The following is a 57383-nucleotide window of genomic DNA, read 5'->3' on the forward strand; positions in this document are numbered from 1 at the left end:
GGAATTGGAGCTGCCGGTGCTTTCCCGGTTGTCATCCCTACCGTCGGTGATCTCTATGAAGATGATGATCAAATCACCATAGGATTGGGCATAATCGAGACATCTAATACTTTCGGCAAAGTTCTAAGTCCGATACTTGGTGCATTATTTGCCGCATGGATTTGGTTTATTCCCTTCTTTTCCATTCCGGTATTTTCCCTTTTATCCATTCTATTGATCGTCGTTTTTGTAAAAGTCCCGGCTAAAAAAGGAGAAGTAGCGAAACAAAGTATTAAGGAATTTGTTCATGAGGTGGGAATCGTCCTTAGGAAGGAAAAGAAATGGATTTTCGGAATCTTTATTATCGGAATTATTTCCATGTTTACTTTATTTGGATTTTTATATTATTTATCAACCCGCTTAGAGCAGTCTTACGGAATTAACGGAGTAATGAAGGGACTATATTTAGCAGTCCCACTCCTTTTTTTATGCCTAACCTCCTATATAACCGGAAAAGTGATCGGAAAGAGCAAAGACAAGATGAAGTGGGTCATCGTTTTTGGATCCCTAATGAGTTCGGTGGCTTTCATTCCAATAATCTTTACTGAAGGAAAATGGATCATCTTGAGCATTTTTTCCATTGCTGGTATCGGAATGGGTGCAGCCCTTCCCTGTTTGGATGCATTGATAACAGAAGGAATTGAGAAAGAACACCGTGGAACCATTACCTCCATTTACAGTTCAATGAGGTTTACAGGTGTCGCTTTAGGTCCTCCTATAGTAGCGTTGATTGAACCTTTGAGTACCTTTATTATTTTCATAGTTCTAAGCCTATTTGCCAGCCTGGTCGGAATGCTTTTCATTAAGGTTCCGGAAACTCCCCCGCAAGCTGTCTCAACTAAAAAGGCGTAAGGATTCATTCCATGATGAAAAAACGGAGCTGAATGCAGGCTCCGTTTTTTCAATTGCATCTCTACATCTGCTGAATAAAGAAATCTTGTTCTTTACGATCCCAATGTTTATTTCGATTCATAATGTGGTAGATATATCCATAAACATGATAGGGATCGTAAGGGAGGAATATATATGAGTTGGATCATCGTGATTGTTTCTTTTTTTGTACTTCTCATTCTGGCTGAAGAAGTCATTAACTATTTTCTACGTACAAAAGTAATTGATCATCACCCCAAGGCGAAAAGAAGCGAAGGAAAGATGAAATCATTGTTTCAAAAAGTAAAGCTGAAACTGACTCATTCACAGTAAGTAGTACTTCATAGTCAAAAGGTGGAGAAGTTGATCTCTGCCTTCCACTTAAATCACTTTTTTGACACAATATGCATTGTTTCAATTGGTTGATGAGATAACATACCTTTAACCTCTTCTTCCCCTTCATTTTAACCATAATCTAAAAATACACAAAAAGAAGAAGACAAAAGCTTCAGCAAAACTTTTGTCTCCAAAGGAAAGAAATTAGAATGGGTCTTACATAATAAAGATTTAAACAAAAAGAAAGCTACCCCACTTTCTTTTTGTTTAGGGAGTGATAAATCCTTATTCATAAGCAAGATTCATTGTACCGGGTGAAAAAGTGAACTCTATTAGAACAAGATTAAAATTTGATGAGAAAATCATTTTCTCCCTTAATTCTCCACTACTCTATCAGAAAAGCATCCAGTTTAAATATATGATATGATAAATAAGAATTCAGAATGTTACAATTCATTCTAGTGGATGAAAGGATGGAAAAATGAAAATCGATTTAAACTGTGATTTAGGAGAAAGTTTTGGTACATATACAATTGGACAAGATGAAGAAATGATGAAATTCGTTTCCTCCGTCAATGTCGCTTGCGGATTCCATGCAGGAGATCCTCTCGTAATGAAACAAACAGTCACAAATGCATTAAGTCATAACCTAAAAATAGGTGCTCATCCCGGGTTGCCTGATCTTCAAGGCTTCGGAAGAAGAATGATACAAGTAACCCCTGAAGAAGCGTATGCCCTTGTACAATATCAAATTGGCGCACTACTCGCCTTCATTAAGGCACAAGGAGGTAAGTTGTCACATGTTAAACCTCATGGTGCCCTCTATAATATGGCTGCGAAGGATTCCAATTTGGCTGCATCGATTGCTAAAGCGGTATACGACGTTGACCCTGGATTAACATTGTTCGGCCTTTCTCAAAGTGAGCTGACAAAAGCAGGAGAGGAAATCGGATTACATGTTGCTCATGAAGTATTTGCCGATCGAACTTATCAATCTGATGGTTCACTAACTCCCCGTTCCCTTCCCAATGCCGTACTTCATGATGAAAACGAAGTCGAAAAGCAAGTCTTACGAATGGTTGAGAAACAAGAAGTAGTTTCAACAGATGGTGAGGTATTATCAATTAAAGCGGATACCATTTGTCTTCATGGAGATAACACGGCTGCTTTAAACCTTGCTAAAAGATTATATGAAAAGTTAAGCTAATTATATAAGGGCTATACGTAGCCCTTATTCCATGGAGAATGTAAAGGATTTGTCTATTGTATAGAAGATAGGAGCAGTCTCTAATGAATAAGACTTTACTACTCGAAGGGTTCCGTTGGATGTTCATCTTACTTGTTGCTTGCGTTATTATTCTATATGGCTATCAGCGGTTCCTTTTGCACTCTAGCATTGAAACATCTCTACAAACCGTATCTCCCGACTCAACCATCATTGGAATCATTCAAACTCATACGACTGATAATAAAGAAAAAGTGTATGAAGCTCTATACAAGACAACAGACGGTAAGTGTTACCGAGCTTCATTCGAGCGTAAGGGGCGCACATTCATAGGAAATCAGGAGGCATCCTGTGAATAGGAGGAGTAGACCGATGAAACAAGCCATTCATATCTTTCCTCAATTTGAATCAGCAGAAAAAAATAATAATATCAGAAAAATTCATGATCCATTATAGGATAAAATCCCTCCCCATATAACACTCGTTTTCCCGTTTAATGCAAATATACCTTAGATAAAAAGTATGGCTGGTTTCAAGGAAGCCATATAGTGGAATGTAGAGGAATATGACATACATAGAAAGGGTCATTGCTATGATAAAAACTCTTACAATCGATACTAATAAACGTGATGAGATGATTGATATCACCACTTATGTCCAAGACATCATCATCAATGCAAAAATGAAGGAAGGTGTTGTTGTGGTCCAATCCTTACACACAACAGCCGGAATCACGGTGAATGAAAATGCGGATCCCGATGTAAAAACAGATTTTCTACGTCGATTAGACGAGGTATATCCTTGGGAACATACTCTCGACCTTCATGGAGAAGGAAACACAGCTGCTCATTTAAAGACAAGTACGGTTGGACACTCTCAAACAATCATTGTCACTAATGGAGAGCTTCTATTGGGAACTTGGCAAGGCATCTACCTCTGTGAGTTTGATGGTCCACGTTCTAGAAGAAAGGTTTCGGTTAAAACAATTGACGCTGAATAAGGAATGAAAAGACTCGAAGGCATTTTCTCGAGTCTTTCTATTCTATAAAACGTTCTCTTATGTTTTCCGAAGGCAGCATACAAGACTTTTGTTTTCCAAACCATTTATATCTATTCTTCGCAATCCATCTGTATACCCTATCTCTTAGGGGCTTAGGGATGATTATGCATGTAGTGATAAGCTTCCATGGCCATGTCAAATGAGAGCACACCTTTAAAGCAGCGGTTGATTCCACATGCGCTTTATTTTCTTCAATTAAAACAAAGCTATCTGTAGTATGAGGAATGTTGTGCTTCTTCAATAATTGTTGACCAATATCGCTTTGTAAGGAAGCAAACTGGTAGATTCCTTCAGGATCACGTTCGATAATAAATCGCACACTACTATTGCAAAAATTACATAGGCCATCAAACAATATTATTGCCAATGATATCACACCGTTTCATTTAAATTCCATATTAACTTCTAACTATAATAGAATTCACAACTTCTTTCCAGGAAGTTACTTGCTCTCAACTTTTTGAATGCTCCGATAGGTGACCTACTTCATTATAGGAATGAACTGCCCATCGTTCACTTTTAAAATGGAGATTGGTCAGGCAGCCGTTAAATAGCTTCACATGCTCCAGAACTGCCTTTTCTTGATGAAACTCCCTCAATACTGCATTGATGACAGCACCGTGAGCAACCAACAGTACCTTCCGGTCGGGAAACTGAGTATGAATCTCTTCCAGCCCCACCTGCACTCTGTCGACCAACTCTTCGTATGATTCCATATTCGGAAAGATAAAATCAGGATACCGCTTTTCCCTTTCTTCACGGGACAATCCCTCTCCCTCACCAAAATGGCGTTCCTTGAAATGATCCATTTCAACGATTGGCAGTTCAAGTGACTCATTGATAATATCCGCTGTTCTTCTCGCTCTCATTAAAGAAGTGGTTATGAGAACATCCCATTCTGATTTTTTCAAAAATTCTCTGCATTCTTCTGCTTGACGTTTTCCAGTTTCATTTAATGGTATATCTGTTTGACCTTGTAATTTACCCAAAAGATTCCATTCTGTTTGACCATGTCTTACTAAGCATATTTGAGTCATTTCGTTTACTCCTTTTGCTGAAATTGCTGTTTCTATTGTCCGTACAATATCCATGCCTTAGGAAAGGTATAATTCTACTAGATTTTATGATATACTATATTACCATTAAAAGAGATTATTTCGAAAGTTTTAAATAAATGAGCAGTATAGGAGTTGGCTGAAACAATGAGAGATGAATTATTATATCTGGGTCAAGAAATCGTTTCACATAAATCTGAAATTGCTAAAGGTGTAATTGACTATCAGGAACAACGATACTCTGAACAACTTAAGTTTTCAGGTGTGAGAATGGAGAAGATCACAGAGTGGAGAATTGAATTAATACAAATACTAGGGGAATCTTTATTTGAAAATCAAAAGGATTCTCTCGTTAAAATAAATGAGTGGACTCAGAAAGTTGGGAATATTTCCATTGAAAAAGGTATCTCCCTAAACGAATCTTTAAAAACTCTATCCACATTTCGTACGGCCATTTGGGATTTTTTCGATGAACAAATCGACAAACAAATTTCAGCCTCCATTATGCTGCAATCAAACAAAAAGATAAATCCCTTGCTCGATGAAATTGCTTATCTTTTCAATGAGTTATTTATTAAGCAACAGAAAGATCAGTTGGCCCTAGTTCATACTGCTATGGATGAACTCTCTGCACCGATTGTGCCGATAGCTGACCAAATTGCGATTCTTCCTCTTATCGGGGAAATTGATACTCATAGAGCCAGCTCTGTTATGGAAACGGCACTAAAGAAAAGCTCTGAATTGCAATTAGACTATTTATTTATTGATATATCCGGTGTAGCAATAATGGATACGATGATTTCTCATAATATCTATCAAATTGTAAATGCTTTAAAAATGATGGGTGTCCAATCGGTATTAACTGGTATCCGCCCTGAAGTTGCCCATACTTTAGGGAGTCTGGGTATAACCTTCGACGATTTAAAAACAAGCTCAAGCTTAAAACAGGCTCTCGAAGACATCGGATTCAATCAATATGAGGTGGTCCTTCCCCTATAATGTATAACCAGAAGCCATTTGCAGCATGACTTCTGGTTTTTTTGATTATTTCCAAACACTAGTCACTCCTATTTATTTTATGATGAAATAATAGTTGAATGCTTTGAACTGCCATATATATGGGAATCGACCAATACATTTCATACCCTTTATCGAAATGGAATATACCAATTCTGACCGTGAACCATTCCATCAAGAGAGAAAAAGCTGTCCAAATCAATAAATAAGCAAGGTTCATAATCCCTCTTATCTTTAGCTTTTTATATATGTATACGAAGAAATAACTATAAGGGCCATACATGATGTAACTAATAAAGTCAATTGTCTGGTAAGCGGAACTGTCATTGACATCATAAAAATCCCATGGAGGAATACTAATCGTATGATCATAAAACATTCCTATTGATATGCCATAAATATAATAACTTAACCCTTCGAGGAATGAAAATATTTTTGGAGTGATCCAGATTAATAAAAGGAGAGAGATGAGACTAATGATGATAAACCACTCGTTTAAGTCAAATGACCTCTCATAGATTCTGTCCACGATCTCTCTCCTCCTTTTTCTGCAAATAGTAAAGCCCTAGTCCTATCCATATACAAATCAATAAATATGTTCCATTAATGATGATTGTATTTAACAGGCTCCATTGAGGATACTCAAGCGTTTTAAAGTGTATGTGAAGAATATCCAATACACTGATAAAGAATAACAAGCTTACAAATAATAAGAATCGATGAGTTCTGTTTCCGTAATTCAAGTAACCATTCACCATGACAATCCCGACTAAAGGCAAAATACATTCCCGGTTTATCAGTAAGCTGACAAATTGAGTGACGTCCTCTGACGCCTTCACCCACTCCAGATTATTGGTCAAAATCGTAATGTAATTCGTTGAAATGATCGACAACACCATGAACTGTATCGAGTTTGATGTGAATGAAAGTTTTTTTTGCATAAAAATGACGATATAAATCAGTATGATCAATATGGAAACGAAGAAAGGAAGAGACATTGATTTCTCCTTAACTTTTTCTTACTATCCTTGCCTTTTTCGACTCATTACATAACCACAATTATGACTAGAGAGTTCGGATGTTTGTATTAATTTTGTAAAGGGAAAAGAGAAATGGAGAATGAAGGAGGTAATTTTATGAAACATGAATCTATCCCACAATATGCAAGAGATGAAATAAAAGAAGTCTTTGTCGATGGTTTGCAGCGGGACTTATCACCTAAAGAAGAAGGACTTATCACAGGATGGACTCAAACCTTTAACAAAAGCGAACGCGCCACCATCATTAATATGCTAAAAGAACTACTAAACAAGCATAAAAAACATGACTAACCCGAAAGCGGAGGCGGCTTGGTCAGAGGCGACAAGCATAAGACGGGACTACCGGAAAGGCGCTCTTTGCCTTTTTGGTAGTCCTGGCTTATGACCTCGAGCCTCTAGCCGCCGGAGCTGGATGAACCGAAAGCGGAGGCGGCTTGGTCAGAGGCGACAACCATAAGCAATCTGTTATGAATGCGAGCATAAAGAAAAGGCAAGCCTGGATTAAGGCTTGCCTTTTCTCATTTATAGTAATGTTTCTTATATATCACTTGTCAAATCTAGAAGTTTATCAATATCAATGCGATAGATTGGGCGATTTATATCCTCTTGTCCAAGTTCTACGGTATCTTCTAGTACATCATCAATGTTCATACTTTAAATACCTCCCAAGTTGTGTGTGTACTCTGCATGGCTACAAACCATCTGCATCTTACTAAAGAATACGAAAGTAGGTTTCCATTCATGGGGGTACTTTTAAAAATATTTTTCAAAGAAGAATTGTAGGTAATAGTCTGAAATTTGAATCAAATGGTTCACTATGTTAAAGTTTTAAACAACTATTAATTCTACTTAAATAATAATAAATGGGTAGAATAGCTTTCTCCTTAAAGGAGGCCTTTCTATGAAACGATTTTCAATGCTTCACGTTCCTCAGGATTATAGGTATAGAGGACGTCCAGCTGTTACCGTTCACGTTCTACCTGTTCATAAAGAATATTTCGCGATAGGTAAATCATTAAAAGGGAACGGTCGCGCTGCAAACAACAACGAAAAACTAGCCGCATATTATGCGTATCTAGATACTTTAAAATAACGATTCTCTCTATAGAATAAATCACTATAAAAGCTGATCAGAACCTTGTCTGATCAGCTTTTTTGTAATCAATCTCAACTTCATAGTGTACAAACAGGGGCTGAGTTACCTGTTAAATTTCACGAGGGAGACATATCCTTTTATACCGTCCCCCCTCTCGTGTGCTATATTTTTCTTTTCAGAAGTTTATAATCATTCAACATACACTGGTGGCTTCCCACAATAGTATCAGGTAATTCTTCTAGATTACAAAACTTTAATTGAATGGATTCAGAGTTTTCTGCTTTCATTTCTCCATTGTAATCATTTGTAAAGTAGGCTGTGGTGACTACATAAAACTCATCTCCATTTTCAGCTTTAATGTATTGATCCGCACCAGAATATACGTTTAACAAATTCAACTTACCTAATGTCAGATTCGTCTCTTCCTTCACTTCTCTTCTCGCCGTATCTTCCGTTGATTCTGCCAATTCCATTAATCCCCCAGGCAGTCCCCATGAGCCATTCGGAAATCTCCTTTGCTGCAGAAGCACTTCCTTTCTCTCATTCAAAATAATGACGACCGATCCGACTAAAATAAGAGGACGAGTTCCAACAATTTCTCTTAATTCTTCTATGTAACCCATTGATCAATCTCCTCACTGAATCTGCTAACGTAATGAAACACAGACCGAATTAGTCCGTTATATACTGACAAGCCTCAAAACCATTTCCATCTATATCCCAGAACTCAAAAAATGTAACCTCTCCATCCTCTTTTATCTCTCCAACCTTTACTTCCTTCTCCACTAGCTTTAACCTGGTCTCTTCTAGCGCATCAGAAAAGAGAATCGGCTTGACGGATGAGGGACGGACCTTTCCCTCTTGAATCGTTAGAGTAGAGTCTCCTTGACCTATTTGAAACACAACATACTTTCCCGAATCAAAAACTTGCTCAAACTCCATCACCTCTACATACCATTGAGTAGACTTTTTTAAATTTTTTACACACATATGGACTGTATCCACTTTAGAAAACAATGAAATACCTCCTCGTTCATCTCTAGTTTTTTAATAGTGTTAAGTGCCCAACAATCTCTTTTGCTACAAATTTTTCCATTGGCGGAAGTGCCACTACTGTTAATGATCCCTCTTTAATTTCAGTTAACCCGCTATCATGAATACTGAAATATCCATCACCCTCTAATTTCTCCAGCTCACGGGGTTTTCCCTTTAGAACAATTTTTTTCATTCCTGTTTGCACCCATTTTACAAAGTCTGCTTGTCGATTTTGAAAAGGTGAATCAGATGACATCATCGTCAGCGTGCTAAGAGTAGCAGCATGTGCCACTTGCGCTGCCGTTTTCCCCTTTGACATATTCAGTTCCTTATTAACAATAAAATATTGAACGAGATCACGCTTATTCATTCGTCTAATCAGCCCTTTTTATCATTTAATACCTGTTATTTTACCATGCGCAGGGAAAGTATCTCAGTTTTATTTACTTCCTTCTTAGTTTCACATAATTATTTTCAACTGAAACTATTTTGACCTGCTCTCCTATTTTAAAATCTAAATATTGATCACAATCCAACTTATAGGTGTGGCCGTTATCAAATTTCATGAAGCATGGCGGATCGCTGCTGTTTTCATCTATAACCTCACCTGATTTAATTCCTTCCGCACCTTTTTTATCATTCGCCGGAAAATACTTTTCCTCAATCATTACCCAATCTTCATGACTGATAACCACCAGCTTCAGAATAAAGAGCCCCATAAGAAGAACAAGTAACATACAAAGTATCACAAATTTAGCCCGTAAGCCCATCATGTGTATCCCTTTCCTTCCATATAAAATCAACAAATGATTATATGTATGAAATCCGAAATACATTCGTTTATTTTGAATAGTGGATTATTCTTCCCCTCTTGCAAAAAACCTAAAATGGATTTACAATAAAACTAACGACCGTTAGTTAGTTAATTAATTAAGAAGGTGAATAATCATGAAAAATGACAACAAACAACTCATAAAAGAGGTCGCATTGGATTTATTCGGCCAAAAAGGGTACGAGGATACCTCTTTAACGGAAATTGCAAACACGGTGGGTATTAAAAAACCATCCATTTACAACCATTTCCGAAGTAAAGAGGATATATTTATAGAAGTAATTGAGGATTTAAGTGTGTCTGAAGTGACAGCCTATAAGAATGCAGAGGAAAAGATGAATCTTGATGAACCACTAAGGAATATACGAATGCTCTTTGACTTATTTTGTCACCGATTAATGACAACAAAAGAATCTCTGCTATGGAAGAGAGTTACATTCTTTCCTCCAGAAGCTTTTAAAGAGCTTATTCAAAAACAATTCATTCAGTTTGAAATGGTTACAACAGCGATTTTAGTATCAATTTACCAAGAAGGCCTTAAACACAATCTGTTTAGTGAAATCGAGGAGGATGAATTTATTGCCTCCTTTTTATGTTTAGTTGATGGTGTCTTTTTAGAACATCACTATTACACAGAAGAAATTTTCAGACAACGAATTGAATCGGCTTGGAAGGTTTATGAATTAGGTATATCAAGTCGTAAAGGAGAGTAGCATCATGGGTTGGATATACGTTATTATTGGTGGAATTTTGGAGATTGGCTGGGCAACTGGGTTATCCCTCTCAGAGGGGTTTACAAAACCTGTCCCAAGTATTGTCACTGTTGTTCTCATCTTAATCAGTTTTTATTTTTTTTCTAATTCCATGAAATTATTGCCAATCGGAACTGCATATGCCGTCTTCACCGGTATTGGAGCAGCCGGCACTGCTGTTGTGGGAATGGTATTTCTAAATGAGGGAATTAGCGTGTTGAAAGTTACTTTTATCTCTCTGCTCATTTTCGGGGTAATCGGCCTCAAAATGAGTGATAAAGAAAAGCAAGAAACTGGGAGGTCATACTAATGGCTTGGATATTTCTCATTTTTGCCGGGTTCTCTGAAGTTGTGATGGTAACGTTTATGAAGCTTTCTGAAGGATACAAGAAGCTGGCCCCTTCAATCGTGAGCTTCGCGGCAGGAGGTATAAGCTTTTATTTATTATCCCTTTCCCTGCTTGATATCCCAGTAAGTACAGGATATGGAATATGGACCGGGATAGGATCTGCAGGAGCTGTAATCATCGGAATGATCTTTTTCAGGGAAACGAAGGATTTAAAGAGATTATTTTTTATTAGTTGTATTATAGGGAGTATCATTGGTTTAAAGATCGTTTCATAACTGTAATTTTTTAGATATTTTTTATCCCAATAGCTCCCCCACCATTACCATTGGTTTCTCAAAGGGGGTGCTATTATGCATGTCCAAGGATTCTGCTAATGATTCGTTCTGACTAAATGTACATCCCATACATCTTCTAAAATGTTCAAGAAAGTTTCGTTTATTCCTCCCCATTGAACAGAGTCGTTGCTAAGTGGATCCTCCAGATTCCTATCAATTTTGAGTAAATCTTTTCTTATGTACTTTTCCATATACATTAAATAGGGGAAAGGAATTTCCTTCCGATTAACTCTGGATAGGAGCATAGAGGAGATGGTATCCTTCAATTCTTCATTCATATTAATATGGTCAACCATTTCGTTCATCCCATTTGGAGGAAACGTTTGATACTCGTTAATCCACTTATAAGAAAGCCACGGTCTGATAATCGTCATCATTTTCTTCAAATCTTTGATATCCTCATTCAAATACATTTCCATATTGCGTTTAGCCATGTGATAATAATGAAACAAACAGCGGGTCGGAGAAAAAGTCTGGTCTCTCAGCTTTCTGACTTTCTCTATGTCCGGGTGCTCAAAATACACATTTTCATTTGTTAACCATTCCATTAGAGAGGGGTTTGATTTACGAAGAAGTTTAAGTGCTTTACTAAGGTCCCATCCGCTGATTTCAATGGAATCGTGTGTAGACATTACAATAACGTCCTTTGTCTCTTGAAGATTTAAATATGCAGTAACCTCCCGAATATATATAAACCGGACATCATAATCGCTCTCATCTGTTTGATACCCCCATGCCCGACTTCCGGCTTCGACGGCATACAGGATCCTTATTCTCTCTTCTCTTTCGATATTTTTCAACTCATCCAGAATGATTTTTCTCACAAAATAATTCTCCTTATCTTATATTTATTAGTAGGGTTTTCCTTTCAGTATTTGATATACTTAATCACACAAACAAGTCGATAGATAGAGGTGAATAGCTTGACCAAGAAAAAGATGTACTCATGGAGCCTGCAGGTTCTCATTATTCTTACCATTATTTATGTTTCAACAAAGATTTCATTTTTATTTGAACCGATTGTCGTATTCGCTTCAACATTATTTTTCCCGATCATCATTTCAGGATTTCTGTATTTTTTATTAAATCCATTAGTTAATCTCCTGGAAAAAGCAAGATTGCCGAGAACCATTGCCATCATCGTGCTTTATGCTGCTATTATTGGTGTGATGGTGTTAATTATAGGAAATATCGCGCCTATTCTCTCGAAGCAGATAACAGGTTTGTTCAATGAACTTCCGGAGTATGCAAGACAAACGAGGAATTTTATCGAATACTTATCTGAGACTCAACAATTCAAATGGATGATGAGTCAAGATTATGTGTCACTTAAAGATGTAGAAAAGCAGTTAATGGACTTTGCCAATACTTTACCAGATAATATAACAACTGCTCTTAAAGGATTATTAAGTGTTCTGACCAGTATTACGATACTGATTGTCACAGTCCCGTTTCTATTATTCTTTATGTTTAAAGACGGCCATAAATTTCCTAAGGCCATTTCAAAATTCCTTCCTCCTGCCTACCGTGAAGAAGGGATCAACACTCTAAAGGATACGAGTGATACACTTGCCGCGTACATACAGGGACAATTGACGGTAGCTTCCTTTGTAGGGACCCTGACTTTTATCGGGTATTTGATCATTGGACTTCCCTACGCATTGGTGATGGCGCTAATAGGGGCGGTGACGAATATCATTCCATTTATCGGTCCTTTTATCGGTGCTGCACCTGCCATCATCGTGGCCCTGTTTGATTCACCGACTAAAGCCATTCTCGTCATCGTGGTTGTCACGATTGCACAGCAAATAGAAGGGAATCTCCTTTCACCCCTAATTCTAGGAAAGCGTCTGGATACTCATCCAGCGACGATTATCATTTTATTACTGGTGGCAGGGAACCTGGCAGGTATCCTGGGAATGATCCTTGCCGTTCCTTTTTACGCGGTAACAAAAACCATTGTGTTGAATTTAGTGAAGTTTATAAAGCTGAGAAGATCTGCTATTCAAGAATGATAATGGAGAGACAACCGGGCTTGCCCGGTTGTTTATTTTTTGACGTAACAAAAACGTGGAAGTTGAATCGGAAGAAGGTTAAAGAGCAGATATGTGTCATTATTCAGATTGCCTCCATTCCGACAATCATATCTGTTTATACATAATCACATGTGGCCCGATTGGTTCTATTTCAAATACGTCCCCCAACTGAGTTAAACCCAATTTCTCATAATATGGCCCAGCTGAAATTCTGGCATTGCACCACCACAATTCACACCCTTTTTCTTTCAGGACTTTTTCACTGTGTTCGATGAGCTGCTTTCCAATGCCTTTCCCCCTGTAATCCGTAAGGGTAGCCATTCCCCTTAACCGGTAAGGCAGATATCCATTCAAACCCGGTTGTGCTTCCTGATAAAAGGAACCAATACTGATCAGCACCTCTCCTTCAAAAACGCCTATGTGAAAGGAACTGTCGTCTGAATCTCCTACATAATGACACTCCTCTATCGATTGCGTCGGCCTAAGAATTTGTTGTCTAATGGCATATGTATCAGTAGCTGAAATAAAACGAATGTGAGTCATTTTAATCCTCCCTTATGAAACCGGACTTTTCATCCCTATTTTATCATAGCATATTCATAAATTTTGAGGTGAATATCAAAAGAAGCAATCCCTTCATAGGGAATTGCTCCTCTGGTTTACTTCATTTCTTTTTAAATAACTTATTTGATGCACCCTTTACTGCCTTGCTTGCCGTGTCTACTGTTTTACCGACCATTTTGTTTCCGGTATTGCTTACATTTTTCACAAAATCTGCTGATGTATCTGACACTTTCCCTACAAGTCCGCCTTTACCGCTAACACTTTTGATTATTTCATTAGCTGTGTCTGCCGTTTTATTCACTAGTCCGCTGGCTTGCTTCGACGTGTTCTTTACTAAGTCACTTGGATTATTTCGCTTGTCTTCAGCCATGATGTTCTCCTCCCTAGAAAAAGACTCATCACTATCCCTATGTCATCGAATGTGAAAGTATGCTGAATCAGGGACTAACTTTTTACCTTCTTTAAATATTCTGTCGATAAAACCGATTCGAGCATATCGCCATCTCTCTTCTCGACCCAATAGGCCGAAGCATGGACTCTTGAGCTCAGTACTTTATAAAGACTTTCATCAATGAAATGTAAAGCAGCACCATCATCCACACCATAGCCTGCTTGAAGTTTCCCTTTACGGATAAATGAATGAAAAAGGGGACGACGATTTTCTTCGCCGTCATAATGAGGAGAGTGGCTTCCCTTCAAGAATCCCAAACCTTTAATCGTTTCTAATTCTTCACCATATGAATCAGTAATTCCTTCTTCAAACCAACAGATCGAGCCTGCGCTCAAACCTGCAAGAATCGTCCCTGATTCCCAAGCTTTCTTGAGGATAGAATCTACCTTCCACTCTTTCCATAGGGCAAGCATACTCTTGGTATTGCCCCCACCCACATAGATAATATCCTTTTCAAGAAGGAACCCCTCTAAATCTTTGGTTGGTAATTCGAATAGAGACAAATGTGAGGGCTCACACGAAAGCGAGTGAAAAGCATTGTAAAATCGCTCTATATACCCTTCTGCATCTCCACTGGCGGTAGGTAAAAAACAAATCTTTGGTTTTGACTCTCCAGCCTGATTTATAATATATTGATCTAAAAGCAGGTTATCAGGCTCCATGGAAAATCCTCCACCACCCATTGCGATAATCTGTTTCATTGAATCTACACTCTCCTTCTATTCAAAAATCTTTCAATAAGTATCTTAATCCTAACAAAACCATTGACGTTGGCGAACATTTTTTCATTCAAAAAAATCTAATAGAAAAGAGGCTGGGACAAAACTAAAAAACCACCACATAAAGACGAACATTTCAGTGTAGGCACTTAATACCGCTAATGATTTCCGTGCAAGACTTCGCTTTCCGCGGGTAGCCCGTGAGCCTCCTCGGCAAGCCTGCGGGTTGGAAAGCGGAAGGGCTTCGCTCAGAGGCGGTTGGCATAAGGCGGAGCGGGCTTGAAGGCGTTCTTTGCCTTCATGGACGATCTGCCTTATGACATTTGCCTCTAAGCCCTATAGCTGGACAAGTCTCACATAAGCTACTCTTCCCGCAGGAGTCTTCGTCTTGCACTCCAATNTGCAAGACTTCGCTTTCCGCGGGTAGCCCGTGAGCCTCCTCGGCAAGCCTGCGGGTTGGAAAGCGGAAGGGCTTCGCTCAGAGGCGGTTGGCATAAGGCGGAGCGGGCTTGAAGGCGTTCTTTGCCTTCATGGACGATCTGCCTTATGACATTTGCCTCTAAGCCCTATAGCTGGACAAGTCTCACATAAGCTACTCTTCCCGCAGGAGTCTTCGTCTTGCACTCCAATCAACCGCTAGAAAGAGCTACATCTAAATGTCCATTTGAACAAATTAAAAATCCGAACTAATTTGCCACATAGAATGCAAATTAGTTCGGGTTTCAGTTAGGCTAAAACACTTTTGTCCCAGCCTCCTCACTTATTTTATTTCATCTCCTGAAAAGTAAATCACTTAACAGCACCAGAAGTTCTATTCTTTTTCATTTTCATTTCTTTTTGGAATGAAAGAATTAATCCATATGTCATGACAAATAAGATAATACCTAATGGTAAGGCTGTGATGATGGTAGCTGCTTGCAATCCGCTGATGCCGCCAGTCCCCATCAAGATCGCTGCAATGGCAGCTAATACAATCCCCCAGCTGAACTTCACGAAGAATGGAGGATTCAAACTTCCATTAGACGTTTGCATCCCCAGTACAAATGTTGCCGAGTCGGCCGACGTCACAAAGAAAGTGATAATCAGGATTAGGGAAATAATCGAGAGGAACCCGCTTAGAGGCATTTGATCAAATACATAAAATAGTGCTGTCTCCAAACCTTGACCCGCTACATCTACACCTTGAACAAAATCGTAATACAACCCTGTTCCTCCGAATACTCCAAACCATAGAGCGCATACGATTGTTGGCACAATGATGACGGCGATGATAAACTCACGAACAGTCCTTCCTTTTGAAACCCTTGCAATAAAAGTTCCCACAAACGGTGTCCATGAGATCCACCATGCCCAATAAAAAATCGTCCAATCCTTCACCCACTGATTATTCTCCACATTAAATGGTGAAAAACGTAACCCCATACTAGGAAGATTTTGAACATAGTTTCCAAAGGTGGTCAAAAACAATTCCAGGACAAATTGCGTAGGACCTACGATGAGAAAGACAATGAATAACAAGACAGCCAATACCATATTGGCATTGCTCAAATATTTAATTCCTTTTGATAAACCAGTAGCAGCAGAAGTAATAAATAGAACCGTTGCAACCCCCATGATAATAAGCTGAACTTTAAAGTCAATCGGGGTTCCCATCAGGTAATTAAGTCCACTGTTAATTTGTTGAGCACCAATTCCAAGTGAAATCGCCACACCGAAAATCGTGGCAAACACAGCGACAATATCAACAATATACCCCATGGGACCTTTCACTCTATCTCCAATTACAGGATATAACGTGGCACTCATAAGTCCTGGCATGTCCTTCCTGAATTTATAATAGGCAAGGGCCAATGCTACGACCGCATAAATGGACCAGGCATGAAATCCCCAATGGAGATATGTATAGCGTAATCCGATTTTAGCAGATTCAATGGTCCCGCCTTCCCCATATGGAGGCGTGGCATAATGAGAAACAGGTTCCGATACCCCATAGAATAGGAGCCCTATTCCCATTCCTGCACTGAAGAGCATGGCAAACCATGTCAATGTGGAATATTCAGGTCTATCAGCGTCCTTCCCTAATCGAATCTTCCCATATTTACTAAATGCGAAGAAGATGGCAATGATGAAAAAGAATGAAGCTGAAAATTGATAAAACCAGCCAAATTTGTCTAGAAGAACTCCTTGAGTACTGGACATAATATCGATTAATGTTTGAGGAAAAATCCCCCCCCAAGCTACAAAAATGATGCCGATTGTAATAGCAATCCAAAACATTGGTGTGAAATCTTTCAAATGACTTCCCCCTTAATTCTTTGATGTAGATATAGGTATGTAAAGAAAATAAATGCACGAACTTATTTGTTCCCCCCTTTTCCAAGAGCTAAACTAGTAAGTAATTGGAAAGTGAGGGACGGACCTTTAAAGGTCCGTCCCTTACTCTAAGTTGGCATATATTAACATCCCACTTTTAAATTGATTTTTCATGTATCTTTTTTTCATTTCGGGGCAAATTATAGTAGACGGAGGTGATAAACATGACTAACAACAACAACAAACCACAACAACAAAAAAATGAAGCTGAATTTGCTCAAGAGCAAAACGCTGCTGAAAGAGCTGGAAAAGCTGCTAAACAGCAAAATCAACAAAACCAACAAAATAAATAAAAACATAGTGAGAAAATTGAATACTTAACAAGAGACTAGTCAACTGGCTAGTCTCTTTCTATGAAGCCCGTTTCCCCAATGTAAATGAACCTTCACAATAACTCTTATGGGTTGGATAGATCCTTATAATAATGAACATTTTCCTCATACATCTTTAACATAGAAAAACCTCCCAGGACTTTTCCGGAGAGGTTAGTGTGATTAGCTTATTCTTTATGGTCTGAAGTGTGCACTTATCCAGAAATAAGATAAAATCATTATAGGAAGGGGTGAAGGAACTCACAAAGATTTCCCCCTGCCAGGTTAAGACTGAGCTTTCTTTTTTAACGGTTTGTACGCAACAAAAACCGCAAGAACTGCGGCTACTACATTGATTAAGGTCCCAATAACGGGAGACCCTTTATATCCATAACTATGATACAAATTTGTTAAAATCAGACCAGCAATGAAACTTAGTATGATGTTACTTCCAATGAAAACTCCAATAAAAATAAAAAATTTCTTAGCATTTTTCCACAAAATTCAGCACTCCAGTAAATAAAATATCGTTAACAGTACAGTAACAGAATTTTTTAGGAAAAACCAGCATAGAAGCGTACTGAATAGAGTCGGGTATCCTCTGGACGTGGAAAAACACGAAAAAACAGAGTACGTCATCCGACGTACTCTGTTTGGAGTTTTACAATTGAATTACTTTTGAACGTTAGCTGCTTGTGGTCCACGAGCACCTTCAACAATTTCAAATGTAACGTCTTGACCTTCTTCTAATGATTTGTATCCTTCACCTTGGATAGCAGAGAAGTGAACAAAAACATCGTCTTGACCTTCAACTTCGATGAAACCGAAACCTTTTTCAGCGTTAAACCATTTAACTTTACCTTGTAACATAAAACAAGTACCTCCTAGTGCAGTTGCACATAAAAATATTTATATTCCTGCTCTGATTAAGATTCAAGACGAATGTTCTTCAATCATGCATATTAACCGAACAAAAATAACTATCTTTACTATAACAGAATCTCATGCAAAACTCAAGAATATGAATGGGTCTTTCTGTAAAATGCGAACGAGAATTTAGTCCACGATTGAAATATTGTGTTCTTTTGCATAGAGTTTTTTGATCATACGTATTTGTCCCCTATGGTTGATTTCATCTTCAAATACATGAAACCATTTAAAGAAGTTATTTCCTTTTTCACCATACCACCAGTTCGTTTCTTCATATAGCCAATCCTCATCCAGTTGTTTGAACTGCTCCACCGTTTTGTTCCTGGTTCTCTGCAGATTTTCAAGGTAAAATTCGACTCTATTTCCATTAATCAACTCGGCTGCTTTACTGCCTAAGCTTAAGGAAGGTTCCAAGGTCATTGCGAATTCCTCGATTTCATCATCACTTAAATTTTCGAAGGTCAGGACCTGATAAATTTTTTCAACTGCATCAAAATGGGCAAGAAGCATCCCGATTGAATTTGCTTCATCGTGACATCGATAGTCAAGCATTTCCAACGGTATGTTCTCAACTTCACTGATAGAAGTGAACCGTGCATAATCCATCATTGAAAGGAGTAAAGAAAAGTCTTTCTTCATTCCATTTTTTTCTTTAATTAAATATATTGAGTTGCTCTCCATTGTTTCTCCCCCTCCTGTGCTTCTCTTACTTTATATTGGATAAATAAAGGGAAACTCCTTGTTTATTTTGTCGATTATTCAATTATTTAGGACTGTGCTGTGGATCTTTTAATAAATCACGTATCTCTTTAAGCAGTTCTTCCTTCTGATCGACCGTCACTTCCGCTTTGATCTCTTCTTTGCGTTCCATTTTCTTATATAGCCGTATTATAAAGAATATTACGAGGGCTATTAGGAAGAAATCCACTACGTTTTGCAGGAACACTCCATATGTAATGACAGCGTCTCCTACCGTAACTTTTAAGTTTGTAAAGCTGATGCCACCAAGCAATATACCTAGAAGGGGCATAATGATATCGTCGACCAGGGATTTGACGATTTTACCAAAAGCAGCACCTATAATCACCGCCACTGCAAGATCTATGACATTACCCTTCACGGCAAACTTTTTAAACTCCTGCCACATTTGCATTCTCCTTTTGTTTATATATGACATACAGGAACTTTGCCTGTCAGGATTTAGTTTACCACAATTATACAAATTTATATGAGGGATTAGATTTCTTTCTGCTAAACTAGTCTTTCACTATTGGACCTCCTTCCATGTAATGGAAGACTTCCCATGACGTCACGCGTAAAAGCTGGCTGGGATTCATACCTGTAATCGGTCCGTTATGTTACGATTGAAGAAAGTCGATGGGAGGAATATATCATGTTTACGAAGTTACCAAAAGAACAGAAAGACACAATGATTGAACGAATTCAGACATTTTATTATGAGCAGACCGGTGACGAAATTGGAGATTTAGGTGCTGAAAATTGGTTTGATTTTTTCATGAAAGAAATTGGTCCATATCTCTATAATCAGGGAGTGATGGATTCTAAAGATGTATTAATGGATAAGATGCTTCTTCTCGAAGATGAATTGTATGCCTTAAAAAGGCCGATCAATACTAGATAATCAGGACAGACAAAGGAGCAGGACATTGCAGTCCTACTCCTTTGTTACGTTATGAAGAACTTGATCATCAATTCGACCGTTATCATTAACAAGTTCAATTGTGACGGCTTCTTTATCTTTGTTCTTTATTTCACTTATCAACTTGTCAATCTCTTCCGGTTTTTTAATGTCTACTGTTTTCTTAACCTCAAACTCTTGTGATGATTCTCCCTGCTTACGGCTCTTTAATTCCTCATCTGTATAAATCAGATCCGTTCCCAGGGCGTTTTTAATCGTGGTTCCCTGCAGGAAGAAACGGGTTTGAAACGGAGTATTCGGTTCAAGTGCTTTATCTGTGACCACTCCTCTGAAAGTAATCGTATTGGCCTTTTCATTTATTGTCACTCCACCACTCACGACCATTTCAGCAGCATTCCGGTTACAGGCACTTAATAGAATGGCCATAAGGATTCCCGCTATGAGTACTACTTTTGATCCTTTCACTAAGGTTTCCTCCTTATATGTATGTGCATTATTATTCTACCAAATGTTGAATGATAAGTTCCAGAAACAATTGTTCCCTGCACTTTTCGTCCTTAGTTTTTCATGCAAGATAAGTGGGAATTAATGATAGGGGGATTTATGGGAGATTTTGGTCAGGGAACTTAATGAGGTGAAGTGTGGATCCGGTGGTGAATGTACTTTGTCATCCAATTTTATCGTATAATACCCCTAGGAAAAATTACTTGGTGGCCTGATCAAGTCGCCATGTTCACTTTTGGTTGTAGTGCACTAAGTGCGTACTGATTTCCGATATAGCTTATAGCTTTTTTGATTCTTCATTATTTTAGTTTGATCTTACCACCAATCGATGACATCCAGTAAATCAGCAGGACGATTGTTAATATATCACCAGCTAAATCATTACTAATAGAGAAGCGAAGGAACCTTAGATGAACGGGATAGAAATTTCCGTATTATCTATTGGCTTGATGACTTCAATAACATAAGGGAATTTGAAGTTTTCTAGAGAACTTTAAAAAATTCACTTATTACTTTTTCAGATGCTTATTACATACGGCTTTAAGGATAAACAATTTTTCCTGTACACTTAACATTCTCCAGCATTTAGCACGAATAATCATAGTTATTCCCCTCTCCTTATTTTCATCATCTTTTACTTACTTCTCTTTACCTCCATCTCAACCATTACAAACACTTCAATATGCTACATATTCACAAACAAAAATACTTTCTCCGACATGTTGCCCTATCGAAAAAAGTATTAATTGAAAACGAATATCAATACGAATAGATATTTGTAGAATTTCTTTTTTATAAAGATTTCGTTTACATTTAAAATCATGTTTAATAATAATTGTCTCATGGAAGTGATTGCAATTAAAACAGCAAACTTTTAGAAAGCATCTTATTGAAAAGACCATTTACGAAAGGAGTTTCACAAAATGATGAAGAACTCTGGCTGTTAGCCCCCATATGACTTTGTCTTCATAGTAATAAAAATGTTCTTTTATATTTCTTGCTTGCCAATTGTAATTTTCTCCACCCGGGATTTGTTTGAACGGAAAACTCTCTTCTGGCTCCATCTTGAATTTGATAGTATACAAGTCTGGTTCCCTTTCCTGAAGATAGGTTAAAGGTGTTGTAAAGATTTCCTCGACCTCTGCTTGATTCGGTTTTAACTCTTTTAAGGATGCATTTATTTTGCCAACGTATGGATAAATAATTGTCCCAAAAGGAGACACGATATAATCGAGTGGATACACATCTGTAATCGTGTCCGTATGAATTCCCAGCTCTTCTGATGTCTCACGAATAGCTGCTGATTTCTCATCCGAATCACTTCGATCGATCCGCCCCCCGGGAAAACAAATTTCCCCTGGTTGTCTTCTCATATTTAAGGAACGAACTTCAAATAAAACTTGCGTTTGGCCGTTAACCTCAATCAAAGGAAGTAGAATAGCATATTCAGAAAATGTTTCACTTCCAAGTACTTTCGGTGTTCTTTCTTTGAATAGCTGCAGTATCTCATTCACATCCATTCTATCCCCCCTTTTCACATAATCTATTCTATGATTTTCTTTATTATAGTATGAACAAGTAGCAAGACCAAACTATACGTTTCCCCACCTTCCCATTCTATCCTATCTATAATTCTATCGCGTACTGTAGTAATCATAGAAGACCATTTTTTCCAATGGGGGCTGTTCTGTCTGGTCCGACATTCCTATATTGCTTTTAATCCTAAACGAAAAAACATCCTGCTGAAACTTTCGGCAGGATGCTTTGTTTCTTATTGTGGTTTTGGTTTACTTCCTTTCCATTCCTGAATTCCATCATCCTCGATAATACCCAACGTTACGTCCGCAATATCCGGGTCACTCATTAATTTATCCTGTATAGCGAATTTAATATCATCCGCTTCAGAAAGTGGTAATCCTCTTTTCAGTTCAAGATACGATTCAACATGATAGTATCGTCCTTCCTGAGTGATTCTTAATTTGAAGATATCGATTACTGCTTCGTGCTCAAAGATCGCACTTGCGATACGGTCCTCGACTTCTTTCGGGGCAGCAACTCCTATCAGACCGACCATGTTGTCATACCCGACCCTGAAGGCCACTCCTACCATCAGGAATCCAATAACAATGGTGACGATTCCATCCAAAAGCTGATAGTCAGAGAAGTAGGACACCAATACAGCAATCAGGGCTAAGATTGCCCCTGAAACAGCGACTAGATCCTCATAAAATACGAGCCTTGTCGGTGGTGACGCACGCTTTACGTTTTTAAACGCTCCTGACAAAATTCCTAAACCTGTGCTTTCATCTCTTGCTTCTTGTCCGATTTCTTTCATTACTTTATAGAGAATGGCCCCATCGATAAGGATATTCAGTAGTAATACAAATACATTCAGCCAAATGCCCTTCACCAGAGCGGGATGTTTTAGTAAATGAATCCCTTCCCGTATGGTTTCATAGGCCATAATGGAAACAACGATAACCGCAACCATACAAAAAAGATTGATGACTCTTCCGAATCCTGTCGGAAACTTCTCTGTTGGTTGCTTCTCAGAAAGAACACTTCCAATAAATACAAAACCTTGATTCACTGCATCAGCTAATGAATGCATAGCTGATGCAAACATTGCTCCACTTCCACTAATGAAATAGGCTATCCCTTTTGCAATCGCCAGAATCCCGTTCCCCACCATGGCAAAAAACGATGACTTGTTTCCTTTCTTCAACATTGAAAAAAAAGATTGATTCCCCACATTCCACACCACCCATACAGATTCTTAACAAGTAGTATCTCACCAGAATGAACTTTCATAAGTCAATTGACGAACCTTTTCAGCTTTTCTATACTGTAACAATGAATGTATAGATGATTACATGTAAAACGAATCTATTTAGGTCAGGAGAACAAAACATGGATTTTACTATTCAGAACCTTTCCTTTTACTTAATACAGGTAGAGGGTAAAGGGGAAGAAGCCGATAAAAGGCATAAGCATTTTCAGACTTTAACTGGAACCGAGTATGAAGAAAGCCCATTAAAAAGCTTTTTAGATGGCGAACTAACCAAAATTGTGAAGCGGAAAGTAGACCGACATTCAAAGTCAGAGTCTGCTCCCACAAAAATTGGACGATTTGTAGTGGAACCGGGTCATGAACTGACTTCCAATCCAAATTATAATTTATTTCACCGCACACGTTATGCCGAAAACAAAGAGGACTTTCGCGAAGCCTGTGATCAAATTGTTCAAATGTACATAGAAGCGAGTGCTATCCGCGGTGGTGCATTCCTCGTTGCGACTGCAAAGCTGACGAAATTTTTTGATGATCCGTTTGTGTTCATTATGAAATGTGATTTCGAACCTAAGGTTGCCACTATAACCGATGAAGCGACTCTGATTCACAATGTCGAAATGGCGATTACGACGAAAAACATGAAATCCATCCAATACCCCTATATGCCTGAGGAAGGCATGATGGACTCTGCCGAAATCAAGATCCATCAAGCATCACATGCCAGATACTTTGAAGATTTCTTGAAATGGGTCGAATATGAAAAGTCTATGCCCGAAATCGTGAAATCCCAAGTTTACGGCATGGTGAAGGAACATATCTCTGAAACCTATGCTGAAGAGAGCGATGAACGTGTTGAATTTGAAGAAGCGGTGGAAGAATGGGCAATCAGTCCAAAGCGTGAGCTTCAGGAAAGGTTCACAACTGAACAAGTGGTAGAAGCCACCTCCCAAATCGTCGAGCAGTCACCAGAAGTCGAACTGAAGGTGAAACTTGATCATGTCTCCGTTAAAGCTCTCCTTTCCGACTTTGGTGACAGCATCCATCTGGCGAAAGTGAACGGTCGATATGTCCTGATGATTGAAAGCGAGTCCGTCATGTTTGAAAAAGGATTCTCCCCTCTTGAATTTTTAAAGCCTGATGAGCTGCATGAAGTGATCCAGCGAATACAAGAAAAGGAATAAGCTGAAGCCATGTTTTAAGTACATGGCTCTTTTTTTCAAAAACCTCTTGTCTAAATGAAGGAATTTTCATAAAATTTAGTAAGTATTTTCTTTACATTTTGAATAATGGAGATGAAATATGCTTACTTCAAAACAGCTTCAAGACATTAAAAACCTGCAGATTGTCTGCGAAAAACACGAAGATATAAATTTAAAACTGAACTGGGATATGCTTAAAAACCGCACAAACATCCTGGATGATTTTCTTCTTTACAAAGAGGATCAACTGATTGGATTTTTAGGTTTGTACGGCTTTGGTGAAACATATGAATTATGTGGGATGATTCACCCGGATTACCGTAAACAACAACTATTTCAAGAACTATTCCAGAAAGCCACCCAGTCACTAAGGTCACGATCTGTTCAAAAGCTCTTACTTAATTCTCCCGGCTCTTCAGCTTCCGGAAAGGAGTTTATTGAGAAAATAAAAGCCTCTTATGATTTTACAGAATATGAAATGAAGTGGAATAAAAAAAGGTTGTCCTTAATCGACTCTGATCTTAAATTACGGAATGCATCTGAAAAGGATATAGAAACGATCATTGACCTTGATGTAAAATGCTTTCATGTTGTAAGGTCTGATGCTGAATCCTATACCAAGAGATTGCTTGAATCAGGGGAAGGAAACTTAATGATTGTATATAAAGGAGTTACCGTAGGGAAGATTAGAATTCAAAGAGTGGACAATCGAAGCTTTATTTACGGCTTCGCTATCCATCCCTCCAATCAGGGAAAAGGCATCGGCAGAAATGCCTTGTCTCAAGTCGTGATGAAGGAATCCGAGTGGACCAGCGATATTTACCTGGATGTAGCTGCTACGAACAGGAATGCACTTAAGCTTTATGAATCAAGTGGATTTCAGATCTTCTATAGTCAGGATTACTACCAGTTTTCTTTATAAGATTTAAGCCATATTAAGGAGTAAAGCACAGAGGTTTAGACCCCTGTGCTTTTTTAACGGTAAAATTTATGTTCTATTTTCCACGTGTCTTCAATGGTCAAAACACCATGCGAGAAGTAAGGAAGTTTACGTTTATCAGTGGGAGATCCGGGATTAAACAACAGTCTCCCTTTCATATAGCGGGAATATGGGATATGCGAGTGACCAAAGACGATCAAGTCTACCTCATCAGATTCGAACGCTTCCAGAACTCTTTTTTCCGTTGTTTTTGCCTTCCCGTCTCCGTGCACCACACCGATTTTCAGTCCTTTTTTCTTGATGATTCTTTTTTTTGGAAGAAACGCCTGAAGATCTGAATTATCCACATTTCCGACAACGGCAATCAATTCTCCGTACTCCATAAACTCTCGATAAACATCAAGGGTTTGAAAGTCCCCGGCGTGAATGATTAAATCACTTTTCCTGAGATCATCCTTCAGAAATTCCGGAAGGCCTCTCCTTGTTTTAGGCATGTGGGTATCGGACACTACTATAATCTTCATCTCATGCTCCTTTAGGTTTCACTGGGCTTTCTCTTTCAATTGTTTCCGTTCTAACTCAATTTGATCAAGGTCTATTCGGTTAAACAATGGTGCTGTCACTTCAATGCTGACCTCCACCGGCAAAGATATCGGCACCCACCCTGATTGCCCGACCATCCCCAGCTGATCAGCCAGATTTGAAGAAGTGAAGGGTAAAAACGGCTGAATGAGATTCCTTAAGTTACATAATACGTAGAGGAATTCTTCTAATATCTTCCTTCCTTCCTCCCTGTCCTCTTTTAATACATTCCACGGTTTCAATTCATCAAAACGCTTATTCGTCCATCGAATGAATTCGAATGCTTTTTCAATTCCCTGTCGAGTGTTCCCTTCTTCAATCGATTGGCCAACCGAATAAAATGTTTCTTCTATTTTATCCTTAACAACCTTAGGTACAATAGAAAGCGAAACGTTATGACCAAATTCTTTCCCATAAAATTTTAACGTGCGTTGAACCAGATTCCCCAGAGCTCCCAGCAGTTCACTGTTGTGACTATAAATGAATTCTCTCCAGGAAAAATCTGCATCTCTCTTTTCCGGTGCATTAATGGTGAGAAAATACCGAATGGAATCTGGATGATAGTCGTTGAGAAGATCCTTCACCCAAACAGCCCAATTCCCGCTCGTTGAAATTTTCCTTTTTTCAAGCGTCAAGTATTCATTTGAAACAATATAGTCAGGTAGATTCCTTTCGCCAATTCCAATTAGAATGGCCGGCCAAATAATACTATGAAAAGGGATATTATCTTTTCCATGAACATAATAGCACGTGGTTGCCTCCTGCCAAAAGTCTTTCCACTCACGCTGATGCTCCCTCGCCCACTTTTTTGAAGCACTCAAATATCCGCTCACAGCTTCTATCCATACATAAATTTTCTTATCTTGAAAACCTTGAATCGGGACCTTCACACCATTTTCTAAATCCCTTGTTACCGGCCGGTCATGCAAGCCCTCCTTTAGATAGCGATTTGTGAGCAGAAGGGCATTATCTCTCCATCTGGTGCCATTATCCATCAGTAATTGTTGAAGAGGTTCCTGCAATTTAGAAAGGGAGAAATATAAATGCTTTGTCGTTTTAAGCACCGGTTCATGACCACAGAGCTTGCAGGTTTTATCAGTTAAATCAGTCGGATCTAAAACCGTCGAGCATTGATCACACTGATCACCTCTTGCCTTCGAGCCACAAACAGGACAGACTCCTTCCACAAACCGATCCGGCAAAAATTGATGATCATGCTCACAATACGTTTGCTCCACTTCTTTTTCATAAAGCCATCCCCGTTGATAAAGTGTGGTAAAGATGTTTTGAACTTCTTTATGATGATATGAGTGATCAGTTCTTGTATACTCATCATAACTAAAGCCTAAAGAGTGGAAACACTCCAGGAACTCGTGGTGATATCGATTCGCGACCTCTTCAATACTTGCCCCTTCCTGTCTGGCCCGAATCCCAATGGGGGTTCCATTACAGTCACTTCCTGACACATAGAGCACATCTTCCTCTTTTAAACGGTAATATCGTGCAATAATGTCCCCTGGCAATAGGGCTGCGATGTGCCCTAAATGTAACGAACCATTGGCGTATGGCCAAGCGCCACCAATAAATATAGTCATGACCTTTTCCTCCTCCTGAACAATATAAAAAAACCCCTCGTCCTTAGATATCAATCGACATCTAAGGACGAGGGGTTGAACTCGTGGTACCACCTTAGTTTATAGCTTGCTCACACAAGTCTATCTCAGCAAGTACGGAGCATAAAAGAGCTCTTATACCGTGACATGGATAACGGATGCCCATTCCCGTCCTACCCTACACCAAAATGGTTCGAATAGAATGCTCCGAGACCATTTTCCATAAAGAGCTACCCTGCTTCTTTTCAGCTTCCGAAGCTCTCTGATAAAGGACTCATCTATGTACTCTTCTCATCAACGCAAATTAGATTTGTTTATATTATGCCACTTTTTCAAAAAATTGCAACATCGCTTTAAAGGTTTTATTTGTGAGTATTAGTGGAAAGGTGAATAGACGATACTATTTTATTAGAACTGATTTCAGCAAAAGAGGTGATGCCCTGTTGTTTTCATTACAAAAGCAATTCAAGCATCCTAATGGATTACTAGGCTGGTTTGTCGGAAAAGTAATGGAATTCGATAATCGAAAAATAAATAATTGGTCCATTAAGCAATTGTCCATTAAAGATGGCGATCATATTCTGGAAGTAGGCCATGGGCCTGGATATTGTATTCATCGCATTTCAAGTCGTTTTCCTAAATCGCTTGTTGATGGAGTTGATATTTCTGAGACAATGAAGAATACAGCACAGAATAAGAATGAAAAAGCCATTGAGAACGGAAGAGTTCGCTTATTTGTTCATGATATTAGTCAATTTGAATTGAAAAATGTGGAGTACGATCGGATTTTTTCCGTCAATAACTATCCCCTATGGAAGGACCAGAAAAAATCCCTTTCACATTTATATAATATGCTAAAAAAAGGTGGCATCCTTCTCATCACCGTCCAACCACGCGGGGATGAAGAAAGGGATAGCCGTGCGAAATACTATGGCGAAAGTATTTCTGAAGCTTTAGGTGAAGCTGGCTTTAAAGATATCACTCTTTCTTATAAGAAAGTTAAACCCGCCTTAACGGTAAGTGTGAAGGGTGTGAAGTAATTTTGCAAAAATAGGAAACCTCTTGAAGAAAATCATTTCTTCAAGAGGTTTCCTATTTTACTATTTACATGTTTTTAATCGACTTTATCCGGTACAAATCATTAATAAATTCCCGTTGACATCTCTAAAGTTAAAATATGAAAAATTGGGAAACGTGATGATCCTGGATTCAATTGGACTTTCTTTTCGTGAAAGTCTTCTCTTACTTTTTCTATTTGAGTGGTTTGGAAATTACAGATTGGAACATTAGAAGCAGGAGGAGTGAATCCTTTTTCCTCTTTTAGAGTTAGTGATGTTTCACCCATCTGGAAAGTGTAAACGGGAATGTCCTCAATCTCATTATACTGCACGGGATCGATTTCAAAACCCAGTACTTTTGCGTACCAATCCACAGACTCCTTTAAATCAGCCACCGGAATAAACACTGTATTCAGTTTTCTATGAATCATGTGAACTCCTCCTTATGTAGCAATTTGGAATCGTCATCCGTTTGACCTCTCTATCAATTATGTCTTATATTGTCAGATTAATAGAAATAGTAGTACAATACAACCTTAATCTTCGCATTTCGGATTCAAAAATAAAACAGCCAGCCCACTTAGGACTGACTGTTACCATTTTATTCTTCTGTATTGTTTTCTTCAGTGTTGCTTTCTTCTTCCATGTTTTCTTCCGTTTCAGTACCTGTGTCTTCCTCTGTGTCTCCACTGCATCCGGCTGCAAATGTTACTACTGATAGAGCTGTCATTAACATTAATAACCACTTTTTCATACTTTTCATTTTTATAGCCTCCTGTTATGATGCTTTGTTCAACTACATCTCTATCATACTGATTTCTGAAGGAAAAAGAAGGCTATTTACCTTTATTTAACATACATTTAGAATCTGTTAATCTATGCCTTCATTTATTTACGAAGAATTCAGTAACCTTTACAAATTTAATGCTTTAGCTTTTGAAGCACTGATTAATGCCTTTATTTCATCAAGTGATTCATGCTGAATCAAATCGATTATTTTGCTTCCAACGACTACTCCATCACAGTAATTACTCATGGTACGCACATGTTCAGGAGTAGATATTCCAAACCCGGCAAGTACTGGTACCGGACTGTTTTCTTTCAATTTATTCAGGTGATTTGAAATATTGTTGCCAAACCCATCTCTTGTCCCAGTAATACCATTAATCGTTACAGCATAAAGGAACCCATCAGTAACGGAAGCCAATTCCTGAATTCTCTCTAACGGACTCGTAAGCGTAGCTAATTGAATAATAGCGATTCCATTTTCTTGAGATGGTGCCCGAACCAATTCATGATGTTCAAGTGGCAGATCAGGAATGATCACACCGTCCACCCCTGCATTCTTACAATCCTGAAAGAAACGCTCTACTCCATATTTGTAAATGGGATTAATATACGTCATAAAGACTAACGGAATGGCAATTTCCTTTCTGCTTTCCTCTAACACTTCAAAAACCTTTTGCAGTGTCGTCCCATTCTCCAGTGCCCGCTTCCCTGCCTCTTGGATGGTCGGGCCATCGGCAACGGGATCCGAGAACGGGATTCCGACTTCTATGGCCGTCGCTCCTCTTTCTTCGAGCATTTTCAAGGTTGATATCAAGGTCTCTATACCCCCATCCCCTGCCATCACGTAAGGAATGAATAGTTTGTTTCCTTTATCCAGTTCAGCTTTAAACGTATATTCAAGAAATGATTTACCCATGTTGACTACCTCCCAGTAACTCTTTCACTTGTTCCACATCTTTATCCCCTCTGCCGGATAAACAAATCACTACTGACTCTTCTTTCCTCATTTTTTCAGCTAGCTTCACCGCATAGGCGACTGCGTGTGAGCTTTCCAGTGCCGGTATGATTCCTTCTGTCTGGGACAGCTGCTTAAATGCATCTAATGCTTCCACGTCTGAAATGGACGTATATTCCACTCTATCAATGTCTTTCAAGTAGCTATGCTCCGGCCCGACACCAGGGTAATCAAGGCCTGCTGAAACAGAGTGGGCTTCTTGAATCTGTCCTTCATCATTTTGCAGCAGGTACATCATGCTGCCATGAAGAATCCCGACGGACCCCTTTGTTAATGTGGCTGCATGTTTGTCGGTTTCAACCCCGCTTCCAGCCGCTTCCACACCGTATAAGTCAACTTCCCTATCATCAATGAACGGGTGAAACATTCCGATGGCATTGCTGCCGCCTCCAACACAAGCGACGATGGCCTTTGGCAGGCATTTTTCCTTTTCGAAGAATTGTCGCTTTGTTTCTTTCCCGATCACACTTTGAAAATCCCGTACCATTTTAGGAAATGGGTGTGGCCCTAACACCGAACCGATAATATAGTGTGTGTCTTCAACATTTGCGACCCAGTAGCGCAGGGCTTCATTGACTGCATCTTTTAATGTGGCACTTCCCTGGGTGACACTCACCACTTTCGCTCCCAGTAACTCCATTCTGAATACGTTGAGTTTCTGTCGGCGTATATCTTCCTCCCCCATAAAAATGACACAATCCAGGTTTAAAAGGGCACATACGGTTGCCGTTGCAACACCGTGCTGCCCTGCTCCAGTTTCCGCCACGATTTTTCTTTTGCCCATCCGATCAGCAAGCAGGGCCTGACCGATTGTATTATTGATTTTATGAGCACCCGTATGATTGAGATCCTCACGCTTTAAGTAGATTTTCGCTCCCCCTACCTGTTTGCTTAGATTTCCAGCAAAGTAGAGTGGGTTTTCTCTTCCTACATAATCCTTTAAGTAGTTTTGAAGGTTCTCTTGGAATTCTTTATCCTTAGAGGCTTCAGCATAAGCCTTTTCCAATTCTTGAACAGCCTTCATCAATGATTCCGGAACGAACCTTCCCCCGAATTGCCCGAATAACCCTTTTTGATCTGGTTGTGCGTATATCATCTCAATTCCTCCATCCATTGGTTTAAAATATCATTATACCGACTTTGCCTCTCGAATAAATGATTCAATCTTTCTTCTATCCTTCTTCCCATCCGTCTCCACACCACTTGAAACATCCACCATATAGGGACGGACCTTGGTGATCGCCTCCCGTACATTATCCCGATTCAATCCACCGGCAAGAATCAAGTGTTGAGGGACGTTTAGTGCATGGACATAATCCCAATTAAACGTTGTCCCATTCCCTCCACGATGGGGCCCCTTTCCACTGTCCACCAAAATCATCTCTCCGCCAAAGTGTTCGATCCCATCTAAATCTTCTTTTTCCTTTATCGAAATCGACTTGATAAAAGGAAGATTGAGACTATCACAAAATTGGACTGATTCATCTCCATGAAGCTGTACGTAATCTAGTTTTACTGTTCTGGATATTTCCTCCATCTTCTCTTTAGCCTCATTTACAAACACGCCAATTTTTAATACATGCGAAGGTAGTGAAGCACTTATAAGTGCTGCTGATTCCACGTCAATCTTTCTTTTACTATCAGCGAACACGAATCCTATCGCATCAGCTCCTGCTTCAAGTGCCCACAGAGCCTCTTCTTGCCTTCTTATTCCACACACCTTTACCTTGGTCATTTCACCACGCCTTTTCTCACTTGTAAGGAGGCAAGCTTAGTTGCAGGGTCATCACTTCTCATTAACGTCTCTCCGACAAGTACCCCATCCGCACCTGCGTTTACGACTCGGTGACAGTCATCTTCATTTCTTATTCCACTTTCACTTATGAACACGATATCTGTTCCATTTACCATGGAGCCGAGAGTTTCTGTGATCAGAAGATTTACTTCAAAGGTTTTCAGGTTACGATTATTCACACCAATTATGGTTGCCCCTAATTCCACTGCGACATTCATTTCTCCTTCATTATGCACTTCTACCAGAACTTCCAAGCCAAGCTTCGTTGCATAAGAATATAATTCTTGTAATCTGTTAACATCCAAGGCAGACACTATAAGAAGAATAACATTTGCCCCGGCGTCTTTTGCACGGTCTATCTGGATTTCATCGATAATAAAGTCTTTACACAGAATAGGGAGGGAGACTGCTTTTCGAACATTCGCCAGATCTTCCATACTTCCTTTAAAGAAAGGAGCATCGGTTAATACCGATATGGCACATGCGCCCGCTTCTTCATACTTCTTTGCTTGAATCACGGGATTCACTTCTGTTCGGATATCTCCTTTTGATGGAGATGCCCGCTTAATTTCAGCAATCACCTGTAGTCTGGATGCTGATTTTAATGCTTTATATAAGGAATTACCTGGAGCCCCCTTATAATAATAGGATTCATACCCTGCATTCTTTAACTTTTTAACTTCCTCTTTCTTTGTTTCAAGAATGGTTTGTAAAATGGTAGACACTTAGATCACCTGCTTTCGACGTTGTTGACTATAACGAACCAAGGAGTGGAGCTTTTCTTTTGCACGACCGCTTTCAATACTTTCTCTGGCAAGCTTTACACCTTCTGCAATGGTTGCCGCTTTGCCTTGAGCGAACAGGCCGATTCCTGCATTGAATAAGACCGTATCAGTGTAAGCTCCTTCCTTCCCATTTAACACTTCTTCTAAAATAATGGCATTGTCTCCAGCGTCCCCTCCACGTATCTCTTCCAGGGAATAACAAGGAAGTCCGACATCTTTCCCCGTTAATGTGAGTGAAGTAATTTCCCCTTGATCCAGCAGAACGAGATGATTTTCTCCTGCTAATGAGGCTTCATCCATGTAATCAGCTCCATTAAGCACAATCGCTCGTTTTCTGCCTAATTCACGTAAAACATTGGCCATCGTTTCTAATTTATCTCTTCTATATACCCCTAGGAGTTGAGTTTCCAGATGAACAGGATTCGTTAATGGTCCAATGAGATTAAAGATGGTAGGAATCTTTAATTCTTTTCGGACCGTCATTACCCTTTTTAAACCTGAGTGAATATGGGGTGCAAATAGAAAAGCAATATTGGTTTCATCCAGTAAACTTTCCACCTCATGAGATTGAAAATCGAGTGCTACCCCTAAATGTTCTAACACATCTGCACTACCGGTTTTACTGGAAATACTTCTGTTACCGTGTTTCGCAACCTTCACCCCGGCCCCTGCAAGAACAAATGCACTTGTTGTACTAATATTAAAGCTTTGGGATCCGTCTCCACCTGTTCCGCAGTTATCCAATATTCCTGGTAACGTGCTTTTAATCGGCATGGCTTTCTCCCTTAAAACTTCAACAAGAGCGGTAATTTCATCTACTGTTTCCCCCTTCATCTTTAATAGGGTCAGAAAACAGGCGATTTGACTATCCGTTGTTTCTTCTATGAACAATTTTTCTACTGCCTTTCTCATCTCTTCTCTCTCTAATGAATGACCGCTAGATAGCTTCTGTAGATAGTGTTTCACGGTTATTCTCCTTTCTCATCTGAACTAAAAAGTTTTGAATGATTTTCTTTCCTGTTTTCGTACCAATGGATTCAGGATGAAATTGAACCCCGAACATTGGATACTTCATATGCTTTATCGCCATGATTTCTCTATCATCCATGGACAATGCGACAGTCTCTAATTGTGTCGGCAGGGTTCCATTCTTAATCACCAGGGAATGATATCTCATCACTTCTAATGGTTGCGGCAGATATTCGAATACTCCAATGCCATCGTGTTTAATGAGTGATGTTTTTCCGTGCATGACTTTCTCAGCCACTTCGATGGTTGCCCCGAATGCTGCCCCGATTGCCTGATGCCCTAAACAAACCCCGAAAATCGGCACACTAGCGTGAAGATTCTGTATAATTGAGATGCAAATGCCCGCATCTTCCGGTTTCCCTGGACCAGGTGATAGAATAATTCCTGCAGGATTCAGTTCCTTGATTTCTTCTAATGAAATAGCATCATTCCGTTTCACGATTACTTCTTCACCGAGCTCTTCTATATATTGATACAGGTTATACGTAAAGGAATCATAGTTATCAATAAGAAGGATCATCCTGTCACCTCCAATAATGATTTAGCTTTATTCATGGTTTCTTCATATTCACTGTCTGGGTCTGAATCATAAACAATCCCTGCACCGGCTTGAACATATGCCGTTTGATCTTTAAGAACCATCGTCCGGATGGCCAGGGCAAAATCCAAATTCCCGTTCACCCCGATATACCCGACGGCACCTGAGTACACGCCGCGCTTTGTGGTTTCAAGTTCATTAATGATTTGCATCGACCTGATTTTCGGCGCTCCGCTGACGGTACCTGCCGGTAAGCAGTGTGTTAATGCTTCCAGTGGTGTCACTTCTTCTTTTAATTCACCCTTTACTTCCGAAACGATGTGCATAACATATTTATATCTCTCAATCGTTAAGTACTTTGAAAGGTGAATCGAGCCGATCTCACAGACTCTGCCTAAATCATTTCTTCCTAAGTCAACCAGCATTCGGTGTTCAGCGATTTCTTTTTCATCTGTAAGTAATTCCTTCTCGAGCTCCCTGTCCAGATCATGTGTTTCTCCCCTTCTTCGTGTTCCTGCAATTGGATTCGTGGTGATTTCCCTCCCTTGAACTTTAAGTAAGCTTTCTGGTGATGCCCCCATTACGACATAATCCTCGAAATCAATGAAGAACATGTAAGGGGACGGGTTAGATTTCCTCAAGCTTCTATAGAATGAAAATGGATCTCCAGAAAAGGACGCCTTAAGTCTTTGAGAGAGCACGACTTGAAAAATCTCACCTTCTCCTATGGATTGCTTTGCCACCTCCACTTTTTCCATGAATTCATCTTTTGAGGTTTGAGCATGGAAGGAAAGGCGATCTAGTTTCTTTTTATGAGTTTTCAAATACACATTGTTCAGCTCAGCCTCGACTTCCTTCACCTTTTTATCCAGATCTCCTTTTTGATCCTCTGTCCACTCATTCATGACGACAATAAATACTTTGTGCTCCAGATGATCAAACACAATGACTTTTTCATAAAACATGAGATGAATATCCGGCATTTCCAATTCATCTTGAGGAGTTACACCGATATCTTCGTAGAGTCGAATAACGTCATATCCCAGATATCCAATCCCCCCTCCTGTAAAAGGAAAAGGCACACCTTTTAGTTCGTGGGAAGGAATAAGGTTTTGAATGATTTGAATGGGATTCCCCACTATTTCATTAATTTCGTTTACAAATGTTTTTTTAAACTGTATGGTATTTCCGTATGCTTTACATTCTAAAAATGGATCACTCCCTACAAATGAATACCGACCGGATTGTTCATGCTTCAATGAGCTCTCCAATAAAAATTTCTTCTTACCTTTTAACGATTGAAAAAGTGAGATGGGAGTAAATATGTCTCCGTTTAATTCTTTCACTACATAATCCAATGCTTGCTGTTTCATCATTTCATGCCTCCAATTCAATGTTCCACTTGAAAATCCATAAAAAAAAGTCCCCTATGAACAGAAATATCCGTTCATAGAGGACGATGCTGACCGCGGTGCCACCTCTGATTGGGATACTTTGACGTATCCCCTCTTAATTCAAGTACAGGGCATGAATAACCCGATACTCTATCCTTTTAACGGTGGAATTCCGTACGATCCTACTTCCATTCAGATCATCTCTCATAAGTCCATTCCAGACAAGCTATCATGCTAAGGTCTCACCATCCTTAGCTCTCTGTCATGCATCACTTGAATGTACTCCTCTTACTCAACGATTTATCATTATTCAGTTATAAAAAAAGGGCATCCCTATCCATTTACATCATGTAAAGGACGAGATACCCGTGGTGCCACCTTTGTTGACTGCCTGAACAGTCCACTCAATCGTATCGAAGCGGTTTGCTTGAATACGCGTCTTTTGTAACGATAAGACATTCGCCAAAGCCTACTCCCTGAAGTTTCGGTTTGGAGGCTCAGAAGTCCATTCCCAAAGATCGTTCACACTGGTTCTCACCAACCACCAGCTCTCTTAAGTGTCGATCAGAGGTACTCCTCTTCGTCAAAGCCATTCGCTCATTTAATTAATTGTTTATTATACTAATAGCTTTCTCCCTGGATGTCAACTGTAAATATTTAAAATAGTATTTCAGCCCAGAGCCAACTTGTTCACATCACGGTAATCATCATCGAATCGCAAACTGGTTTATAACCGATTTCCATATAAATCTTATTAGATGTCGGATTATCTAAATCCGTATAGAGTGAACAGAATGCATGATCTTTCAAAAGCAACCGGCTGAGCTCGGCTACGACAGAAGAAGCATACCCCATTTTCCTGAATTCTTTCGGTGTATACACGAAATTTACGGTTATGCCATGATCCGTTCTTCTCGCTCCTCTCGCCATTGACACGGGCTTTCCATCTACCTCCCACAAATACACATACTTTTCGTTTTCAATCATATCCCTTGAACGCAGGATAGCCTCTTCATCAGTTAGGGGATTTTCTCCTGTATCCTTTACAAATCCTATTAACCAATCGGCAAGAAGGGCCTCATGTTCTTTGCTAATTGGAACCATTTTTCCATCACTTAGTGGAATATCTATCACCTTATTCAACTGGTACACCCGCTGGTTCATACGCACATGAAAACTCGATCCCGTTTCGTTACACCATGCGTGGGCTAATTGAAGGGCAATTTCTTTCTCGGCAATGAAGCCAGGAAATGTAATATGGGATTCCTCACAAAACCTTTTGAGTTGTTCGACTATTTGAGGAATGTCTTTTTTCTCCACATTTAGTGTACTTACCAGATAATGTGGGGGAGTCATGATGAATGATCCAACCACAGACCCCTCCCCATTTTCCACTAATAGAAGCAATGGATTCTTATATTTGTCACTTACTTTCATAGTGTTCAGTAAACCTAATGGTAAGTTATTCGCGGCCTCATCTTCTATTAGAAAAGAATGAACCCTTTCGTTATAATGTGCTGCGTTTCTATACTTTGTCAGCTTATACATATCATCACCCCATTATAAAATTCGATTTACATGAGGGGATTCCCTTCTTGATTTTGGTGAATTCCTACCTGTAGTGGAATGAAAAACAACAAACTATTCGAAAAGAGCAATAAAAAAAGATGGATGGACTAAATCCATCCATCTTGCTGATATTGTGCTTGAGTAAACAGGGAAACGAGCACATACATGAAAAAGGAAATGATAATTGGAAAAATGACCGTATGCATATCCAGATAATTAGGTGCGAAACTGTGAAATAAGATGTACGCTACCAGTCCTGAAATCATAGAAGCAAAGGCACCATGGGCATTTCCTTTTTTCCAATACAGACCTAAAACAATCGGCCAAATAAATACAGCTTCAAGGCCTCCAAATGAAAATAAATTAAGCCAAATAATTAACTCAGGAGGACTCAACGCCATAAGAAAAACGAGAATTCCCGTTATACTTGTCACCCAAAAGCTAATCCTTTTGACTTGTTTTTCCTTTGCATCCTTATTGATGAAATTCATATACACATCTTTCACAATAGCCGAGGATACAATCAATAATAATGAATCCACTGTCGACATGATCGCTGCCATCGGAGCAGCCAGGACAATCCCTGCAAGCCATGGCGGAAGAACTTCTAAAGCGAGAAGGGGCATGACTTTATCAGCCACTTCTATTCCCGGGACCACGACCCTTGCAAGCACACCAATTAAGTGCATACCGAGCATAATGGAACCGACAACAATGGTTCCGATAATGAGCGCTCTGTGTAAGGACCTGGAATTTTTATAGCTCATGGCTCTAACTGCCACCTGAGGCAATCCGATCACTCCCACTCCTACTAAAATCCAGAAAGATGAAATATAGCGGGCACTTAATTCTCCATCATGACCATGAGGACTTAATAAGTTAGGATTTTCCGCTTTCAATCCCATCATGATGTTCTCCATGCCCCCACCGGCGATGATGGTGGCAATCAATAGAATAATGGTTCCACCAAGCATTACCACCCCTTGAATCGCATCCGTGATGGCAACCGCTCGAAAGCCTCCAATAATAACGTAAACAAGAACCGATACGGCAAATAGGAAAAGAGCACTCTCGTAGGATAAACCGGTTAATGATTCAATGAGCCGTGCTCCCCCTACCCATTGAGCAATCATGGCTGAGAATAAAAAGATGATGATACTACTGGCCGATAGAATTGTAATTTTATTGCTGCCATATCTGCCTTGTAGATAATCGATCAATGTAACGGCCTTGTATTTCCGCGCCATGATCGCGAACTTTTTCCCGAGTATAAGGAGAACAAAGTAACCTGTTACAACCTGTGACATAGCCAAAAGAACCCACGATAAACCATATGTATATGCTGCGCCCGGTCCTCCGATGAAACTACTTGCACTTCCATAGGTCGCAATCATGGTCATCGCCAAAATAAACCCGCCAAGCTGTCGGCTTCCCAAGAAGTATTCCTGGACGAAGGAATCTGCTCTTCTCACATTTCTGGCCGTATACATTCCCACAATAAAAATCAAGATTAAAAAAGCGAATAAGGGAATCAATGCCATACTATTCATGATCATCCTCCTCATCGTCAAAAGGAATGTCAGTAAGCATGTACTTTACGACAATAATCACTAACAATACCATAAGAAAAAAGCCAACGATGCAGCTGTAAAAAAACCATTCAGGCATCCCGAGGATCCAATCGTAATCTGAAACCGGCTGACCACCTAACCCGAATGCAAAACCATACCACCATAAGAAATTTATAAGAACAAGTGCTATTCCTATCAGTGCCTCGTGACCAGCAACCCTGAACCTTTTATCTTCATTATGATCCACTTACTTTTATCCCTCCTTAAAATACACATTCTTTAACAATTTACGACAGGAAGAAATGAAATGCAATATAAAAAGACAGACCCGAAGCATCTGCTTCGGGTCTGTCTTTTTATATCTAATAAAGGGGGTTTTTCATGAACCATTCTCTCTATTGAAAGAGGGGGAAACTCTTTTGTTCAAATGAGAATGATTTTCAATATCATTGTAATCTCTCTAATAATAAATGTCAACACAAAACCATTATTTCTTAAAGGAAATATTTGGTGCCTCTAAATGTGAATTATGGTAAAATTCTAAATTGAGCTCATATTTTAGAGAGAGAATCGAGGGGGACATGTTTGAAAGAGAAATTCAAATCGTTTGGAATACCATTTGTGTTAATCGTTCTGTTTATAGGGGCACTATTTCTTCACCAGCTGTTACAAGTCAAACAACAACCACAGCCTGATTGGAGCAGATCCATTCCATTAAACTACACTTCTGAAGAACGCCCTGTTATCTTTAATGGAGAGGAAGGACTCTTCTTGGCCAGTAACGGGAACATTACAGGATTTACTTTCGAAGGCCCATTGGATTCAACCAAAGAAACAACGCTAGACACCCGCGTTACCCGGGGCCATCCTTTTTGGACAGACGGTACTAAGGTAATTCAGATCAAGGATGACAAGATAATCTCTACAGAGAGTAATGAAGTAACGACGCTTGCTGAGGAAGCAACTGGGATCAGTACAGCATGGAAATCTGTGTACTTCTGGAATAAAGAGAACCTTTTTTCTCTTAACCCTGCTGATTTATCAGTGAAAGAAGTTTTCAGCTTTCCTAATGAAATCCTGGACGTCTATTTTGGAAATAATGGCAGTGCCGTAGTACAGGTTAGACAAGATGATGGTCACTCTCATCTGTACTACATGGATGATACGTTACAAGTAGTGAAAGATCCATTTGCAATTGTAAACACAGCAACGAATCATCAAATTAATGGTTTAACCTTTACCACAGGAAACAATCATTTAACTCTTCTTTATAATGAAGAAATGCGAGCCCAGGGAACATTGTCATATAAAATTTTCAAGTTGCAAACACCGATAGATGAAATAGGATCTTCTATTTTGAAGCCCACAAAAATAGATTTTACGAACGAAATGTCAGGGGGAAAACTTCAAAGTCCAAGAACCGCACAACTTCTATCCATTAATGGAGAAGAATCCATTCTTTTCACATCTGAAGGTCATCGGATTGGGGATGATAATGCGATTAGTCTATATGTAGCACCTTTCAGTGACTCTGATCAATTAACAGCGGCTCCAGTCAGTACAACAAAACATTTTACATATTCTCCACTTCAGCTCACCAATAAGAGCATTGCCTGGTTGGATTATGATGGAGATACATATGAATTATTTGGTGCTTCACAGGATGCAATAGTTATCGCCAAAAGCACTGAGTGGTCGAAACAAAGTATCAAAGAAGCTGTTAACAATTCCGTACTTATGATGTTCAGCAGCTTAATTACGGTTATGGTTTCATTCTATTGGGTATTACCTTCCCTATTTCTTTTAATTCTGCTCTATATTTTTAAACCAAATATATTTGAAAAGGAGGAGATCAACTGGGTCGAATATGCCTCCATCATTATGTTTTTAGTAATGCCGCTAACCTTCATCTCAAAAGCGACGGGCGAATACTTCTTCTTTGCAGCTCCCGAATACCTGATGTTTTCAGGAAGTGAGTATATAGTATTGCTCGTTATCAGCGCCCTTACTTCACTATTATGGAAATTCGGGAGAGATCCTGACTGGGGTACTTTTGGTGGAGTATTTTATTTCATGGGTATTTATATTCTTCTCTATGCCACTTCAATGGGACCGTATATTTTTAATTTATTTTAAAAGATAATGGAATAAAGCAAGCGCTCAGAAGATTTTCTGGGCGCTTTCCATTTAATTCTCTCTTTCTTCCCAATGTTTTCGTTTATGGAAGTAAGCATAAATGACGATACAAAGCGTCAACCATGCACCTCCCGCAGTGAACCCTCCAAGAATGTCACTCGGATAATGCACTCCTAAATACACTCTGCTAAGTCCAATCAGTAGCACCAGAAAGCTGACCACAATGACACTTGCCCACTTATATCGTTTATGATCTAATGCCCGAAACAATATGAAAGCAAGGGTTCCGTAGAAAATAAAGGAACTCATGGAATGACCACTGGGAAAACTATAACCGCCTTGCTCGATCAGTGCTTCAATATCCGGTCGTTCCCGTTTGAAAATCCATTTTAGCAGCCAATTAAATCCTGCTCCTGTTGTGATGGTAATTCCTACAAACAGAGCAAGTGGATACTTCTTGAGAAACAAAAGTATTACCACGACACTGATTGCAAATATTGTGATCCCTTTGATGCCACCCAAAAAGGTAACTGACATCATAAAGGTCGTTAACTTCGGGGAAATGAACCCCCTTACAATCTCAGAGACACTATTGTCAAATTGTGCTATTTCATTTTCTTTCCATTCCTCGACTATCGTGACGAATCCCCATGTAAATGCAATTAGACAAATGATTGAAAGGACAACAAATACTCCTTGTTTTAATTCTTTCTCCTTCAATACTTCTCCCTCTCTTCACAAACAACTTATGTTCTATTGAGCTTTTTTCTTTGAAGTCGTTTTCTTTTTCGTTTGCTTCTTCGGCTTGTTCGGCTTGGATGAATCAATTGAAGCTTGAAGTGCCGCCATTAAGTCTGTCACATTTTCTCTAGGCTCTTTTTCTTTCGCTGTGACGACCTTTTCCCCGGTTTGCTTCGATTCAATCAACTGACTCAAGCGTTCACGATATTGATCTTTATAGTTCTCCGGTTGAAATTCAGTTGTGAGTTGATCTATCAACATCGTTGCTGTTTCCAACTCTTTGTCCGTTATTTCATCTTCTTCGGGAACATTCGGTACATCACCCGTGCCTCTTACTTCATCTGGATAATGGATGGTTTCCATTACAAGCGTATTCTCATACACTCGAACGATGGAAAGTTGTTCCTTCGAGCGCATCGTGATTTTGGCGATTCCAACTTTCCCGGATTCCTGAAGTGCTTTACGTAATAATGAGTAAGCCTTTTTCCCACCTTCATTCGGTGAAACAAAATAACTTCGATCAAAGAATATCGGATCGATTTCCGCTATTTTGATAAAGTCTACTATCTCTACAGCTTTCTCCCCATTTGCTTCCTTCAATTCCTTCAGTTCCTCTTCTTCAAGAACGACAAATTTCCCCTTGGTCACTTCATAGCCCTTAACAATGTCATTATGGTCGATTTCTTTTTCACATGCGGGACATACTTTTTCATATTTAATCGGTGTATGACACTCTTTATGAAGTGAACGAAGTTTTATATCTCGATCTTCTGTAGCAGAATGAAGTTTAATGGGGATGTTCACCAGTCCAAAACTGATTGAGCCTTTCCAAATCGTATGCATATATCAATACCCTCCTTCTCATAAACTAATCCCTTATCGTTAGCATTAGTTCTCACGTAATCTTCATTCCCTAAAACATCTGGAAATAAATAAACTCTCATTGGTCACACTAATACTAAAAATCAGGGTGAATAGATATGAAACCGATGCTTCCTACCTTATATGATAAGCTCCCCGAAAATGAGGACTGGCTTTATGAAGTGAAATACGATGGATTTCGAGGAATTCTCTCTGTCAATCCTAATCAGATCAGTCTTCAAAGTCGTAACGGAAAGGAACTGCTTCCACACTTCCCGGAAATTGAAGAACAGATTAAAACTTTACTCGAAGAAAGGAACTTAACTACCCCTTTCATTTTAGATGGGGAAATCGCCTTATTACGCTCTTCCTGCAGCAGTGAATTCTTTGAATTGCAGGTAAGAGGCAGAATGCGCAATAAGCTGAAAATCAACCATGCTGCAGTCGGGAGACCCGTTAAATTTCTTGCATTCGATTTACTACAGTATGGAAAAAAATCATTTGCCCCCGAACCTTACCTTACAAGAAAAGAAAAATTGAAAGAGGTTTTTACCTCTCTTCAATTGCCGTTAGAACCGTCCCCTTTTCTCCCATCTTCCATTCAAATGGTACCCTATTTCAAGGATCCGCAGGAAATATGGGAACTTGTAGAAAAAGAGGAAGGTGAGGGTGTTGTCGCCAAGAGGAAACATAGTATGTGGGAAGCTGGAAAACGAAGTACGAGCTGGGTAAAAACCAAGAATTGGAAACAATGTCACTGTTTCATCACTGCGCTGGATGAAACGAACGATTACTTTCACATTGGAGTTTTCGATAACGAAAAGATTATGCCTATTGGCTTGTTTCACTTTGGTCTTTCACCAGAAGAGAAAAGAACATTAAAAGCAATGATTAAAAAGAATAGTATGAAGAATGATCATTCCCTTTATTACATAGACCCGGCTATAACTGTGGAAATTTCATATTTGAATTGGTATGAGGGTCAACTGAGAGAACCACATTTTCATCGATTTCTATTTTCCATCCCTCCAGAATCCTGCACAATGGAGCAATTCAAGTTGGACGAAGCATCCCTTCCGCGTAGGGTTGAAATCACTCATCCAGATAAGGAATTGTTTCGGAGAGTCTCAATGACTAAGCTTGATTACGTTCGGTATCTTCGGAAGATGTCCGTTGCTATTTTGCCTTTTCTGAAGGATAGACCATTGACTTGTATTCGGTTTCCACACGGGCTCTTTGGTGAATCCTTTTATCAAAAAAATACGCCTGATTACGCCCCTTCATTTATTGAAACATACAAGGAGGACAACATCGACTATACGCTTTGCAATAACTTGGAGACATTGATTTGGCTTGGAAATCAGCTTGCATTGGAATTTCACATTCCTTTCCAAAGGGCAAAGGATACATCTGTCACTGAAGTGGTCTTTGATTTAGATCCACCCGGCAGGGATCAATTCTCCCTGGCGGTTAAAGCTGCTTCCATTATGAAAGAACTATTCGACCGACTGAACCTGCATAGTTTTGTGAAAACGTCGGGGAATAAGGGACTGCAAGTGTATATTCCCATACCATCGGGATACACATGGAAGGACACCGGCTTGTTTACTGAGTTCATCGCACACTACCTTGTTACCAATTATCCTGAGGATTTTACGATCGAGCGTTTAAAAAAGAACCGAAAAGGCAGATTATACGTGGACTACATTCAGCATGGAGAAGGAAAAACCATCATTGCGCCTTATTCCTTAAGGGGGAATGAAGATGCTTTAGTCGCGACTCCACTCTGGTGGTATGAAGTAAATGAGGACCTTCATCCAGAACACTTTACAATAGATGTTGTTTTGCAGAGGTTCCAGAAGATGGGTTGTCCCTTTACTAAATTCGAATGGGTAAAAGACCTTCAGCCATTTGATAACGTGATTCAATTTTTGAAACAGCAATCCAACAACAAAAAAAAGAGTGCCCCAAAAGCTTAGCTTTTTAGGACACTCTCGCCTGAACTTACACAAGCTCAGGTTTTTTAGTTTAGGCACTCATAAATACTTTACTATCAACAATTGATTTGGCATGATTTTGAAGCAGTTCGTACGTCCCTTCTTCAGTGAAATCCTGTCTGGAAATCTCACGATAATCCTCAGGATGTGTGATAGACAATTCAAACTGGGCCTGGTAGAGATATGTTGCATTCCCGATCAACTCCATATTGTATTGCCCTTCACCTAAGTGATTCACCACGACACGTACTTTTCCACCATTATTATATACATCTATTTCCTTGCCAAAATCATTCTGATTGAGTAAGCATGTCACAAGACTGGAAGCAGACATAGCCGTTCCACAAGCATTTGTAAAGCCTACTCCTCTTTCGAAGGTACGAACATAAATCGCGCCTTTTTCTAATGGATGAACAAAACTTACATTGACTCCATCCGGAAAGAGATTATTGGGACCATTTACTGTTTCAGCAATCGTCTTCTGTTCATTCGAAAGAATATGTTCTGTACTTACAACACTAATTAGATGAGGATTTGGGACCGCCAGTGCAGTAAACGATAATCGCTCTGAAATTTCAGGAATAATCTCGTCCACTAACGCCTCACGATCCATATTCATCGGCAATTTATCCAATTCAAATAATACAGGAGAAATTTCAACATTATACGTCGGTATATTTTCATAGATAGCCTCTTGAGCTGAAACACGCAGATCCGCTTTCATCGTCTGAATCGTAATCTTCGTTTTGTCGAGAAGCTCACACACATAGCGACCTACACAACGAAGTCCATTCCCGCACATGGATGCTTCAGATCCATCTGCATTGAACACCCTCATTTGTGCATCGCAATGTTCACTTGACAACACAAATAGGATTCCATCAGCTCCAATACCCGACTTTCGATCACAAAGTGCAAGGGCAAGATTTTGCCTTGCTTCTTCAGTAAATTCGTATCCATTTGTCATTTCATCAATCAGTAAAAAGTCATTTCCTGAGCCATGACATTTAATTAGATTCAAGTTCATCGTGAATCCCTCCACGGTAATTTACTAGTAAACTATTCTTAATAGTCTTAGCTTGCCACAAACAAGCTCTTTTCGCAATCATCTCACCCTATATTAATTAAAATAATCCTCCTGGTGTGACTTGTAGAAAACTTAATGGTTGAATTTCTTCGGCCATTTAGAGACAATGAGATGGGTGATGATCATGAAGGATGAGTATACTTTTCGGTTTCAAGTTCAAGACGTAGCAGAAGCGTGTGACGAATTTCATTCCCGGGATGTGACTGTATTGACCCATATTCTGAATGACAAAAAAGACCTTTTACATGAAGGTCTCTTTCGTGTGCGTTTTAATCAAATCGGCATTTATCCTATTCCTAAAGATGTAGCCCGACAAATATCTTCTAAGCACCTCCAACGATTACTTCTAATTGAATTGAAGAGATATATAAAGCCCCAAAGAAAATATCTGACTCCAGGGGAATATAAACCTGTTTGGTAATTAACTGATCTCTGCTATTTCATGATGTAAGAGGTCTCGTTTTCCATTTACATGATGTTTTATAGCATACCATCACATCTCCTTTGTTTAACTTCAGTTCGTCCATTTTTGTTTCGATTGCCTTTTTCAAACAAAATAACCAGCTCCAGAATGTCTTTGAACTCGTTTGAGGCACCAGATTGCATTACAGATTTCATCATTCAATGGTAATTCAGCAAACCTTCAGGATTTCAAGACTTGGAATTACATTTTCCAAAATCTCCACGACAATTTCCTTGGGATTGAAGTAAACACTTCCATAGCACTCACCCCTACTGTTTTCCATATATATGTATATAAATAGTTCTAAAGTTTCATTGATCACTATAATAATAACAAGAAATATGTGGCAAGTCCACGGAATTTGGAAGTAGTTGTAAGGACAAAAAAACTCAAGCAGACAGGTCATCATTATGATTTCAATCGTAATGATGAGCAAATCCACTTGAGTTGTTTACCGCATTAATGAATCGAATGAACAAAAAAGTTCATAAGGAACAATGCAGCAATGATATATAGAGGAATGGATACTTCTCTCGCTTTACCTGTAGCCAATTTTAAAATTGGATAAAGAATAAAACCAATGGCAATTCCATCTGCAATACTGTACGTAAATGGAATCATCGCAATGATAAAAATGGCTGGAAATGCCTCTGTTAAATCACGAAGATCCATATGTCGTATATTTTGAATCATTAAGCCGCCAATGATAATGAGGATTGGGGCGATAGCATGATCTGGAATCCACTTTAAATACGGAATAAACAACACAGATCCCAAGAATAATACTCCAGTAGTCAAACTCGTTAATCCCGTACGACCACCTGCTGTCATGGCTGCAGCACTTTCTACAGTAGAAACCGTCGGACTCGTTCCGAAGAATCCTGATGTAAAGGCAGAAAATGCATTCGCCTGGAACGCTTTAGAGTATTTGTGAGGTTGATCGATCATATCCGTATGCCCATGAACGAGACCGATGTTTTCAAATACCAGCACCATCGTGACAGAAAAAACTGCTATCCAAAACGGAATCTCCAAAATGGCACTAAAGGATATTTGACCGAAAACCTGACTGTATTCACTTAATTGGAAAGAACTGGACTGAATCGATGGTTCGATTCCGAAGATGAATCCCAGCATGGTTCCAAAAGCAATACTCCATAAAAATTGACCTTTTACATTTCGAACAAACAAAAATATCGTCACCAGGAAAGTCAGCACAGTGGCCAACACCTTTAATTCCCCAAAATCACCAATCATGATGATGGCACTCTCTCCTCTTTGGATGAGGCCGCCTTTTTCAAGACCGATAAACATTAAAAACATCCCTAATCCTACAGTGATGGCTTCTTTTAATGTTTTGGGTATGGCTTCAGATAATACTTTTGAAAGCTTTGTAAATGCAATGATCATAAAGAGTATTCCTGAAATCACTACAACAGCTAAAGCTTCCTGCCACGTTAAGCCGGATGATTTTACGAGTGTAAACGTAAACATCGCATTAATTCCCATGCCTGGAACCAGAAGGATTGGTGCATTTGCCCAAAAGGCCATCACCAAACACCCAACGAAGGAGGCAAGAATGGTTGCCATAACCGCTCCTTCAAATGGAATTCCAGCTTCAGAAAGAATTAAAGCATTCACAGCGATGATGTACACAATCGTGAAATAACCGATTGCTCCAGCCATCATCTCCTGCTTCATCGTGGTACCGTGATTCTTTAACTGAAAAATACCTCCACGTGCTTTCATATTATAATCTTCCTATAAAACTGCCCTCTCCCTACCCGCTCCTCCCATAATAAGGGGAGCCACAAAATACTATTCTAGCAAAAGGTCTGACGTTTGCCAATATGTATTTTAGTGGGTACAGGTGGCGGGGTTTTTTTTCTCCATCAGGAAACCGGCCGAAAAGGGAAAAAATCCTGCGGCTTTTGTGAAAAACCCAGCCGGTTACGGGAAATACCCAGCCGAAATCACCAGGAAACCAGCCGTTTTGGAGAATAATCAAGCTGATTCACAAATTCATCCATATATTCCTCAGGTCCGTCCCTCGTAAAAAGCCAAGCCTCCCAAAAAGGAGGCTTGGCTTGGTTGAAAATTTTTACTTATCTATCTCACGAATCAAATTGGCCATTTCAATGGCCGATACCGCTGCTTCCCATCCTTTGTTTCCTGCTTTTGTGCCGGCTCTTTCGATGGCCTGCTCGATTGTGTCTGTCGTTAAGACACCAAAGATGACGGGTACCTCTTCCTGTAGGCTTAAATTGGCCACTCCTTTTGCAACCTCTCCGCTTACGTATTCAAAATGAGCGGTTGCTCCGCGGATGACCGTTCCCAGTGTAACAACGGCATCATAGTTCCCTGAACGGGCAAGTTTTTTGGCAATCATAGGAATTTCAAATGCACCTGGAACCCAAGTGACAGAAACATTTCCTTCTTCAACCCCGTGGCGCTTTAATGCATCTTCCGCCCCACCCAGAAGCTTAGATGTGATGAACTCATTGAAACGTGAAACGACAATGGCAACCCTTAATCCTGATCCGACTAAATTACCTTCATAAATTGTTTTCATTGTATTTTCCTCCTAAAATTTAAGTAAATGTCCCAGCTTTGCATGCTTTGTTTTTAAATACTTCTCATTTTCGAATTTCGCCGGCATTTGGATCGGCACTCGATCTGCGATTTCTAATCCGTACCCGTTGATTCCGGCAATTTTTCTAGGATTATTGGTTAGTAGACGCATCTTTGTTATGCCTAAATCTCTCAGTATCTGTGCTCCGATTCCATATTCCCTCAAATCATCACCAAAGCCCAGTTTTTGATTAGCTTCAACGGTGTCATAGCCTTCTTCCTGGAGCTTATAGGCCTTCAATTTGTTGATTAAACCAATCCCACGGCCTTCTTGTCTCATATAAAGCAGTACACCTTTTCCATGCTCTTCAATTTGAGTCAGTGCTGTGGCAAGCTGCGGTCCACAATCACAGCGATTGGACCCGAATACATCTCCCGTTAAACATTCAGAGTGAACACGGACCAGTACATCTTCATCCTCGGACCACTCGCCTTTCACAAGTGCGATATGCTCTTTTCCTGTAAGGTTTTCTGTGTAAGCAACCGCCTTGAAGTTTCCGAATTCGGTTGGAAGTTCAATTTCCACTTCTCTCGTCACAAGCTTTTCTTTTTTGCGTCTGTATCTGATCAAATCTTCAATGGAGATGATCTTAAGATCCCATTTATCAGCCAGTTTCATTAATTCAGGTACTCTTGCCATCGTGCCGTCTTCATTCATGATTTCACAAATGACGCCTGATGGTTGTCCCCCTGACAGAACGGCCAAATCGATGGCGGCTTCTGTGTGTCCTGCCCGTTTTAGTACTCCGCCTTTTTTGGCGACAAGGGGAAATACGTGACCGGGTCTTTTAAAGTCCTCGGGCATTGAGACCGGGTTCAATAATTCCTGTATGGTGGTCGATCTCTCAAATGCACTAATTCCAGTAGTTGCGGATTTATGATCGACAGAAATCGTAAAGGCCGTGCCATGAGGATCCGTATTTGACATCGTCATGGGTGCAAGCTTTAGTTTTTGTGCAAGCTCCTCTGTTATCGGGGCACAAATCAATCCTCTTCCTTCTTTAGCCATAAAATTAATGACTTCTGGAGTCGCTTTATCTGTAAGGGCAATAAAGTCTCCCTCATTCTCACGGTTTTCGTCATCAACAACGATGACGACTTTACCTGCTTGTAAATCTTCCAGAGCTTCTTCAATCTTATTAAACATGGGGCAACCCCTCCCTATTAGTCAGCGAAACCATTTTGAGATAAAAAATCATAGCTGATGTTGCTTGATTTGCTCTTAGACTGTTCCTTTGCTTCATAGAAGCGATGAAAATATTTCGCCATTACGTCACATTCAATATTGACATGATCCCCTACTTTCTTCTCACCAAGAACCGTGTCTCCTCTCGTTTGTGGAATCAACGAGATCGTAATGGTATTATTTTTCACACCAAACACAGTAAGGGAAGTGCCGTCTATTGCGACAGAGCCCTTCAATATAAATAAATGGCTCTGATTACCCGGAATGGAAATGTCCATATACCAGGCATTTTCAACTTTCTCTACTCTAACAATCGTCCCTACTCCATCGACATGCCCGTTAACGAAATGGCCACCAAAACGACCATTTGCAGCCATCGCCCTCTCCAGGTTCACTTTAGAACCATGGGACAGGTTTCTGAGCGTTGTGCCTTCAAAGGTTTCAGGCATAACGTCCACTTGAAATTGCCTGGAGCTGAATGAAGTGACGGTTAAACAAACACCATTCACACTGATGCTATCTCCAATATGAACGTCTTCCAGAATGCGGTCCGCTGTTATCGTCAGTTCCATGGATGAGGAGGATTTTTTCATGCGTTCAATTGAGCCGATTTCTTCAATGATTCCAGTAAACATCCTCTTTCCTCCTTTCAAAAAAGGTTAACTCTCAGGCATAGCAACAATTTTAATGTCCTTTCCTAATCGTTCTAGACTCTTAATCTCCATTTCAAGACCTTCTGCAATGGTCGGGAGACCTTCCCCTCCAAAACTGGTGAAGGCAGAACTTCCGCCTACAAGCCTGGGAGACATGTACATAACCAATTCCTGAAAGGCTTTTCCCATTAAAAAGGAGGAATGGATAGTAGATCCACCTTCTACATAAAGGGATCCGATATTACGGGCACCCAGTTCTTTTAATACTGTGTGAATGTCTATCCTTTCCTCAGAAAGGGTGATGATTTCACAGCCTGTTTCCATATAGGGCTTCTTCTGTTCTTCATTGACAGAACTGCCCGTGAAGATGAGCGTCCTGCTTTCCGAGTCTTCCACTACATGGGAATGGAGAGGTGTTCGTAAAAAAGTATCTAATATAATTCGAATGGGGTTTTTTCCACCTTGGGGCAAACGGGTGGTAAGGTGTGGGTTGTCCTGAATAACGGTATTAACTCCAACTAATATCGCGTCATGCCGGTGACGATCATAGTGGACATCTGTGCGTGAAGCTTCTGACGTAATCCATTTGCTATCTCCTGAAGCTGAAGCTGTTTTCCCGTCTAATGTAACAGCTGTCTTAAGGGTTACATAAGGCGTGCCGTATTGAACGAAATGGAAAAAGTGCTTATTTAGTTCGAGGGCTTCTTCTTCAAGCTCTCCAACCATTACTTCTATGCCTGCATTCCTCAACTGTTGAATTCCTCTCCCCGCGACTAGGGGATTTGGATCTGTGCTGGCAATATGGACCCGCCTCACCCCGCTTGAAATCAACAGTTGTGAACAGGGAGGTGTTTTTCCGTAATGAGAACAGGGTTCCAGTGTGACATATACGTCACTTCCCTTCGCTTTGTCTCCTGCCATCATTATGGCATGAACCTCTGCGTGACCTTCTCCCGCTTTGAGGTGCGCACCCATCCCCACGACTTCTCCATTTTTTACCACAACCGCTCCAACGGCAGGATTTGGTGATGTTTGACCTTGAGTGGTCTTTGCCATAGAGAGGGCAAGCTTCATATATTGTAAATCGTTCAAACGTTTTACCTCCCTTCTTTTTTCACTATTATTCAATAAAATAATAAACCCCAAGTAAGTTATTACTTGGGGGAAGTTGGCATGACTGAATAAAGTATTCACATGATTTCTTTTTTGGGAAACATAATCCCCATAAAAAAGATAGACTTCTCTCGTCTGCATCAAGTAAATACTGCCGTTCCTTCTCCCATCCAGACTATCACTGTCGGCTTTGGAATTTCACCAAATCCACCGTCTAATTTTCATTAGCCGGGTCACGGACTAAGAGCATGCGCTCATCACCGCCGGTAGGGAATTTCACCCTGCCCCGAAGGAAACCTATTCGATTATTATTATTCTATCATAGTTTCATAAATGAAATCATGTAAGGAGCTCTAAAATTTTATTTTTATAAATTTTTTTGATAGCTCAAACACCTCTCTGATCCCGACTGCGACCATTAAGAAGATGTACAGGCTGAGTGACAAGGATAAAAAAATGCCTCTACTTAATAGAAGCATCCTTCATATACTATGCTAATTGCTTTCTGCATTCTTCCGCACATTCAAAACAGGCTTTTGCGCAGTCCTTACAATGCTGTTGGTCATGAGAATTACATTCTTTTCCACAAGCATCACAGATTTCTGCGCAAAGGACCAGAATTTGTTGAACAAATTTACTGCTTCGCTGCATGGCATTAATGGCATAGGAACAAATATCCGCACATTCCCGGTCCAGCTCAATGCACATCATCATTGCTTTTTCTTCCTTAAGGGATGCATGATAGCATACATTACATGCCTCCAGACATCGTTGTAAAGCCGTTAAACATGGTTTGTAACCAGCATTCATCATCTCACCTCCACAAATGTCCCTTATTAGCGTACCCAAATGGAAAAAAAGGATTACTATGCGGTAAGAAAATAATCACTGTCTACATACCAAAGGAAAATAAGAAGCCAATCCAGTTCTTCGCTATATGTTTCATAAAAAGAAACATAACTATGGTGATAATCAAAGAGCTTTTGAACACTTTGAGGGAGATATCCTTTTTGTAAGGATAAATAATTTTTTTTATTATAATTCAAGATCCATCGTTTGTTTCCTTTATAAAGGATAATCGTGTCACCCTCATCACTTCGCCATTCAATAGCAGTAGAGCTTTGGTATTTCAAGTGAAAAACCATTGCTGCTCCGCCTTTATCGATTTTCATGGTTCTGCTCCATTTTAAGAAAGGTAGCGGGTGCTTATGTTTTCGGTGAAGCATATAGTGTTTTGGGTTATTGATCAAGGACGTCCTTTGAATAAAGTATTCTGACCATCCATTCGTTTTTAAGTAATAGGAACCTTCTTTCGTCTGAACTCCGACTAATGAATGCCGGGATACAGGTATTTCTTCATAAAATAATCGGTTCGCTTTCTTTAGCTCCTTCTTCATACTATAACTGAGATATAAATTTGAACACGCAGGTATAAAGATTAACAGGGGAAAATAATATAACTGTTGGGTCACAATCAGCATTCCTACACCTATGAGAAAATACATGATACTGCGATATAGCAACGTATATTGTTCATTTTTGTAGATTTGATAGAGGTTCATGAAATGCTCGTCCTTTCAAGGAATCTCTATCATATGTATGTGAAAGTCCCTTAAATAGACCAGTCAAATAGAAAAAAGCCAACGCTTGCAGAACCCTCAATAAAGAGATGAGAAGACTTTCTGTCATTTGTTGGCTTATATGTTATGAGTGCACTGGAGTGGCTGAGGGAATCCATTCCATTATTTTTTTATCTTTTGCCTCTGCATCATGATAGCCTTGCCAGTACAATTCGTCCAGCTTTTGTGGATTTTTTTCAATACGGCTTACTTTTAATGGATGTTGAGGTTGAATGATCAGGACATCCCCATTCTTTTCTCTCGTTTCTAATTCCTTGATTGTTTGATTGTAACGCAAGTAACGGTTCATCATCGTTTTATGTAATTCAGGATATCGAGGATACTTCCTTTTCACAAAGAAAGAAAATCGTGAAGGCTTTTTAAAATAACCCCTGTTTCTAGTTAGAATGACTACATTTTTCTTAAACCCGTCCTGCTCAGCTTTTTCGATGGGAACAGGGTCACTTATTCCTCCATCTAGAAGATGACGGGATTCAAATTCAACGATCGGAGCGACGAATGGCAGGGAACTTGACGCACGGATAATCGTAAGAAGCTCCTCTCCATAGTCTCTTCTTGAGAAATACGCCGGTTTCCCTGTATGACAATCAGTGGTGCCGACAATAAATTCCGTTGAATTAGAGTGAAAAGCTTCAAAATCAAAAGGGACCAGTTTATTTGGAATTTCATCAAACACGTAATCCATTCCAAATAACTCTCCTGTTTTCCAATAGTTTCGCCAAGATAAATATTTCGGATCACGGATAAAGTCTACATTCACCTTTTTATTGCGTCCATTTTGCTTAGATAAATAGGATGCTGCATTACATGCACCCGCAGATACTCCGACAACATAAGGAAACTCAATGCCTCTTTCCAGGAAGTATTCCAATGCTCCCGCCGTGTATATCCCTCTCATTCCTCCACCTTCGAGAACAAGGCCTGTGTTTTCAACCAACATCTTCTTTTCTACCTCCCTAATGATGCAAGAATTTTCGTCACCGGTATCGAATAAACGACTATATTTCCCCAAAAACTAGTAAGAATGTGTACTAATCTGCTCACTGATCAAGCCACTTATTGATTTCATTCTTGACGATTCCGACTCGGTCTCTCATTCATCATTCTCCACAGGAATAAGCTTAGCGCCACACTTTTTTTCATAGAATTCGATGGGTCCAGCTTCCTTTAATACTGCGTACATATACCCTTTCTCTTGCATGCACTGTAATGCATTATAAAGGAGTCCTATTCCCACTCCTTTATGACGAGTGGCATGGAGAACCCCCATCGGTCCGTAAATCCCTTTTTTATTTTTATACACATCAAATGCTGCAAATCCAATTAATTCACCTTTTTCTTCCGCTTTGATAATCGGGATGAATTCTTCTGATGATTGAAAGGCCTGTAACAATGTTTTTGACCAAGATTCTCCAAAATGCTCCTCGACCCATAACACTAGTTCTTTTTCATCTTCAGCCTGTACAGGGCTAATTTGGAAGTCAGGGTCCACATCATATCTCCAATCCTTGTTCAATAAATAAACAGTCAGATCCCGGGCTGTAGTAACAGATCGGATAATCCTTTCATGAGGTATTGGATTAAGTTCTTTTTGCAGCTGATGGTATTCTGGTAGATGGGTGTAAAACGCTTTAATAATATGACCTTCGTTTAAAAACGTTTGATTGTATCTTTTCATAACTTCAATCGAAGTGTTCCATATTTTTCTTGCGTGTGTTGATAATGGAATGGAAAAGCGATCAATTCGTTCTGTATCAGAGGGCTCCGAAGGAATGATACTAAATATGTTTTCTATCTGTTTCATATAGGGTTCAATAATGAAATACATCTCCCTTAAAGTACCTTCTTTTACGTGAGCTGCTCCTAAATACAGATCCATGCTTTGTATGCTTGTATGATGATTCCTTTCGGCAATCAAATGAGCATTTTGAATCAATTTGTTTACTTTATGAGTGTATTGAAGTTCCATCATGCTGCCCCCTCCCTTCTATTACCATTCGACATGAAAAAAGGTAACCCTTTGACTCAGGGCCCGTCCCTCCTAGGTGCTATAAGTAGTAATGTGCAGCTTCATTACGGCTGATGATATAAGGAATACAGCTTAGTCACTTCCGTTTTAACGGTGTCCATTAGGGAAGGAGGAGATATGACTCTCGCCTGACTGCCAAAATTTAATATCCAGTTCACCAGTCCACTACTGACACGGGCTTTTGTTGTTAGAATAAAATGGTCTTCACCATCTCTTTGAATGTCTACATCCTTTCCGAACTTATCGATGATCACATTGATGAGGTGGTTTTGAAATGAAACTTTAATCCATTCTTCATCACCAGCAAACATATGAAAGGTGGATTGTACATACTTAGATACATCAAAGGGTTCGTATGGAAAGGTTTCAGAAAGGGTTTCTACATTCCTTAATCGATCCACACGGTAGTGGCGGATTTCGTCCGCTTCAAAAAAATAGGCAATGAGATAGTAGAAGTCATTTGCCCATGAAAGGGCATAGGGCTTCACTTTATAAAACTTTCCATCATGGCTTAAGTTAAACTGTTTCTTCACATCGTATCGACCATATTGGAATGTAATCATTCTACGTTCTGCTATTGCTTCGTGAATATCATGGATAGCGAGGCGAATATAGGGACTTTCACTTTTAATGGAGGAATCGATTTGAATTTCATTATGCAGCTTTTTCCCTTGATGAAGACTTGTGAGCCGCTTTATTTTTCCAGTCAGCTGTCTCGTTTCCTTTTTTGATATGAATTTGGCCGAAACAACTGCATCGATGAGCATGCGAAGTTCATATAGCTCGAACAGACGATATTGATGACTATAATATTTAGGCAGCCCTTCTTTTTCCTGGTTTATGGTGACATCGAAATTATTTCTGATAAGATGCTCAAGGTCGTCTTTCAATGAATTTTTGTTCAATTTCACGTCATGGCCAAACATTTGCTTAAAACGCAGAATAATATCATCCAAACTTAACTCATGATCCTCATCGGTTTCTTCACTCAAAATACCCATCAACCTAAGCACTCTCTCTTTATTATCTACCCTCGTCATTTTGACATGCTCCTTTCGGTGACAGACCTATCCTTCTAAACGGAAAGACATTTTTATAAAACTATCAATATTCCGATATTTTTGTCAACACTTTATTTCTAAAATGCTTTTTTATGAAGGAACTTTTAGAAGATTGATATTTTTATTTAAGGTCTGCTTGGGCTCTGTCCATTAGTGAGTGCTGGATGGTGAGGGGAACTGCTTCGCTTTCCGCGGACGCTCGGCCAAGCCTCCTCAGCTTCGCTTCCGGGGTCTCGGCACGCCCGTACTTCCGCAGGAGTCTACGCAGTTCCCCTCACCATCTATAAGAAAATTCCGTGACAGAGCTTAATAGTGACAAAATCAATCTATAGAAAACGGACTACTGCTCTCTCCATAAGAAGTTATTTAACGTGGGAGCATTATTTGATTCATTTGAAAGATAGTTCAATGATCTACCGATTTATGAGTTAACATATAATTTTCTTTTACTCCTTTGTGGATAGTTTGTTTTAGAATCAAATGCTCAACCTACCTACAATAGGAGCTTTTTTGTGTTTGTCTATCTGT

The 57383-nt window shown here is 39.6% G+C and carries 67 protein-coding genes, 1 riboswitch and 3 other annotated features (1 of these 71 only partly in view); of the genes, 20 read left to right on the forward strand and 47 right to left on the reverse strand.

From position 1 onward, the window contains the following. The 5 genes from F0342_RS15250 to F0342_RS15265 form a co-directional block, all read left to right on the forward strand. Positions 1-891 carry the 3' portion of an MFS transporter gene (locus F0342_RS15250; RefSeq protein WP_149156750.1) on the forward strand. 330 nt of this gene lie to the left of the window's left edge, so 891 of the gene's 1221 nt are visible here — the last part of the coding sequence; the start codon falls outside the window, past its left edge; the stop codon is at positions 889-891. Positions 892-1065: 174 nt separating this feature from the next. Then, positions 1066-1242, forward strand: coding sequence for a hypothetical protein (locus F0342_RS24950; RefSeq protein WP_188048574.1), 177 nt, complete (start codon positions 1066-1068; stop codon positions 1240-1242). A 484-nt stretch (positions 1243-1726) separates the two neighbouring features. After that, positions 1727-2452 carry a LamB/YcsF family protein gene (locus F0342_RS15255; RefSeq protein WP_149156751.1) on the forward strand — a complete coding sequence of 242 codons (726 nt, stop codon included), beginning with the start codon at positions 1727-1729 and terminating at the stop codon, positions 2450-2452. 83 nt (positions 2453-2535) lie between these two features. Then, positions 2536-2829, forward strand: a complete 294-nt coding sequence (locus F0342_RS15260) for a hypothetical protein (RefSeq protein ID WP_149156752.1) — start codon at positions 2536-2538, stop codon at positions 2827-2829. A 233-nt stretch (positions 2830-3062) separates the two neighbouring features. After that, on the forward strand, positions 3063-3470 hold the full coding sequence (locus F0342_RS15265) for a secondary thiamine-phosphate synthase enzyme YjbQ (RefSeq protein ID WP_149156753.1): 408 nt from the start codon (positions 3063-3065) through the stop codon (positions 3468-3470). A gap of 37 nt (positions 3471-3507) precedes the next feature. On the opposite strand, the gene F0342_RS15270 is transcribed toward F0342_RS15265, so the two are convergent. Then, the gene (locus F0342_RS15270) at positions 3508-3897 is read right to left on the reverse strand and encodes a thiol-disulfide oxidoreductase DCC family protein (RefSeq protein ID WP_149156754.1); all 390 of its coding nucleotides are present in this window, start codon (positions 3895-3897) and stop codon (positions 3508-3510) included. Positions 3898-3982: 85 nt separating this feature from the next. Further along, positions 3983-4567, reverse strand: coding sequence for a histidine phosphatase family protein (locus F0342_RS15275; RefSeq protein WP_149156999.1), 585 nt, complete (start codon positions 4565-4567; stop codon positions 3983-3985). Positions 4568-4732: 165 nt separating this feature from the next. On the opposite strand from F0342_RS15275, the gene F0342_RS15280 reads away from it, so the two are divergent. Next, the gene (locus tag F0342_RS15280) at positions 4733-5584 is read left to right on the forward strand and encodes an STAS domain-containing protein (protein WP_149156755.1); all 852 of its coding nucleotides are present in this window, start codon (positions 4733-4735) and stop codon (positions 5582-5584) included. Positions 5585-5642: 58 nt separating this feature from the next. On the opposite strand, the gene F0342_RS15285 is transcribed toward F0342_RS15280, so the two are convergent. Together F0342_RS15285 and F0342_RS15290 are read right to left on the reverse strand one after the other, a co-directional pair. Continuing rightward, positions 5643-6131 (reverse strand): hypothetical protein, encoded by a 489-nt coding sequence (locus tag F0342_RS15285; protein ID WP_149156756.1) that lies wholly within the window; start codon positions 6129-6131, stop codon positions 5643-5645. Then, entirely contained in the window at positions 6115-6600 is a 486-nt protein-coding gene (locus tag F0342_RS15290; protein ID WP_188048575.1) for a hypothetical protein, read from the reverse strand. Before F0342_RS15290 ends, F0342_RS15285 begins: the two co-directional genes overlap by 17 nt. Before the next feature lie 138 nt (positions 6601-6738). On the opposite strand from F0342_RS15290, the gene F0342_RS15295 reads away from it, so the two are divergent. Together F0342_RS15295 and F0342_RS15300 are read left to right on the forward strand one after the other, a co-directional pair. After that, positions 6739-6933, forward strand: coding sequence for a hypothetical protein (locus F0342_RS15295; protein ID WP_262481761.1), 195 nt, complete (start codon positions 6739-6741; stop codon positions 6931-6933). 610 nt (positions 6934-7543) lie between these two features. Continuing rightward, complete coding sequence (locus tag F0342_RS15300; RefSeq protein ID WP_149156759.1) at positions 7544-7735, forward strand: hypothetical protein; 192 nt, start codon at positions 7544-7546, stop codon at positions 7733-7735. A gap of 164 nt (positions 7736-7899) precedes the next feature. Here the strand turns inward: F0342_RS15300 and F0342_RS15305 are convergent, their stop codons facing one another. The 4 genes from F0342_RS15305 to F0342_RS15320 form a co-directional block, all read right to left on the reverse strand. Further along, positions 7900-8361, reverse strand: a complete 462-nt coding sequence (locus F0342_RS15305) for an NUDIX hydrolase (protein ID WP_149156760.1) — start codon at positions 8359-8361, stop codon at positions 7900-7902. A gap of 49 nt (positions 8362-8410) precedes the next feature. Next, complete coding sequence (locus F0342_RS15310) at positions 8411-8755, reverse strand: VOC family protein (protein WP_149156761.1); 345 nt, start codon at positions 8753-8755, stop codon at positions 8411-8413. Positions 8756-8777: 22 nt separating this feature from the next. Continuing rightward, positions 8778-9143: an aminoacyl-tRNA hydrolase gene (locus F0342_RS15315; protein ID WP_149156762.1), complete on the reverse strand. Its 366-nt coding sequence runs from the start codon at positions 9141-9143 to the stop codon at positions 8778-8780. Positions 9144-9216: 73 nt separating this feature from the next. Then, positions 9217-9576 carry a hypothetical protein gene (locus F0342_RS15320; RefSeq protein WP_149156763.1) on the reverse strand — a complete coding sequence of 120 codons (360 nt, stop codon included), beginning with the start codon at positions 9574-9576 and terminating at the stop codon, positions 9217-9219. 145 nt (positions 9577-9721) lie between these two features. Here F0342_RS15320 and F0342_RS15325 point away from each other — a divergent pair, with 145 nt between their 5' ends. The 3 genes from F0342_RS15325 to F0342_RS15335 are packed head-to-tail and all read left to right on the forward strand — an operon-like array spanning position 9722 to position 10981. Then, positions 9722-10318 carry a TetR/AcrR family transcriptional regulator gene (locus F0342_RS15325; RefSeq protein ID WP_149156764.1) on the forward strand — a complete coding sequence of 199 codons (597 nt, stop codon included), beginning with the start codon at positions 9722-9724 and terminating at the stop codon, positions 10316-10318. 4 nt (positions 10319-10322) lie between these two features. Then, on the forward strand, positions 10323-10667 hold the full coding sequence (locus F0342_RS15330; protein WP_149156765.1) for a DMT family transporter: 345 nt from the start codon (positions 10323-10325) through the stop codon (positions 10665-10667). After that, positions 10667-10981 carry a DMT family transporter gene (locus F0342_RS15335; protein ID WP_149156766.1) on the forward strand — a complete coding sequence of 105 codons (315 nt, stop codon included), beginning with the start codon at positions 10667-10669 and terminating at the stop codon, positions 10979-10981. The genes F0342_RS15330 and F0342_RS15335 overlap by 1 nt, the downstream gene beginning before the upstream one ends. Positions 10982-11076: 95 nt before the next feature. On the opposite strand, the gene F0342_RS15340 is transcribed toward F0342_RS15335, so the two are convergent. Further along, positions 11077-11865, reverse strand: coding sequence for a nucleotidyltransferase domain-containing protein (locus tag F0342_RS15340; protein ID WP_149156767.1), 789 nt, complete (start codon positions 11863-11865; stop codon positions 11077-11079). Positions 11866-11964: 99 nt separating this feature from the next. Between F0342_RS15340 and F0342_RS15345 the strand changes: the two genes are divergently transcribed. Then, positions 11965-13056 carry an AI-2E family transporter gene (locus tag F0342_RS15345; RefSeq protein WP_149156768.1) on the forward strand — a complete coding sequence of 364 codons (1092 nt, stop codon included), beginning with the start codon at positions 11965-11967 and terminating at the stop codon, positions 13054-13056. Positions 13057-13182: 126 nt separating this feature from the next. Here the strand turns inward: F0342_RS15345 and F0342_RS15350 are convergent, their stop codons facing one another. From F0342_RS15350 to F0342_RS15365, 4 genes are all read right to left on the reverse strand, one after another. Continuing rightward, positions 13183-13620, reverse strand: a complete 438-nt coding sequence (locus tag F0342_RS15350) for a GNAT family N-acetyltransferase (RefSeq protein ID WP_149156769.1) — start codon at positions 13618-13620, stop codon at positions 13183-13185. Positions 13621-13741: 121 nt separating this feature from the next. Then, positions 13742-14011 (reverse strand): hypothetical protein, encoded by a 270-nt coding sequence (locus F0342_RS15355; protein ID WP_149156770.1) that lies wholly within the window; start codon positions 14009-14011, stop codon positions 13742-13744. A 74-nt stretch (positions 14012-14085) separates the two neighbouring features. Beyond that, positions 14086-14793 carry a Type 1 glutamine amidotransferase-like domain-containing protein gene (locus F0342_RS15360; protein ID WP_149156771.1) on the reverse strand — a complete coding sequence of 236 codons (708 nt, stop codon included), beginning with the start codon at positions 14791-14793 and terminating at the stop codon, positions 14086-14088. Positions 14794-15600: 807 nt separating this feature from the next. Further along, on the reverse strand, positions 15601-17106 hold the full coding sequence (locus F0342_RS15365; protein ID WP_316252618.1) for a glycine betaine uptake BCCT transporter: 1506 nt from the start codon (positions 17104-17106) through the stop codon (positions 15601-15603). A 242-nt stretch (positions 17107-17348) separates the two neighbouring features. Here F0342_RS15365 and F0342_RS25475 point away from each other — a divergent pair, with 242 nt between their 5' ends. Next, the gene (locus tag F0342_RS25475) at positions 17349-17477 is read left to right on the forward strand and encodes a hypothetical protein (RefSeq protein ID WP_262481762.1); all 129 of its coding nucleotides are present in this window, start codon (positions 17349-17351) and stop codon (positions 17475-17477) included. Positions 17478-17780: 303 nt separating this feature from the next. Here F0342_RS25475 and F0342_RS15370 read toward each other — a convergent pair whose 3' ends face one another. The 4 genes from F0342_RS15370 to mscL form a co-directional block, all read right to left on the reverse strand. Next, complete coding sequence (locus F0342_RS15370; protein ID WP_149156772.1) at positions 17781-17996, reverse strand: hypothetical protein; 216 nt, start codon at positions 17994-17996, stop codon at positions 17781-17783. A 171-nt stretch (positions 17997-18167) separates the two neighbouring features. Further along, positions 18168-18365: a cold-shock protein CspD gene (gene cspD / locus F0342_RS15375; RefSeq protein WP_032088076.1), complete on the reverse strand. Its 198-nt coding sequence runs from the start codon at positions 18363-18365 to the stop codon at positions 18168-18170. Between the two features lie 186 nt (positions 18366-18551). Next, complete coding sequence (locus F0342_RS15380) at positions 18552-19106, reverse strand: DinB family protein (RefSeq protein ID WP_262481763.1); 555 nt, start codon at positions 19104-19106, stop codon at positions 18552-18554. Positions 19107-19188: 82 nt separating this feature from the next. Next, on the reverse strand, positions 19189-19572 hold the full coding sequence (gene mscL, locus F0342_RS15385; protein ID WP_149156773.1) for a large conductance mechanosensitive channel protein MscL: 384 nt from the start codon (positions 19570-19572) through the stop codon (positions 19189-19191). A gap of 246 nt (positions 19573-19818) precedes the next feature. On the opposite strand from mscL, the gene F0342_RS15390 reads away from it, so the two are divergent. Continuing rightward, positions 19819-20067, forward strand: a complete 249-nt coding sequence (locus tag F0342_RS15390; protein ID WP_262481764.1) for a DUF2164 domain-containing protein — start codon at positions 19819-19821, stop codon at positions 20065-20067. Between the two features lie 33 nt (positions 20068-20100). Here the strand turns inward: F0342_RS15390 and F0342_RS15395 are convergent, their stop codons facing one another. The 3 genes from F0342_RS15395 to F0342_RS15410 all read right to left on the reverse strand — a co-directional run bounded on the left by F0342_RS15395 (position 20101) and on the right by F0342_RS15410 (position 23317). Continuing rightward, positions 20101-20550, reverse strand: a complete 450-nt coding sequence (locus F0342_RS15395) for a hypothetical protein (protein WP_149156775.1) — start codon at positions 20548-20550, stop codon at positions 20101-20103. A 941-nt stretch (positions 20551-21491) separates the two neighbouring features. Next, positions 21492-22109: an NUDIX hydrolase gene (locus F0342_RS15405; protein WP_149156776.1), complete on the reverse strand. Its 618-nt coding sequence runs from the start codon at positions 22107-22109 to the stop codon at positions 21492-21494. 251 nt (positions 22110-22360) lie between these two features. Beyond that, positions 22361-23317: a cation diffusion facilitator family transporter gene (locus F0342_RS15410; RefSeq protein ID WP_149156777.1), complete on the reverse strand. Its 957-nt coding sequence runs from the start codon at positions 23315-23317 to the stop codon at positions 22361-22363. Between the two features lie 182 nt (positions 23318-23499). Here F0342_RS15410 and F0342_RS15415 point away from each other — a divergent pair, with 182 nt between their 5' ends. Continuing rightward, on the forward strand, positions 23500-24561 hold the full coding sequence (locus F0342_RS15415; protein ID WP_044336647.1) for a DUF3900 domain-containing protein: 1062 nt from the start codon (positions 23500-23502) through the stop codon (positions 24559-24561). Positions 24562-24679: 118 nt separating this feature from the next. Continuing rightward, positions 24680-25501 carry a GNAT family N-acetyltransferase gene (locus F0342_RS15420; protein WP_149156778.1) on the forward strand — a complete coding sequence of 274 codons (822 nt, stop codon included), beginning with the start codon at positions 24680-24682 and terminating at the stop codon, positions 25499-25501. 53 nt (positions 25502-25554) lie between these two features. On the opposite strand, the gene F0342_RS15425 is transcribed toward F0342_RS15420, so the two are convergent. Together F0342_RS15425 and metG are read right to left on the reverse strand one after the other, a co-directional pair. After that, entirely contained in the window at positions 25555-26043 is a 489-nt protein-coding gene (locus tag F0342_RS15425) for a metallophosphoesterase family protein (protein WP_149156779.1), read from the reverse strand. 18 nt (positions 26044-26061) lie between these two features. Next, positions 26062-27720 (reverse strand): methionine--tRNA ligase, encoded by a 1659-nt coding sequence (gene metG / locus F0342_RS15430; protein WP_262481779.1) that lies wholly within the window; start codon positions 27718-27720, stop codon positions 26062-26064. Between the two features lie 36 nt (positions 27721-27756). After that, positions 27757-28021: a binding site (T-box leader), on the reverse strand. A gap of 136 nt (positions 28022-28157) precedes the next feature. Here metG and F0342_RS15435 point away from each other — a divergent pair. After that, on the forward strand, positions 28158-28754 hold the full coding sequence (locus F0342_RS15435; protein WP_262481765.1) for a class I SAM-dependent methyltransferase: 597 nt from the start codon (positions 28158-28160) through the stop codon (positions 28752-28754). Positions 28755-28855: 101 nt separating this feature from the next. Here F0342_RS15435 and F0342_RS15440 read toward each other — a convergent pair whose 3' ends face one another. From F0342_RS15440 to F0342_RS15490, 12 genes are all read right to left on the reverse strand, one after another. After that, the gene (locus tag F0342_RS15440; protein ID WP_149156781.1) at positions 28856-29203 is read right to left on the reverse strand and encodes a VOC family protein; all 348 of its coding nucleotides are present in this window, start codon (positions 29201-29203) and stop codon (positions 28856-28858) included. Positions 29204-29373: 170 nt separating this feature from the next. Next, complete coding sequence (locus F0342_RS24955; protein ID WP_188048576.1) at positions 29374-29535, reverse strand: hypothetical protein; 162 nt, start codon at positions 29533-29535, stop codon at positions 29374-29376. Between the two features lie 150 nt (positions 29536-29685). Continuing rightward, positions 29686-30477, reverse strand: a complete 792-nt coding sequence (gene trpA / locus F0342_RS15445; RefSeq protein WP_149156782.1) for a tryptophan synthase subunit alpha — start codon at positions 30475-30477, stop codon at positions 29686-29688. Further along, complete coding sequence (gene trpB, locus F0342_RS15450) at positions 30470-31672, reverse strand: tryptophan synthase subunit beta (protein ID WP_149156783.1); 1203 nt, start codon at positions 31670-31672, stop codon at positions 30470-30472. Before trpB ends, trpA begins: the two co-directional genes overlap by 8 nt. A gap of 33 nt (positions 31673-31705) precedes the next feature. After that, positions 31706-32311 (reverse strand): phosphoribosylanthranilate isomerase, encoded by a 606-nt coding sequence (locus tag F0342_RS15455; RefSeq protein ID WP_149156784.1) that lies wholly within the window; start codon positions 32309-32311, stop codon positions 31706-31708. Beyond that, entirely contained in the window at positions 32308-33096 is a 789-nt protein-coding gene (trpC, locus tag F0342_RS15460) for an indole-3-glycerol phosphate synthase TrpC (protein ID WP_149156785.1), read from the reverse strand. The genes F0342_RS15455 and trpC overlap by 4 nt, the downstream gene beginning before the upstream one ends. Continuing rightward, the gene (gene trpD, locus F0342_RS15465; RefSeq protein ID WP_149156786.1) at positions 33097-34122 is read right to left on the reverse strand and encodes an anthranilate phosphoribosyltransferase; all 1026 of its coding nucleotides are present in this window, start codon (positions 34120-34122) and stop codon (positions 33097-33099) included. It abuts the gene before it with no gap. Further along, a complete protein-coding gene (locus F0342_RS15470; RefSeq protein ID WP_149156787.1) occupies positions 34094-34705 on the reverse strand; it encodes an anthranilate synthase component II in 612 nt (203 codons plus the stop codon). Before F0342_RS15470 ends, trpD begins: the two co-directional genes overlap by 29 nt. Beyond that, entirely contained in the window at positions 34702-36099 is a 1398-nt protein-coding gene (trpE, locus tag F0342_RS15475) for an anthranilate synthase component I (protein ID WP_149156788.1), read from the reverse strand. Before trpE ends, F0342_RS15470 begins: the two co-directional genes overlap by 4 nt. A gap of 73 nt (positions 36100-36172) precedes the next feature. Next, positions 36173-36422, reverse strand: a binding site (T-box leader). A gap of 45 nt (positions 36423-36467) precedes the next feature. Next, positions 36468-36713 (reverse strand) — a binding site (T-box leader). A gap of 94 nt (positions 36714-36807) precedes the next feature. Continuing rightward, positions 36808-37665 (reverse strand): GNAT family N-acetyltransferase, encoded by an 858-nt coding sequence (locus F0342_RS15480; protein WP_149156789.1) that lies wholly within the window; start codon positions 37663-37665, stop codon positions 36808-36810. Between the two features lie 128 nt (positions 37666-37793). Further along, the gene (gene panF, locus F0342_RS15485) at positions 37794-39236 is read right to left on the reverse strand and encodes a sodium/pantothenate symporter (protein ID WP_149156790.1); all 1443 of its coding nucleotides are present in this window, start codon (positions 39234-39236) and stop codon (positions 37794-37796) included. Further along, positions 39229-39504, reverse strand: coding sequence for a YhdT family protein (locus F0342_RS15490; protein ID WP_149156791.1), 276 nt, complete (start codon positions 39502-39504; stop codon positions 39229-39231). The genes panF and F0342_RS15490 overlap by 8 nt, the downstream gene beginning before the upstream one ends. 338 nt (positions 39505-39842) lie before the next feature. Between F0342_RS15490 and F0342_RS15495 the strand changes: the two genes are divergently transcribed. Continuing rightward, positions 39843-41393: a hypothetical protein gene (locus tag F0342_RS15495; protein WP_149156792.1), complete on the forward strand. Its 1551-nt coding sequence runs from the start codon at positions 39843-39845 to the stop codon at positions 41391-41393. 51 nt (positions 41394-41444) lie between these two features. On the opposite strand, the gene F0342_RS15500 is transcribed toward F0342_RS15495, so the two are convergent. Further along, on the reverse strand, positions 41445-42113 hold the full coding sequence (locus tag F0342_RS15500; RefSeq protein ID WP_149156793.1) for a phosphatase PAP2 family protein: 669 nt from the start codon (positions 42111-42113) through the stop codon (positions 41445-41447). A 33-nt stretch (positions 42114-42146) separates the two neighbouring features. After that, a complete protein-coding gene (gene ku, locus F0342_RS15505) occupies positions 42147-42977 on the reverse strand; it encodes a non-homologous end joining protein Ku (protein WP_149156794.1) in 831 nt (276 codons plus the stop codon). A 137-nt stretch (positions 42978-43114) separates the two neighbouring features. On the opposite strand from ku, the gene F0342_RS15510 reads away from it, so the two are divergent. Further along, positions 43115-44974 carry a DNA ligase D gene (locus tag F0342_RS15510; RefSeq protein WP_149156795.1) on the forward strand — a complete coding sequence of 620 codons (1860 nt, stop codon included), beginning with the start codon at positions 43115-43117 and terminating at the stop codon, positions 44972-44974. Positions 44975-45023: 49 nt separating this feature from the next. Here F0342_RS15510 and dapF read toward each other — a convergent pair whose 3' ends face one another. After that, positions 45024-46019 (reverse strand): diaminopimelate epimerase, encoded by a 996-nt coding sequence (gene dapF, locus F0342_RS15515; protein WP_149156796.1) that lies wholly within the window; start codon positions 46017-46019, stop codon positions 45024-45026. Between the two features lie 166 nt (positions 46020-46185). Between dapF and F0342_RS15520 the strand changes: the two genes are divergently transcribed. Continuing rightward, on the forward strand, positions 46186-46500 hold the full coding sequence (locus F0342_RS15520) for a hypothetical protein (protein WP_149156797.1): 315 nt from the start codon (positions 46186-46188) through the stop codon (positions 46498-46500). A gap of 501 nt (positions 46501-47001) precedes the next feature. Here the strand turns inward: F0342_RS15520 and F0342_RS15525 are convergent. The 10 genes from F0342_RS15525 to F0342_RS15570 form a co-directional block, all read right to left on the reverse strand. Further along, the gene (locus tag F0342_RS15525; RefSeq protein WP_149156798.1) at positions 47002-48291 is read right to left on the reverse strand and encodes an NCS2 family permease; all 1290 of its coding nucleotides are present in this window, start codon (positions 48289-48291) and stop codon (positions 47002-47004) included. Between the two features lie 352 nt (positions 48292-48643). Next, positions 48644-49114 carry a 6,7-dimethyl-8-ribityllumazine synthase gene (gene ribH, locus F0342_RS15530; RefSeq protein ID WP_149156799.1) on the reverse strand — a complete coding sequence of 157 codons (471 nt, stop codon included), beginning with the start codon at positions 49112-49114 and terminating at the stop codon, positions 48644-48646. A gap of 12 nt (positions 49115-49126) precedes the next feature. Then, complete coding sequence (locus tag F0342_RS15535) at positions 49127-50320, reverse strand: bifunctional 3,4-dihydroxy-2-butanone-4-phosphate synthase/GTP cyclohydrolase II (protein ID WP_149156800.1); 1194 nt, start codon at positions 50318-50320, stop codon at positions 49127-49129. Between the two features lie 17 nt (positions 50321-50337). Continuing rightward, positions 50338-50994: a riboflavin synthase gene (gene ribE / locus F0342_RS15540; protein WP_149156801.1), complete on the reverse strand. Its 657-nt coding sequence runs from the start codon at positions 50992-50994 to the stop codon at positions 50338-50340. Between the two features lie 24 nt (positions 50995-51018). After that, a complete protein-coding gene (ribD, locus tag F0342_RS15545; RefSeq protein WP_149157003.1) occupies positions 51019-52086 on the reverse strand; it encodes a bifunctional diaminohydroxyphosphoribosylaminopyrimidine deaminase/5-amino-6-(5-phosphoribosylamino)uracil reductase RibD in 1068 nt (355 codons plus the stop codon). A gap of 193 nt (positions 52087-52279) precedes the next feature. Beyond that, a riboswitch (FMN riboswitch) is annotated at positions 52280-52423 on the reverse strand. Positions 52424-52614: 191 nt separating this feature from the next. Continuing rightward, entirely contained in the window at positions 52615-52935 is a 321-nt protein-coding gene (locus F0342_RS15550; protein ID WP_188048577.1) for a four-helix bundle copper-binding protein, read from the reverse strand. Positions 52936-52991: 56 nt separating this feature from the next. Further along, positions 52992-53687, reverse strand: a complete 696-nt coding sequence (locus F0342_RS15555; protein ID WP_149156802.1) for a hypothetical protein — start codon at positions 53685-53687, stop codon at positions 52992-52994. A gap of 142 nt (positions 53688-53829) precedes the next feature. Beyond that, positions 53830-54702 carry a patatin-like phospholipase family protein gene (locus tag F0342_RS15560; protein ID WP_149157005.1) on the reverse strand — a complete coding sequence of 291 codons (873 nt, stop codon included), beginning with the start codon at positions 54700-54702 and terminating at the stop codon, positions 53830-53832. A 156-nt stretch (positions 54703-54858) separates the two neighbouring features. Then, positions 54859-55737 (reverse strand): GNAT family N-acetyltransferase, encoded by an 879-nt coding sequence (locus F0342_RS15565; RefSeq protein ID WP_149156803.1) that lies wholly within the window; start codon positions 55735-55737, stop codon positions 54859-54861. A 101-nt stretch (positions 55738-55838) separates the two neighbouring features. Then, the gene (locus F0342_RS15570) at positions 55839-56834 is read right to left on the reverse strand and encodes a helix-turn-helix transcriptional regulator (protein ID WP_149156804.1); all 996 of its coding nucleotides are present in this window, start codon (positions 56832-56834) and stop codon (positions 55839-55841) included. Positions 56835-57383: the final 549 nt, after the last annotated feature.

Source organism: Bacillus sp. CH30_1T, from assembly GCF_008364765.1.
In the GTDB taxonomy this organism is placed as follows: domain Bacteria; phylum Bacillota; class Bacilli; order Bacillales; family Bacillaceae_B; genus Rossellomorea.

Bases quoted from the DNA above. Each gene is read 5' to 3' on its own strand.
- F0342_RS24950 (WP_188048574.1), top strand. From the start codon at position 1,066: ATGAGTTGGATCATCGTGATTGTTTCTTTTTTTGTACTTCTCATTCTG.
- F0342_RS15255 (WP_149156751.1), top strand. From the start codon at position 1,727: ATGAAAATCGATTTAAACTGTGATTTAGGAGAAAGTTTTGGTACATAT.
- F0342_RS15260 (WP_149156752.1), top strand. From the start codon at position 2,536: ATGAATAAGACTTTACTACTCGAAGGGTTCCGTTGGATGTTCATCTTA.
- F0342_RS15265 (WP_149156753.1), top strand. From the start codon at position 3,063: ATGATAAAAACTCTTACAATCGATACTAATAAACGTGATGAGATGATT.
- F0342_RS15275 (WP_149156999.1), bottom strand. From the start codon at position 4,567: ATGACTCAAATATGCTTAGTAAGACATGGTCAAACAGAATGGAATCTT.
- F0342_RS15280 (WP_149156755.1), top strand. From the start codon at position 4,733: ATGAGAGATGAATTATTATATCTGGGTCAAGAAATCGTTTCACATAAA.
- F0342_RS15290 (WP_188048575.1), bottom strand. From the start codon at position 6,600: ATGTCTCTTCCTTTCTTCGTTTCCATATTGATCATACTGATTTATATC.
- F0342_RS15295 (WP_262481761.1), top strand. From the start codon at position 6,739: ATGAAACATGAATCTATCCCACAATATGCAAGAGATGAAATAAAAGAA.
- F0342_RS15300 (WP_149156759.1), top strand. From the start codon at position 7,544: ATGAAACGATTTTCAATGCTTCACGTTCCTCAGGATTATAGGTATAGA.
- F0342_RS15305 (WP_149156760.1), bottom strand. From the start codon at position 8,361: ATGGGTTACATAGAAGAATTAAGAGAAATTGTTGGAACTCGTCCTCTT.
- F0342_RS15315 (WP_149156762.1), bottom strand. From the start codon at position 9,143: ATGAATAAGCGTGATCTCGTTCAATATTTTATTGTTAATAAGGAACTG.
- F0342_RS15325 (WP_149156764.1), top strand. From the start codon at position 9,722: ATGAAAAATGACAACAAACAACTCATAAAAGAGGTCGCATTGGATTTA.
- F0342_RS15330 (WP_149156765.1), top strand. From the start codon at position 10,323: ATGGGTTGGATATACGTTATTATTGGTGGAATTTTGGAGATTGGCTGG.
- F0342_RS15335 (WP_149156766.1), top strand. From the start codon at position 10,667: ATGGCTTGGATATTTCTCATTTTTGCCGGGTTCTCTGAAGTTGTGATG.
- F0342_RS15350 (WP_149156769.1), bottom strand. From the start codon at position 13,620: ATGACTCACATTCGTTTTATTTCAGCTACTGATACATATGCCATTAGA.
- F0342_RS15355 (WP_149156770.1), bottom strand. From the start codon at position 14,011: ATGGCTGAAGACAAGCGAAATAATCCAAGTGACTTAGTAAAGAACACG.
- F0342_RS15360 (WP_149156771.1), bottom strand. From the start codon at position 14,793: ATGAAACAGATTATCGCAATGGGTGGTGGAGGATTTTCCATGGAGCCT.
- F0342_RS25475 (WP_262481762.1), top strand. From the start codon at position 17,349: ATGACTAACAACAACAACAAACCACAACAACAAAAAAATGAAGCTGAA.
- cspD (WP_032088076.1), bottom strand. From the start codon at position 18,365: ATGTTACAAGGTAAAGTTAAATGGTTTAACGCTGAAAAAGGTTTCGGT.
- F0342_RS15380 (WP_262481763.1), bottom strand. From the start codon at position 19,106: ATGGAGAGCAACTCAATATATTTAATTAAAGAAAAAAATGGAATGAAG.
- mscL (WP_149156773.1), bottom strand. From the start codon at position 19,572: ATGTGGCAGGAGTTTAAAAAGTTTGCCGTGAAGGGTAATGTCATAGAT.
- F0342_RS15390 (WP_262481764.1), top strand. From the start codon at position 19,819: ATGTTTACGAAGTTACCAAAAGAACAGAAAGACACAATGATTGAACGA.
- F0342_RS15405 (WP_149156776.1), bottom strand. From the start codon at position 22,109: ATGGATGTGAATGAGATACTGCAGCTATTCAAAGAAAGAACACCGAAA.
- F0342_RS15410 (WP_149156777.1), bottom strand. From the start codon at position 23,317: ATGTTGAAGAAAGGAAACAAGTCATCGTTTTTTGCCATGGTGGGGAAC.
- F0342_RS15415 (WP_044336647.1), top strand. From the start codon at position 23,500: ATGGATTTTACTATTCAGAACCTTTCCTTTTACTTAATACAGGTAGAG.
- F0342_RS15420 (WP_149156778.1), top strand. From the start codon at position 24,680: ATGCTTACTTCAAAACAGCTTCAAGACATTAAAAACCTGCAGATTGTC.
- F0342_RS15425 (WP_149156779.1), bottom strand. From the start codon at position 26,043: ATGAAGATTATAGTAGTGTCCGATACCCACATGCCTAAAACAAGGAGA.
- F0342_RS15440 (WP_149156781.1), bottom strand. From the start codon at position 29,203: ATGATTCATAGAAAACTGAATACAGTGTTTATTCCGGTGGCTGATTTA.
- F0342_RS24955 (WP_188048576.1), bottom strand. From the start codon at position 29,535: ATGAAAAGTATGAAAAAGTGGTTATTAATGTTAATGACAGCTCTATCA.
- trpA (WP_149156782.1), bottom strand. From the start codon at position 30,477: ATGGGTAAATCATTTCTTGAATATACGTTTAAAGCTGAACTGGATAAA.
- trpB (WP_149156783.1), bottom strand. From the start codon at position 31,672: ATGATATACGCACAACCAGATCAAAAAGGGTTATTCGGGCAATTCGGG.
- F0342_RS15455 (WP_149156784.1), bottom strand. From the start codon at position 32,311: ATGACCAAGGTAAAGGTGTGTGGAATAAGAAGGCAAGAAGAGGCTCTG.
- F0342_RS15470 (WP_149156787.1), bottom strand. From the start codon at position 34,705: ATGATCCTTCTTATTGATAACTATGATTCCTTTACGTATAACCTGTAT.
- trpE (WP_149156788.1), bottom strand. From the start codon at position 36,099: ATGATGAAACAGCAAGCATTGGATTATGTAGTGAAAGAATTAAACGGA.
- F0342_RS15480 (WP_149156789.1), bottom strand. From the start codon at position 37,665: ATGTATAAGCTGACAAAGTATAGAAACGCAGCACATTATAACGAAAGG.
- panF (WP_149156790.1), bottom strand. From the start codon at position 39,236: ATGAATAGTATGGCATTGATTCCCTTATTCGCTTTTTTAATCTTGATT.
- ku (WP_149156794.1), bottom strand. From the start codon at position 42,977: ATGCATACGATTTGGAAAGGCTCAATCAGTTTTGGACTGGTGAACATC.
- F0342_RS15510 (WP_149156795.1), top strand. From the start codon at position 43,115: ATGAAACCGATGCTTCCTACCTTATATGATAAGCTCCCCGAAAATGAG.
- dapF (WP_149156796.1), bottom strand. From the start codon at position 46,019: ATGAACTTGAATCTAATTAAATGTCATGGCTCAGGAAATGACTTTTTA.
- F0342_RS15520 (WP_149156797.1), top strand. From the start codon at position 46,186: ATGAGATGGGTGATGATCATGAAGGATGAGTATACTTTTCGGTTTCAA.
- F0342_RS15525 (WP_149156798.1), bottom strand. From the start codon at position 48,291: ATGAAAGCACGTGGAGGTATTTTTCAGTTAAAGAATCACGGTACCACG.
- ribH (WP_149156799.1), bottom strand. From the start codon at position 49,114: ATGAAAACAATTTATGAAGGTAATTTAGTCGGATCAGGATTAAGGGTT.
- F0342_RS15535 (WP_149156800.1), bottom strand. From the start codon at position 50,320: ATGTTTAATAAGATTGAAGAAGCTCTGGAAGATTTACAAGCAGGTAAA.
- ribE (WP_149156801.1), bottom strand. From the start codon at position 50,994: ATGTTTACTGGAATCATTGAAGAAATCGGCTCAATTGAACGCATGAAA.
- ribD (WP_149157003.1), bottom strand. From the start codon at position 52,086: ATGAAGCTTGCCCTCTCTATGGCAAAGACCACTCAAGGTCAAACATCA.
- F0342_RS15550 (WP_188048577.1), bottom strand. From the start codon at position 52,935: ATGAATGCTGGTTACAAACCATGTTTAACGGCTTTACAACGATGTCTG.
- F0342_RS15555 (WP_149156802.1), bottom strand. From the start codon at position 53,687: ATGAACCTCTATCAAATCTACAAAAATGAACAATATACGTTGCTATAT.
- F0342_RS15565 (WP_149156803.1), bottom strand. From the start codon at position 55,737: ATGATGGAACTTCAATACACTCATAAAGTAAACAAATTGATTCAAAAT.
- F0342_RS15570 (WP_149156804.1), bottom strand. From the start codon at position 56,834: ATGACGAGGGTAGATAATAAAGAGAGAGTGCTTAGGTTGATGGGTATT.